The organism is Arthrobacter sp. PsM3, assembly GCF_030433895.1.
Lineage (GTDB): Bacteria > Actinomycetota > Actinomycetes > Actinomycetales > Micrococcaceae > Arthrobacter.
This window is the reverse complement of the sequence record NZ_JARUXE010000017.1, coordinates 1-57,223: the sequence shown is the minus strand read 5'-3', so window position 1 is coordinate 57,223 and position 57,223 is coordinate 1. Positions and strand designations below refer to the sequence as shown.

The window sequence follows — 57,223 nt, the reverse complement described above, 5'->3', positions numbered from 1 at the left end:
CCTGCTGCTGCTGAGCTTTCCCTGGCCGGATTTTCCCGGGCTGCTCGCTCCCCGGCGGGCGGCTGCGGTTTCTCGGGCAGGGTCATTGCTCCTCCTGGCGGGAGAGTATTTCGTAGCGGGGGTTGAACATGGTCGGCAGGCCGTCGCGGACGGTGACCATGCCCTGCAGCCGGAGTTCCGTACCGGCGTCGATCCCGGGGATGCGGCGCCGTCCCAGCCAGACCACCCGGAGCCGGTCCGTGGGGGTCCCGGGCCGCTGCCGCCGGGCGCCCGCAGGCGCGGCGGCGGCTGCCGTGTCGGTTACTGCCGGGACTGCACGGGCACCGCGGGTCCTGACCGGGGGCGCGTTGTGGTCCACAACAATCGCGGTGAAGGCCGCGACATGGCTCGCCGGCGCGTAGGTGACCGCCTCGATGTAGCCGTGGCACAGGACGCGGCCGCGGACCGGCAACCCCCGCACGGAGACAGAGGCGGACGGATCCAGGCGGGGGGCATCAGCCAATCTGGGTAATCTCCGGTCCACGTTCGGGCTGCTGCCCGAGGTCCGGGGCCGACTGCGGGGCGGGTGCGGCGTTGTCCTTGGGAAGGCGGAGCTGCAGCAGGTCCCGCGGCGGCATCGGGCTCTCACCGCGGACCACCACGATCTGCCGGAACAGCCCCTCAAGCCCGGCGGCCGCGTCGCGGTCCACGGCGGCCTCTCCGCCGAACACCCCGCGGAGGAACCAGCGCGGACCGTCGACGCCGATGAAGCGGGCCACGCGGTAGCCCTGGCTTTCGTCGGCGCCACTGGCCGGGAGCTTGGCGAGCAGCTCGGCGCCGAAACCGCCCTGGATTTCCTCGACCTGGCCGCCCTGGCTGCCGACCGACTGGCCGATCTGCTCGCGGATTTCGTCCCACAGGCCCTCGGAGCGGGGAGCCGCGAACGCCTGGAGCTGGAGGCTTGAGCCGTTCAGGTCCATGGTGACGGCCACGACGCGCTGCGTCGCCTCCTCAACCTCAAGCCGGAGCTGCAGTCCCTCCGCCGGAGCGATCAGCAGCGCACCGAGGTCCACATAGCCGTCCTGGTCGGTGATCTCCGAGACATCGAAGGGACCCGTAGCGCCACGGGCGGAGGCTGCGGTGGACGTCCCGGCGGAGTCACCGGCGGCAGCGTCGGCTGCTGCCTCCCGGGTTTCCCCGGGCTCTGTCAGCTGTTCCTGCTTGGCTTTCCTGCCACGCCCAAAAACCATGGGGTTGTCTCCTTAGTTGTGATTCCGTGCCGCCGCGTCGCCCCGCGTCCGCGTGGTGCCGCCGCCTGTTGCGCTCTCATGCAGCAAGGGCAGTCGGCCGATGCGTCCTGCAAAGCGGTCCTGTTCATAAGTCCCTGCGTAAATACTGCGGGTCCTGCCCGCTGCCGGTCAGGCCGGCGCGCCGAAACCGCCGGTGGATCCAAAGCCGCCGCCGCCGCGGACGGAGCCGCCGAGTTCCTGGACGGGCAGGAATCTCGCGTACTCCACGCGCTGAATTACCATTTGAGCAATTCTATCGCCGCGCTTGAGTGCAATCGCGTGCTGGCGGTCGGTATTCAGCAGCGTCACCGCAATTTCGCCGCGGTAGCCTGCGTCGACGGTGCCGGGGGCGTTCACCACGGTCAGACCATGCTTGGTCGCAAGCCCGGACCGCGGGTGGATCAGGGCCACGAACCCGTCGGGGAGGGCGATCGAAACACCGGTAGGGACCAGCCGGCGCTCCCCCGGTTCCAGCACCACGTCCTCGCGGGCGCGCAGGTCGGCGCCGGCGTCCCCCGGGTGGGCGTACGACGGCGGCTCCAGGCCGTCGTCGAGCATTTTCAGCTGCACCGTCAGGGTGGGCGTGCCATATTCCGGCACCGAGGCTGCTGCTGGCGGTGTTTCCGGGGCTGCCGCCCGGGCGGCATCCACTGCGGTCGTTTCTTCAGTCACAGTCCCTCACTCTAACGCCCGGGGGGAAGATCGGCCTAGCGGCGGCCAGCCGGCCCGGACGCGGGCGCCCGCCCGGGCCGCCAAGGTGAAATAGCCCGGGAAAAGTGGAAAGCTGGGCTTATGCCCGAATCCAGTGCAGCCGTGCCTGCCCCCAACAGCACCCCCAGCGACACCACCGTTACGTACCACGAGAAGCTCTGGCCGAACTTCTGGATCTGGCTGGTGTCGGCGGGACTGTCGGGCGCCGGGATCCTGGTCTTCGCCCCCATCAGCATCACCGCGGGGATCATCGCTGCGGTCGTCCTGTTCGTGATCATCTCCGTGCTGCTGGTCGTCTCGACCCCGGCCATCACGGTCACCAGTTCCACGCTGCGCGTCGGCCGCGCCAGCATCGAACGCCGTTTCGTGGGCGCCGTCTCGGCCTTCCGGGGCAAAGAAGCGACGGCGGAGCGCGGCACCCGCCTCAACGGTCTGGCCTTCATGTGCATCCGCGGATGGATCGATCCGGTGGTCCGCATAGAGATCACCGACCCGTCCGACCGCACGCCGTACTGGCTCGCGTCCACCCGCCGCCCGGACGAACTGCTCGCCGCGCTAAATTCCTAGCCCTCGCAGTCCTTGCAGTACTTAAGGCCGTCCTTTTCGCGGGCAATCTGCGAACGGTGCCGGACGAGGAAGCAGGAGGCACAGGTGAATTCATCGGCCTGGGCGGGCAGGACCCGGACCAGCAGTTCCTCCCCGGACAAGTCCGCGCCGGGGAGTTCGTAGCCTTCCGCAAGATCTGATTCGTCTTCGTCGACCACCGCGGAAGGCTTCTCCGTACGCCGCGCTTTCAGCGCCTCAATCGAGTCCTCGCTGAGGTCCTCTTCAGTCTTGCGCGGCGCATCGTAATCTGTCGCCATGATGTGTTGCTCGCATTCCGCATTCGTTCGGTTGGATCGCCCGGCCCGGCCGGCCCGCCAGGCTGTAGCCCTGGGCCCCGGGAGAGGTTCTCCGATGTCAACGCCGGGCACGCGGTTTTTGTGCCCGATGTCGGGTCATCTTTGCTTAAGTGCCCGGTGAGCGCCAGAGTCCTGCGGTCCCTGACGCCCCGTCCCGGCCGGAGCATCCGGCGCACCGGCGGCCGGCTGACCGGCGGTGGGCCGAAAAGCGGCGGAAATTCGCGGAAAATGACGGCGCGCCCTCCGTCCTCACCGGAATTGGCGCGCATCAGTGGCAGAGTTTCGATTGTTAGTAATGCCAGGGTGGAGGATTTGTATGCAGGATCTACGGCTTGTAGGCGTCCACGACGACGGGGAGCATCTCCTGTTGAGCGGCGCCGGCGGCGAGATGTTCCAGCTGCCAATCGATGAAGCGCTTCGGGCGGCAGCCAGCCGGACTCCGGCCAAAGCCGTGTCCGGGGCGGGTGCCGCACCCATTGCGATGTCTCCGCGCGATATCCAGGCGCGGATCCGCAGCGGCTCGACGGCGGCAGAGGTGGCGGAGCTCTCCGGAATTCCGCTCGCGAAAGTCCAGCGCTATGAGGGTCCGGTGCTCGCCGAGCGCGAGTACGTCGCCCAGCAGGCCCGCAGGGTGGAAGTGGCCTCCCCGGCCCCCGGACACGACGTTTACCGTTCGGCCTTCGGTGACCAGCCGGCATCGCTCGGCGAGATGGTGGCCCACCGGCTCAGCGCACACGGCATTGAAGCCTCCACCGTGGAGTGGGACTCCTGGCGGCGGCCGGACGGAAGCTGGAACGTGGTGGCGCGCTTCGAAGCGGCGCCCGGCGGCCCGGCCGGTATCGGCGAGGAACCGCCGGCCATGTGGACGTTCAGCCCGTCGCGCAAATCCCTGCAGAACGCCAACCGCTGGGCGCAGCAGCTCAGCGAACTCGAGCCCCTCGACGGTCCCGTCCCGGCCCGCCGGCTCACCGCCGTCTCCGACCGGCCCTTTGATTTTGAGACCGACGCCGATGCCGCCGCGCGCACCGCAACCGCCCAGCTCCAGGTGGTCCAGCAGCTCCAGCTGAAGCAGGAACAGGAATCCGACGGGCTGCTCGACATGCTGCGCTCCCGCCGCGGACAACGCCTCGGCGTGGACGAGGACGCCGACGACGCCCTCGCAGTGCTCCTGACCAACGGCGTTCCCGCGGCCCACCCGCGGCCCTCCGATGTGCCGGCCGAGCCGGATGCCGCTGAGCCCGGATCGGGTCCGTCCGAACCGGTGCCTGCCGAGGCTCCCGCAGCGGGCACCGAACCCCGGCCGGCCACGGATCCCTGGGAACGCCGCCGAGACGGCAGGCCCTCGATCATGTCCCGTCTCACCCTGGCGCCCCGTCATCAGGACCAGCCGGACGACGCCCTGAAACTGCACGACGGAGTCAGCACCGACACGCGGGAAATTACCATCGTGGCGTCGCAGGTGCGGCCGGCCGGCCAGCAGGGGCCGACGTCCAGCCCGGGGCTGGACGAACTCCTGGGCGGCGGGACCTCCCGGCGCCAGCAGCGTGAATCCGCGGCCACGGCCCCGGAAGAGCGTGACGCGGAGCAGCCGGAGCGCCAGCCGGCGAAGCCGAAGCGTTCCAGCATTCCGAGCTGGGATGACATCGTCTTCGGAGCCCGGGGGGACTGACCGAAGCCCCGCACGGGTCAGGGTCCTTCACGCGCAGTCAGGCGCGGGGGGCCCTTTTTCCGTCGGCCTGGAAGCACAGCAGCGGGACTTCGCGTTCGGCTTTCGTCAGCGAACCGTGCTGGCCCACCACTTCAAGGGCTGTCGGCCGGGCACGCCGGGTGTCGTAGAACGCCACGGCGTCCCGGGCGGCGATCATCACGTCGCCAATCCGCGGGCCGACCTCAGCCCGGACCGCACCGAAGAACCCCGCGGCGGTGGCTTCCTCCCGGGTGAACGCCCAGATCCGGTCGCCAAAGCGCGCGCGCCAGGCCGCAATCAGCCGGGCGCGGCCGGCATCCCCCTCTGATGCGTCCAGGTAGAGGTGAACCATTCGCGGTTCGCCCGCTGTGTGGCGGACACCGGCAACGAGGTCCGGGTCGGCCGAGTAGTCGATCCGCTGGGATACCGGCACATCGAGCATGCCGTGGTCCGCGGTGAGCAGGATGGTGGTGCCCGCCGGCAGGGTGGCGCTGAGCCGTTTGACGGTGGCATCAAGTTCCTCGAGCTGGTGCTCCCACTGCGGAGACTGGCAGCCGTGCCGGTGGCCGGCCTTGTCCAGTTCGTTGACGTAGAAGTACATCAGTGCGCGTCCCGCACCGGCCATCGCCTCGGCGGCGGCGGCGGTCCGGGCGTGGGAGGTGGTCGCCGTGACGTAGCGGCCGCCGCGGAGCGCAGCCCGGGTCATCGCGGAGTCGCTGAACTGCGGGAGGCCGACCGTGGAGACGTCGACGTGCTCCGCGGCCCGCTCGAACACGGTGGGGAACGGCTGCCACAGCTGCGGATCCACACCGGCGTCCCAGCCGCCGAGCATATTGACCACCCGGTCCTGGCCGGGGTCCAGCACGTCATAGCCCACCATGCCGTGCTGCCCGGCCGGGAGTCCCGTGCCGAAACTGGCCAGCGACGCTGCCGTGGTGGAGGGAAAAGCGGAGTCCAGCGACACCGGCACCCGCCCCTGACCGGACTGCATCACGGCGCGCAGGAACGGGGTGTGCGCCGACTTCTGCTTCAGCAGGTTCCGGCCCAGCCCGTCGGCCAGGACAACGCAGACGCGCTTGGCCGCAGGCAGGTTCAGCCGGTTCTCAAAGCCCGGAACCCCCAGGCTGGCCGCGGCACTTGTCAGCACCTCGGCGATGGAGCGGTCTCCGAAAGCCGGGGCCACCGGCAGGTTCTGCGGGAGGGCCGGGGCGGAGGGCAGGGCTTCGGGCACGCGGACAGACGTCATCTCAGCGCTGGTGGCCGCGGCTGGCGCGGGTTCCGAAGACACCCATCCGCGGGCGCGGCGGAAGCCCGGGGCCGGTATGCGGCACCGGCGCGGAGGATCCGGTGTTCACGGCGCGGAGGGCACGGGCGAACAACTTGGCGTCCTGGACGGCCTGCAGTCCGTCGGCTTCGGCGCTGATCCGGATCACAATGTCCTCCTGCGCAATCGTGCCGCTGTACCCGTGGTCTGCCTCGCACTGCGGGTCGCCGCAGCTGGCCGGCCCCATGTCAAGGCGCTGGCCGCCGGACCAGGCGATGGACAGGGTCAGCTCACGGACCGGATCGGACGATTTGTATTCCTGGGGCTGCGCGTACACGTAGCTGAGGACCACGGAGCGGATCTGCGTGACCGGGACGGATTCGGTGGAGACCTGCGCGACGGTCTGCTCCCCTGCCTCGTCAAGCTGCTGGTCATCCACGTGGGTGATGACGAGCATGTCCTCGGTGAGGACCAGCACCGTGATGTGGCGGCGGACCTCGGCGCGGTCGAAGTGCGTCTCAAGGTGCACCAGATGGGCCACGCAGTCGCGCCCGTCGAGGGCATCGGCGACGACGTCCGCCACCAGCCGGGGGTAGAAACCGGCCTGCTGGAGGGCCCCTTCCAGGCTTTGACCCTGCGCACTGTGGTCATGCAGGCCGTGATGGTGCGCCCCCGGGTGTCCGGAGACGGTCGCCTGGGGCTTGGATGTCGGAGACTGAAAGCTCATGGTCTCCATTTTCACAGATCGGCTGGGGACATGCTAACTTGCCGGCCGCGCGGTGCGGCCGCGCGGTGCGGCCGACGCCCTGCCGTCCCCGGGCCCTCAGCTGCGCATGGCGCGCCGGGCACTGTCGGTGCGCTGCGCGGCGTTGGCGATCCGGACATCGGCTGCGAGGATGGATGCCCCCTCCGGCCCGGCGAGCACGGGGTTGAAGTCGACGAGGGCGATTTCCGGGTGGTTGTCCTTGAGCCGGGTCAGCCGGGCGGCAAGGTCCTCCAGCGCCCTGGCATCCACGGCCGGCAGGCCCTGGTAGCCGAAGAGTTTCCGGGAGGCCCGGGGCGCCCGGATGAAGTCATGCAGGTCCGGACCGGAGAGCGGGGGCACCCGGTGGGCCCAGTCGTCCAGCAGGTTGACCGCGTCGCCGGCCAGGCCGAAGGAAATCACCGGGCCCAGCAGCGGGTCCTCGACGGCGCGGAAAGTGCAGGCCTGGCCCACCGGCGCCATCGACTGCACTTCCAGCGACGGGGAGCCGTAGCGTTCCAGGGACTTGCGCATTTCCAGCACATTCCGCCGCAGCGACTCTGCATCCTGGATGTCCAGGCGCACCCCGCCGAGGTCCAGGCGGTGCCGCAGCGCCGGGTCGGTGGTCTTCAGCGCCACCGGCCAGCCCAGCCGGTCCGCGGCGGCGACGGCCTGTTCGGCGGTTTCAAAGCCGACGGAGGGGACCACCCCGATGCCGTAGCGGGCCAGCAGGCGCGCAGCCGTGTCCGGGTCCAGCCGGACGAGTTGTTCGCCGCCGACCTTGTCCAGCAGGCGTTCCAGCTCCTCGTGGGTGCCGTCCGGGTCGCACCCCTCGGGTTCGACAAAGAAGCCCTGGTCGCGGTTCAGCCACTGGGCGTAGCGGACCACGGCACCGAGCGCGGCCACTGCAGCTCCGGGGTTGGAGTAGCAGGGAACGACCGCTGCGCCTGCCTCGTCGCCCACCATTCCTTCCACATAGATCGAAGGGTCCAGAAGTCCGCTGAACGCCGCCACAACGGGCTTGCCGGCCGCGACCGAACATTCGGCCAGGACCCCGGCGATTTTTTCCACCGTGAGTCCGTGGGCGGGCAGCAGCGCGACCACCACGGCGTGCACGGTGTCCGCGGTGAGGACTTCCTGCAGGCGGTGCCGCAGCGCCGGCAGCGCCAGCGACATCCCGGCGTCGAGGTCGACGTCGGTGACGATCCGGTCCACACCGAGCCCCTGCACGGCCGCACTGTCCGCGACGACCTTGCCGAGTGCCCGGGAGTTGCTGAACACGGCGATCCCCGGGCCTTTCGGCAGGGGCTGGCTGGAGACAATCTGGGCAACATCCATGAGCTGCTCGATGGTCTCGACGCGGATCACGCCGGCCTGGCGCATCATTGCATCGACGGCCTCCGGCGGGGCCTGGGTGGTGCGCACAGCGTGGCCGGGAGGCAGACCGAGCGCGTCGGACTTCGCCACGATGACCGGCTTGGTCCGGGCCAGGCGCCGGGCCAGGCGGGAGAACTTGCGCGGGTTGCCGATCGACTCCAGGTAGAGCCCGACGGCGGTGGTGTCGGCGTCGTCCTCCCAGAACTGCATCATGTCGTTGCCGGAGACGTCGGCGCGGTTGCCGGCCGAGAGGAAAGTGGAGATCCCGACGCGGCGCCGGCTGGAGGCCGCGTAGAGGGAGACACCAATCGCGGCCGACTGGCTGAACAGGCCCAGGCCGCCGCGGCGGCCCAGCGAGGGCGCCATGGAGGCGTTGAGGGACACGGCCGGGTTGGTGTTCATGATGCCCAGCGAAGCGGGGCCGATCACGCGCATGCCGTTGGCGCGGGCCTGCCGGACGAGTTCGCGCTGCCGGGCCAGGCCGCGTTCGCCGTCGTCCGCGTACCCGGCGGTGGCCACCACGATCCCCTTGACTCCGGCGGCACCGCACTCCTCCACCACTTTGGGGACCTCGGCGTACGGGACGGCGATGATGGCGAGTTTGACCGGCCCGGGCACCTCGGAGAGCCGGGCGAAGGAAAGCATGCCGGCGAGCTCGAAGGCCTCCGGGTTGATCGCGTAGACCGGGCCGGTGAAGCCGCCCTCGATGATATGTTCCAGCAGCTGGTAGCCCACGGTGCCCCATTTGCGGCTGGCCCCGATCACTGCCACGGAGGACGGGGCGAGCAGTTCCTGGATGCTGCGCGCCTCGGCGCGGTGTTCCCGGGACTCCATCACAGCGCGGGACTTGTCCGTGGGGTCGATGTTGAATTCGAGGCTGACCACGCCGTCGTCGAAGTGCCGTTTGACGTCGTAGCCGGCGTCGGAGAAGACCATCAGCATCTTGCGGTTTTCCGGCAGGACCTCCGCGCTAAACTTCCGGATGCCGTTTTCGCGGGCGGCTGCGGCGAGGTGTTCGAGCAGGATGGACCCGATACCGCGGCCCTGGTGCGCGTCGGAGATGTTGAACGCGACTTCCGCTTCCTCGGGATCATCGAGCCGGTCGTAGCGGCCGATGCCCATGATCTCCCCGCCGATGGTGATCACGAGGGCCACCCGGTCCTTGTAGTCCACCTCGGTGAAGCGTTTGAGCTCCTTGGCGGAGAGTTTGGACTTGAACGCGAAGAACCGCATGTAGATGGACTTCTGCGACTGCCCCACGTGAAAGGCCTGGACCGCGTCCGCGTCGGAGGGGTGGATCGGGCGCAGATGAGCCGTCCCGCCGTCACGCAGGACAACATCGGCTTCCCAATATTCCGGATATACGCCGCCCGAGGGCTGATCCACCATAGGCTTAGCCTAGTCATAAACTTACGCAGCTTTCGTTCTGCACCGCTCAGAAGGACCCACCAGCCTCATGGCACGTCGCCAAAGCCCGTCCCCGGCAGGGGAATCCAGCCAGGACTTCGTCGAAAATATCGTCGACATCGACGTCACCTCGGAGATGGAAGGATCGTTCCTCGAGTACGCCTATTCGGTGATCTACTCGCGGGCGCTTCCGGATGCCCGGGACGGCCTTAAACCGGTGCAGCGGCGCATCCTGTACATGATGAGCGAAATGGGCCTCCGCCCGGACCGCGGCCACGTCAAGAGTGCCCGCGTGGTGGGCGAGGTCATGGGCAAGCTGCACCCGCACGGCGACACCGCGATCTATGACGCGATGGTGCGCATGGCGCAGGACTTCTCGCTGCGGCTGCCGCTCATCGACGGCCACGGCAACTTCGGCTCGCTCGACGACGGCCCCGCCGCCCCGCGGTACACCGAGGCGCGCCTGGCCGCCGCGGCGCTGACCCTGACGGACCACCTCGACGAGGACGTCGTCGACTTCGTCCCCAACTACGACAACCAGCTGACCCAGCCGGACGTGCTGCCTGCGGCGTTCCCGAACCTGTTGGTCAACGGCGCCACCGGCATCGCGGTCGGCATGGCCACGAACATGGCACCGCACAACCTGGTGGAAGTGATCGCCGCGGCGAGGCACCTGATCGAGCACCCGGACGCCACGCTCGAGGACATCATGAGGTTCGTCCCCGGCCCGGACCTGCCCACCGGCGGACGGATCGTGGGCCTGGACGGCATCCGGGACGCCTATGCCACCGGACGCGGTTCCTTCAAGACCCGGGCCAAGGTGGAGATCGAGCAGCTTTCGGCCCGCCGCACCGGACTGGTGGTCACGGAACTGCCGTACATGGTGGGGCCGGAAAAGGTGATCGAGAAGATCAAGGACGCCGTCAACGGCAAGAAGCTGGCCGGCATCAGCGACATCGTGGACCTCACGGACCGCAAGCACGGCCTGCGCCTCGTCATCGAGCTGAAGAACGGCTTCAACCCCAACGCGGTGCTGCAGCAGCTGTACCGCTACTCGCCGATGGAGGATTCCTTCGGCATCAACAACGTCACGCTCGTCGACGGGCAGCCGCAGACCCTCGGGCTGCTGCAGCTGCTCACCGTCTATGTCGAACACCGCATCAACGTGGTGCGCCGGCGCACCGCCTTCCGGCTCGGGAAGAAGAAGGACCGGCTGCACCTGGTCGAGGGCCTGTTGATCGCGATCGTGGACATCGACGAGGTCATCCAGATCATCCGTTCCTCGGACGAGGTGGCCGCGGCCCGGACCCGGCTGATGTCCATCTACGACCTCACCGAGATCCAGGCCAATTACATTCTGGAACTCCGGCTCCGGCAGCTGACCAAGTACTCCCGGATCGAACTGGAGAAGGAACAGGACGAACTGCGCCGCGAGATTGCCGAGCTCGAGGCCGTCCTCGGCTCCAGCGAGCGGCTCCGCGGCCTGGTGTCCACCGAGCTGGCCGAGATCGCCGAGAAGTACGGCACCCCGCGCCGCACGGTGCTGCTGGAGTCCGAGGCCGTCTCCCCCACCGTCGCCGCCGCCCTGGCCGCCGCGCCGGGAGCCAAAGGCAAGGCCGCCCCGCTGGCCCTGGAGATCGCGGATGACCCCTGCTGGGCCATCCTGACCGCCTCCGGACAGATCGCCCGCACCAGCAACCAGGACAGCCTTGCCGAGGCCGGCCCCCGGACCCGGCACGACGTGTTCACCTCGGTGGTGAAGACGTCAGCGCGCGGCGAGATTGCCGCCGTGACGTCGCAAGGCCGCATGCTCCGGCTCCAGGTGATGGACATGCCCGTGCTGCCGCCGACGTCCGGCACACCGAACATGGCCGGCGGAGTGCCGGCCAAGGACTTCATCACACTGCTCAAGGGCGAATCGCTGGTTGCCTTCGCGCCGCTGGATGACGTGCTTGCGATCGGCACGGCCCAGGGCGTGGTCAAGCGGGTCCAGCCCGACTATCCGTTGAACCGCGAGGACTGGGAAGTCATCGTGCTCAAGGACAAGGACACCGTCGTCGGGGTGGCCCCCGCGGGTTCCGACGACGTCGACCTCGTCTTCGTGACACGGCAGTCCCAGCTCCTGCGCTTCCCCGCCTCCGCCGTCCGCCCGCAGGGCCGGACCGCCGGCGGCATGGCCGGCATCAAGCTGGCCGCCGGGGACGAGGTGATGTTCTTCGGCGCGGCCAGCCGGTCGGACCGCGACGCCGTCGTGGTGACCATCGCCGGCACGGAAGGGGCGCTCCCGGGCACCGCTCCGGGGGCCGCCAAAGTCACAGCACTCTCCGAATACCCGGCCAAGGGCCGCGCCACCGCCGGGGTCCGGGCGCACCGCTTCCTCAAGGGCGAGGACACGCTGCTGCTCGCGTGGGCCGGTCACGGCCCCGCGAAGGCATCCTCCCAGGCCGGGGTTGCCCGCTCCCTGCCCGGGGAACACGGCCGCCGCGACGGCTCCGGCATTCCGCTCTCCCAGGCCATCGACGCGATCGGCCCGAGCATGTCCTGGCAGACCGCGCCAGAAGATGCGCCGACGCCGGGTGCGGCCACGGACTAGGCTCCCGCCGGAACTCTGGCGGCCTCCCGTCGGCCTGTCCGGCGGCCTGTCCGGGGCGCGGGACACGGTCCAGGCCGCCGGCCGCCACCCACTTGCCACAAGTGGCCGCTAAGGGAACTCCACCTGCCACCCATTTGCCACAAGTGGCCGCTAAAGGGCCCCTCGTGGCGGCCATTTGTGGCGAATGGCCACGAAAGGGCTCCACGCTCACCTCGACAATTTGCCACAAGTGGCCGCTAAGGCGTTCCACCTGCCACCCATTTGCCACAAGTGGCCGCTAAAAGGCCCCTCGTGGCGGCCATTTGTGCCGAATGGCCGACCCTGGACCTACGACTGCAGGTGCGAGTACAGACCTAAAGCGGGCAACGACGTCGGGACCGGGGGAACGTCGACGGCGAGATCGCCCTACGCCCTTAGGTGCACCGGCGGACCTAAAGGGACAGGGCGATGTTGCTTGTCTCCACCGGCGGCTCAGGCACAGGAGAAGGTGCTGCGTATCCGCTGACACCGGCTACCCGCGGAGCCCGCCCGTCTTTCAATTGCCGGGCGCGAAAATGCGTTTAGAATGCTCGCATGCCTATCATCCCTGATATCAAGGATTGGACCTGGGTCCTGCAGCGGCCCTGCCCCGAGTGCGGATTCGATGCGTCGGCGGCGACGCCAGCGACGGCGGCGGGGATGGTGGAAAGTATGCTCCCGCGCTGGCGGGTGGCGTTGCGGCGTCCCGACGCCACGGAACGCGCGGATTCGAACACCTGGTCGGTGCTGGAGTATGCCTGCCACGTCCGGGACGTCTTCACCCTGTTCGATCACCGGTTGGGCCTCATGCTGAGCGAGGACGACGCCCGGTTCGCGGACTGGGACCAGGACCTCACCGCGGTCGAGAAGGACTACGCCAACGCCGACCCGGCCGAGGTCAGCGCGGAACTCACAGCCGAGGGCGGGCAGATCGCCGCCGCCTTCGCGCGGGTCACGGAGGAGCAGTGGAGCCGCAAGGGCACCCGCAGCAACGGTTCGGAGTTCACCGTGCTGACGTTCGCGCAGTACTTCCTGCACGACATCGTCCATCACCTCCACGATGTGGATGGCTAGCACGGGGACGGGCAACGTGCGGAAGGCCGGCGGGCGGCTGGCCCGCTACAGTTCCTTGTCCCAGGCCATGCTGGTGCTGACGGCGGCGTAGCCCATCTTGGCGTAGAGGGCCAGGGCCCCGGTGGGGTTCTCCGAGTCGACGTCGAGCGAGGCCTTATCCATCCCGGCCGCGGCGAAGCGCCGCATCGCATCGGCCAGCAGCGCCTGCGCCACCCCGCGGCCGCGGAACTCCCGCCGCACGCCCAGCAGGTCCGTGTAGCCCTCTTTGTAGCCCCGCGACTCCGCGCTGACGGCGTCGTGGCTGGCGAGCTGGTAGCCGGCAACCTTGCTGGCCCGGTCCAGGACGACGGCGCTCAGGTCCGGCCGGGCGAGCGGATCATTCACCAAGAAGCCCCAGGACTCCTCGTCCCGCGGCTCGCTGCCCCAGTGGTCCCGGAAGGCCTCGTTGTGCGCCAGCCGCACCGGCTCGTGCAGCCCGGGTTCGAAGCCCACAAGTTCCAGCCCGTCGTCGAGCACCACGGCGGGGAGGCCGTCCTTGAGCGGCCGTTGCATCTCGTTGTAGTAGCGGACAATCCGGAAGCCGGCGCCCTCGAACAGGGCGGCCTGGTGCGTGTGCTCCTGTTCCATATGGAGCCGCAGTCTCGGCACGGCGCCCTGCGTCGCGTCCTCGGCAAAACGCTGCCGGGTCCTTCCCTCCATCCAGCCCAGCACCCCGGTGCCGATCCCGGTCCCCTGCCACGCGGGGTCGACGCAGCCGAATCCGACTGCCTTCTCCCCGTCCGGGTTCTTGGTGATCCGGCCATAGGCCCGGGCCACACCCCGGGCGTCGAAGCCGAGGATGGTGTTCGCGGCGGCCGGGTTCTTCTGCGATTCGAGGACCTGTTCCAGATCGGCGCGTCGCTCGAACCAGACGGGCCGTTCGAGGGCGGCGGTCCGGGCGATCAGCGCCGCCCAGCCGTCCAGGTCCGCGCTCCCGGCGGCCCGCCACGACAGGCGGGGGTCCAGGCTGGCCAGGGCGTCGGGGTGTCCGTTCATGGCAACAGGCTAACGTCGGGCTTACCCCCGCGCCAGCAGCGCCGTTGCCTCCTGCGGAAGCGGTGTGTGCGTGGCCGCAGCCCGGTCAAGGTCCAGGCGGCTGTCATCCGCGGCGATGTCCTCCGGGTTGTGCGTGACGAGCACGACGGTGCGGTCCCGCAGTCCGTGCCGCAGCTCGGCCAGCATCGCCCGGCCGGACTCCGCATCCAGGTGGGCCGTGGGTTCATCCAGCAGGATCACGTCCGCGCCGGTCAGGAGCGTGCGGGCGACGGCGAGGCGCTGCCGCTCGCCGCCGCTGAGGAATGCCCCGCCGGGTCCAATCCGGGTGTCCAGGCCCTGCTCCAGCCGTCCGATCAGCGGCCCAAGGCCGACCGCGGCCAGCGCGTCCTGCAGCCGCGGCTCCGCCAGTCCCCCGCGCTGGCCTTCGGGAAGCCCCAGCAGTAGGTTGCCGCGGATGGTCGAGTCGAAGAGGTGCGCCTCCTGCGGGCACCAGGCTGCGCGCCCGCTCATCAGGATTTGACCGCTTGCCGCGGGGAGGAAGCCGAGGACGACGGCGAGCAGGGTTGACTTGCCGGAGCCCGAGGTCCCGGTGACGGAGAGCCAGCGCCCGGGTTCCGCGGCGGCGGTGAGTCCGGTGAAGACCCGCGGGCCGCCGGGCCACGCTGCCGCAAGGTCCCGGAGTTCGATCCCGGGCTGACCGCCGGGCCTTCCTGGCACCGGGGCAAGGCCGCCGGAGTCCCGGGCGTCGTCGTCCTTGTCGAGCACCCCGGCTTCGCCGATGCGCCGCAGCACCGCCCGCAGCGCCGGGTATTGCCGGACCGCCGTCGTGATGGCCGCGTACGGCTCCACGAGGGCGAGCTGCAGCAGCACAACGACGGCGAGGGTTGAGGGCTCGACGGCTTCGCTGAGGGCCAGCGGAGCGGCCAGCACGGCGCTGGCCAGGGCGGCTGTCCCGCAGGCGAGTACCGTGAGCCCCTGGCCGAGTCCTTCGGCCCATGCCGAGTGCTGGGAGGCGGCGGTCGCGGAGCGGTCGGCGCGTGTGATGGCGGCGAGTACCGGCGCGGAGACATTGTTGGCGTGGAGTTCGGCGCGGGCGTCGAGGGCCGCAGCCACCTGGCGGAGGACACCGGAGCGAAGCCGCTGTTCGGTGCCCGCGGACATCCGGTCCGCTGCCAGCGCAAGTGCGGGTGCCGCCACGAGGCTCAGCAGGGCTGCGGCTATCACGGCGGGCAGCGCGGCCGGCAGCAGCAGGGCGGTGCTGATAACTGCGGCGGCGGCGACGGCCACGGCGGTCAGCGGCGGCAGGACCACCCGGGGCAGGAGCTCCCGGACCGTGTCGACGTCGTCCACCACGGTGCCCAGGACGTTGCCGCCCTGCAGCAGCCGGCGCAGCGAGAGGGCGCGCCGGCTCAGCGATTCCCAGAGCTGGCCCCGGAGCCGGGTCAGGGCGGCGAAGACAGCGTCGTGCAGCAGGAGCCGTTCAAGGTAGCGCAGCGCGGCACGGCCGATGCCGAAGAAGCGCACCCCCACGATCGCGGTGAGCAGGTAAAGGATGGGCGGCTGCTCGCTGGCTCGGATAATCAGCCAGCCGGAGAGCCCGGCAAGGGCGACGGCGAAGAGGGCCGCCAGGGTGCCGACGACGCCGGCCGCGGCGAATTTGACTCCGACCGGGGCGAGCAGCCGGCGGAGCCGGGCGGCCGTTGACCCGCGGGCCGCGCTTCCGTCCGCCCAGGCTGGCGGCTCACCGGATTCCATCCCGCCGGCCGGCTGGAGATCGGTTGGCCGGAGTCCGGTTGGCCCGGCGGACTGTGGATCGGAGGATCCCAGCCCGGACCGGCGGGCCGCGGATACGGCGCCAGAGCGGCCGGACGACAGTGATGGCGGCGCGGTTTCTCGCACGGACGCCTCGACTGTCCCGCCGGCAGAAGCGGCTTGCGTAGCGGACCCGGCCCCGGAGCCGGCTGCCCCTGCCGCCGACACTGTCACTGCCCCTGTCACTGCTACCAGGTCGTCGGCGAGTTCCCGGGTCTGCCGGTCGTGGGCCACCAGCAGGACGGTGACCTTGCCGCGCAGCCCGGCGATGGCGCCGCTGACCGCGGTGGCGGATTCCCGGTCCAGGTGGGCGGTGGGTTCGTCGAGCAGCAGCACAGTCGCTCCGGACTCGATCCTGGCCAGGCCGCGGGCCAGTGCGACGCGGCGCAGCTCCCCCGGGCTGAGTTCAGCGGGGTGCTTAGCGGCAAGGTGCCCGGCGGCACAGGCCGTCAGGCAGCGCAGGGCGGGGTCGTCGGCGGCGTCGGCGGCGTCGCGCGCTGCCCGGCCGTCGGCGGACGGCCCCGCGGCCGCTCCCAGATACAGCCTGACTTCCTCCAGCACGGTCGGGGCGACCATCACGGGATGCTGCGGCACCCAGGCGACGTCCGCCGTCGTGAATCCTTCGAGCCGTCCGGTGACCGTGGTGTGCCGGTCCGTGCCGCCGCCGGTCCCGATGGTGCCGGCCAGCACGCCGAGGACGGTGCTCTTGCCCGCTCCGCTGGGGCCGTCGAGGGCGGTGATCCGGCCCGGGGCGGCGGTGAAGCTGAGCGGCCCGACGGCGGCGCCGGTCCTGCCGCCGTAGCGGACGGTCAGGCCGGCAACGGTCAGGGCCGGCGGCCGTGGGGCTCCGGAGGCAGTCCCCGCGGCAGCAGCGGTGGGATCAGCCGCGGCTGGAGCAGCGGGCCGCAGCGGAGTGGGCTCGGGTGCCTCGAGGATGGCGGTGGTTTCTGCGAGCGCGGCGCGGCCTTCGTCGCTGGCGTGGTGGGCGGTGCCCAGTTCCCGGAGCGGGAGGTAGCAGTCGGGGGCGAGGATCAGGGCCAGCAGCCCGGCTTCCAGCGCCATGTCGCCGTGGACCAGCCGGACGCCGATGAAAACTGCGACGACGGCAACGGAGATGGTGGCGATGAGTTCCAGCGCGAGGGCGGAGAGGAAGGCGGTCCGCAGGGTTCCCATGGTCCGGTGGCGGTAGTCCTCGGAGAGGTTCTCGAGGGCCTTGCGCTGGGCGGTGGCGCGGCCAAGCCCCACGAGGACGGGCAGGCCCTTGGCGAGCTCCAGCATGTGGCCGGACAGCCGGGCCAGGGCCGACTGGGCTTCCCGGACGCGGTCGTCGGTGTAGCGGCCGATCAGGATCATAAAGAGCGGGACCAGCGGCACGGTCAGCACGATCACCACGGCGCTGATCCAGTCGGCGTAGAGGATGCGCGCACCCAGCAGCAGCGGGATCGCCGCGCAGTTCACCAGGGCGGGCAGGAACTGGGTGTAGTAGCTGTCCAGGGCGTCCAGCCCGCGGGTCGCGAGTACGGCGAGTCCGCCGTCGGACGGGCCTGACGGCCGGGTGCCGTTGCGCAGGGCATGCTCGAGCAGCTGCGAGCGCAGTTCCTCCTTCACGCCCAACGCCGCCCGGCGCGAAGCGACGGCCTGGGCCCAGACAGTCAGGGACCGAAGCACCACCCCCGCGACTCCCCAGTACAGCTGCCCGCCCCAGGCGGGATCACCGGCCATCAGCCCGGCCAGCATGGATGCGACGGCCTGTCCGATCAGCACCAGGGACAGGGCCTTCAGGGCCGCGAGCAGGCCCAGCAGGTAGAGGGCGGCACGGTTGGCGGCCCCCGCGGGGAACTGCGGTCTCATCAGCTGCTAGTCCTTGGGCGCCAGGGCTTTGGCGGCGATGGCGGGGAGGAAGCTGTGGGCGTCGGGGATGTGCGCATCGCTCACCCGGCGCCGGAACACCCAGTACGTCCAGGCCTGGTAGGCAAGGACCAGCGGCAGCCCGATGCAGGCGACGATGGTCATCAGCCCCAGGGTGTAGTCCGAGGAGGAGGCGTTGGAGATTGTGAGGTTGAAGGCCGGGTCCAGTGTGGACGGCAGCACAACGGGGAAGGCTGCGCCGAAGATCGAGGCGCTGCCGAGCAGGAGGAACGCGCCCAGGGACAGGAACGCACGGCCTTCGGCACCCTTGCGGGCGAAGTTCCAGGCCACAACGGCGGCCACCACGGCGGCGACGACGGCGAGCACGGTCCAGATCTCGCCGCTGAGCAGCTGCAGGCTCACCGCCCAGCCCGCGATCGGCAGCAGCAGGACGGGCAGGAGCCGGACGAACCACTGGCGTGCGCGGTGCCGGACGTCGCCGTCGGTCTTCAGGGCCAGGAAGGCGAGTCCGTGCAGCAGCGAGAACCCGACGACGGCGAGGCCGCCCAGCACAGCGTAGGCGCTGAACCACGCGAAGGGGCCGCCTTCGCGGTCGCCGTTGGCGTTAATCGGGAGGCCGGTGGTGGTCAGTGCCAGGGCCGCTCCGACGCCGAAGGCCGCCACGAGGGAGCCCAGGGAGATGGCCCAGTCCCAGCGGGCACGCCAGCGCGGGTTGTCCACCTTGCCACGGTATTCGAAAGCCACCGCGCGGAAGATGAGAGCCACGAGGACCAGCAGCAGCGGCAGGTACAGGGCGGAGAACAGCGAGGCGTACCAGAGCGGGAATGCCGCGAAGGTGGCGCCCCCGGCTGTCAGCAGCCAGACCTCGTTGCCGTCCCAGACCGGGCCGACCGTGTTGAGCAGCACACGGCGCTCGGTATTGTTCCGGGCGAAGCCCTTCATCAGCATCCCGACTCCGAGGTCAAAGCCCTCGAGAAAGAGATAGCCCGTCCACAGCACCGCGATGGCGATGAACCAGATGGTGGGAAGCAGTTCCATGCTCAGTATCCTCTGCGTTTCTTGGGGTGCGAAGGCTTAGTAGGCGAAGGCCAGGACGTCGTCGGTTCCCCCGGGCTTGCCGGGACCACCGTCCCTGGGGGTGGCGTCCTCGTTCTCGTCGGCGGGGACGTGCGCGAGTTCCGGCATGGCCGCAACCACCCCGCCGCGGATGTACTTGACCAGCAGCTTGACCTCGACCACCAGGAGCACGGCGTACACGGCGGTCAGCACCACGAGGGAGGTCAGCAGCTCGCCGGCCGAGACGCCGGGTGAAACCGCTGCGGCCGTGAACATAAAGACCTGGTCGATCCCACTGAGGTCCGGGTTCGGGGCGACGACGAACGGCTGCCGGCCCATCTCGGTGAAGATCCAGCCGGCGGCGTTAGCTCCGAACGGCGCCAGGATCCCGAAAACGGCCAGCCGCATGAGGCCGCGAGAGGCCGGGACGGTTCCCTTGCGGGTGACCCACAGGGCCGCGAGCGCGGCCAGGGCGGCCACTCCGCCGAAGCCAATCATCATCCGGAAGCCCCAGTAGGTGACCTCCATGACCGGCACGTACTGGATCTCCTGCCCGGCCCGGTCCCCGTAGATCGGGTTATCCGGCAGGTTGGTGCCGTAGTCGGCCTTGTACTGGTCCAGCAGGCTGTTGACGCCCCTGACCTCGGTGGTGAAGTCACCCTTGGCGAGGAAGGACAGGATCCCGGGCACCTCGATGACGGCGACGACGTCGTCGCAGTTCTTGGAACCGACGTTGCCGACGCTGAGGATGGAGAAGCCGGTGCCGTCGTGGCAGGCCGCCTCGGCGGCAGCCATCTTCATGGGCTGCTGTTCGAACATGAGTTTGCCCTGCAGGTCGCCGGTGAGGGCGGTGCCGGCGAAGGAAATCATGGCGACGACGGCGCCGATGCGCAGGGAGCGGATCCAGACGGCGTGGTCGGTGCGGTCGCGGCCGGGGATGGCGGCCTCGCCGGGAATGACCTTGCCGTCGGCGCCGATGGTGTCGATCCCGTCGTGGCGGCGGCGCCACAGGTGGTACCAGGCGATGCCGAGCAGGAAGGCGCCGGCCACGGCGAGGGCACCGAAGAGGGTGTGCGGGACGGCAACGAGGGCGGTGTTGTTGGTGAAGACCGCCCAGGCGTCTGTCATCACGGGACGGCCGTTGATCATCTCAACGCCGACCGGGTGCTGCATCCAGCTGTTCGCCACGATGATGAAGTAAGCGGAGAAGGCCGACCCGATCACGGCGATCCAGAGGCAGGCCAGGTGCACGGCGGGTTTGAGCTGCTTCCAGCCGAAGATCCACAGCCCCAGGAACGTCGACTCGACGAAGAACGCCAGCAGCGCTTCCATCGCCAGCGGCGCCCCGAAGACGTCGCCCACGAAGCGGCTGTACTCGCTCCACGCCATGCCGAACTGGAACTCCTGCACGATGCCCGTGGCGACGCCCATGATGAAGTTGATCAGGAAGAGCTTGCCCCAGAACTTGGTCATCCGCAGGTATTCCGGTTTGCCGGTGCGGTGCCACATCGTCTGGATGACGGCGACGACCAGGCCCAGGCCGATCGTGAGGGGCACCATCATGAAGTGGTAGACGGTGGTGATGCCGAATTGCCAGCGTGCGATTTCCAAGGCGTCCAAGGCAGTCCCTAACTTTGCTAGGCGAGCAACTTCTACACAACGTAGAAAGATTCTTCTACAGAGTGTAGAACAGTCTGGCGGTTCCCTGCACCTCAGCGTCCCACGGCGCGGATCGGCCCGCAATGGATTGGCCGGGGACCCAGGAGTGTTGCCGGCGAACAATGTGCCTGGAGGCGGGCCTATCCTCTAAGGGACTAGGCTCTGCTGTTGCTGAACCCACGGCAGACCCGTACGGACTACATCTACCTGACCGCAAACCCTGGACGCGGCCACTTGGGGAGCGGAACTCGGTGTGGGCGAGGGACGGGAAAGAATCTACCGCGTGGAACCCGAGGGCCCCTTTGAGGATGACCCCAATCTGACGGACAAAAAGTTCCCCGGCCACCCGGCCAGGTCCTACCGCATCCGGGTCCCTCTGCGGGTGGTTGACGAGATCGTTGACTGGCAGCCGCACTCCCCCGAGGCGCTTCAGGACATCCGGAACCACCTTGAGGAACTCTAGCGTCTGGGCATGGAGGCGATCAGCTGACCTCCCCCGAAGACGGCCGCTTCGGCGCATCAGCACGCGCGTCTCCATCGGCACAGACGAGCACCCGGACGGGGAGTCAGCAGGCAGCCGCGATCCTCACCGCGGATAACGAGCGCCGATAGTCAGCCCCACCCCGGGTGCCCCGAGCTGCCCTCGGCCGCGGGCCGATCCTGCGATCGCTCCCAATTGATTGGCACACCAGCGATATTCAAGAACTTGCTGCACATAGTTCCGAGTTCATGATCGGTCGCTGCACGTGGCAGCGCCGCCGTCGTTCTCGTTAACGCAGGCCGCTCGGTGGCCGGCGTCGGGGTCAAGGCTTCTGGGAGGCCGCCGCCGACGGTTCAAGATCGGAGAGAGTGAGGGGATGCGCAAGGGCGTCCGGGAAGGGGAAGGTGGCGGTCACCGCCAGGACCGGGCTGACGTGTACCAGTTCGCCGGGTGCCATGGGACGCCAGCCCGGGTTTTGGTCCATCGGTTCGGTAGCGAAGAGGACATGCGGGGAGAGCGATAGATCCGTGCTGCGGGAGTGGATCCGGTTGCTCCGGGCGTTCAGTGGGGCCGCGGGAGCCGGTTCGGCGGCAGGGTCCCGTTCCAGCATGTGTAGCTCGTGGGTTGCCGGGTACCTGACGGCCCAAAGATCCGTAGCCGTGGTCACGATGAGGTTCAGGCTAAAGACGGACAACTCCTCAGCGACCCAGTTGATCGCCCTGGTGATCCCGGCTCCGACGTCGCCGCCGGTCCGTCGGGTCTCAGCGGTGATGAGCGCGAAGAGGCGTTCACTGTCGGTCTGACCCTGAACGAGGTCTGTCACGCCAAGCCGGGCCAGATGCTGATCGAGCCGTTCGAGACCACTGAAGGCGCCGTTGTGGGCGAACAGCCGCCCGTCCTGTTCGAACGGGTGCGTGTTGACCATGGTGTGTGCGCCGGTGCTGGCATACCGCACGTGGGCCAGGAACGTCGTGCTCTTCAGATCCCGCGCTTCGCGAGCGAAGGCGTGGTCCTCCCACGCGGCAAGCGGCTGTTTGGCCACTCGGGCTCTGCCGTCCGCATCGAAAGTCCCTATGCCGGCCCCGTCGGGTTCCCGATGGCTTTGCTCGGCGAGGCTGTCCGGGGCGTCCAGGAGCCAGAAAGTGGCGCGGACCGGTCGGGGACCGGCGTGCAGCCCGAATAATCGGCACATGGCAAGCTCCTCCTCTCGAGCGCTGGCTAGTGGTGGAATGCCTGTGTTTGCCCGCGCGGGGGCATCGGCGCGGTCAGCCCGTCCAGGTAGGCAACTTCCTTTTTGAGGTCAGTCAGGAAGCTGGATGCGAGGTCGCGTGTGAAGCCGTTACGGACAACGATCCTTTGCACCGTGACCTCGCTGAGCCCTGCGGGCATGGGGTAGGCCGGAACGAACCACCCGTTCATCCGGAGGCGCTCGGACAGGTGGTGAAGGTTCCAGTTTCCGGTGTGGCCGTCGGTGAGCTGCCATGCAAAGACCGGGATGTCAGACCCGTCGCTCCACAGGGTGAAGGGCTCCATGGCTCCGATTTCGCCGGAGAGGTAGAGCGCCACGTCGCGGGACATGGCTTGCACGGACTTGTAACCGGCAAAGCCGAGCCGGAGAAAGAGGTAATACTGCAGCAGCACCTGGGCGCCGGGCCGTGAAAAGTTCAGGGCGAAGGTCGGCATGTCCCCGCCGAGATAGCTGACGTGGAAGATCAGGTCATCGGGGAGCGCCTCTTCGTCCCGCCACACGACCCAACCGAGGCCGGGGTACACCAGTCCGTATTTGTGGCCCGAGGTGTTGATCGACGCGACCCTGGGGAGCCGGAAGTCCCACTCAACCTCCGGCTGCAGGAAGGGTGCGATCATGGCCCCGGAGGCCCCGTCCACGTGGATGGGAACATCCAGGCCACGGCGTACTTGAATTTCGTCCAGAGCTGCCGAGATAAGCTCGACCGGTTCGTATATGCCGGTGTAGGCGACGATGCCAATGGTGTTCTCGTCCACGTAACGGTCCAGGTCATGGCCGTCAAGCATCGGGTGTTCCACCGATACCGGAACAAAGCGGGCTTCCACCTCCCAGTAGTTGCAGAATTTCTCCCAGCACACCTGGACAGCTGAGCTGAGCTGAGGACAAGGTTGGGTCAGCATCGCCTCATCGTGGACAACCTGATAGGCGGTCGAGGGCAGGGACTCCCCGTCGGGAATCGTGAAGCGCGGAAAGATGGTGGACTCCCCCGGCCGGCTGAACCGGGGGTTCAGCTCAACAGCCGTGTCGGGTTCATGATGCGATGTCCGGTGTGACCTGCCCATAGCTAGCTCCTTAGAATCGCGCGGCCTCGTCGACAGCACAGCCTGGCCCGTAGTTCACGGTACAAGGAGTGCCAGCTGCGCCCAACCTGCGCGGAGGCCGGGTTGCGCGAGCGTGCGGGCTCCACGTGGGCGATCCCGCCGGGACTTGGAGTCTGCGCGATCGGATCACACGTTGGATCGATACCCGGTAGTCGACAGCGCAGTGCCTGCAGCAAATGCCAGGCGTGCGAAACGTTCCCCCATCAGCTGGTGCGTTGCCGCATCCGGATGCAGTGCATCTGGGAGCGGGAGCTCGATCGAGTCCTGCTCTCCATATAGTTCGCGGCCGTCCAGGTAGTACAGGTTCGCGTCGTCCAGAGACCGCTGGCAAACGATCCGGTTCAACTCATCCCGGATCACGCCGAGGGTGAGCTTGCCGGCAGCACGCTCGGAGGGGTCTCCGGTCGCTCGGAACCGGAGCTCACCGGCCGCGAGCGCCTCGGGGTCGAAGGCGCCTGGCCCAGGGGTTTTCTCATGGATCGGACAGTGGATGGGCGATACGACCAACAGTGGTGTCGCTGGGTGTCCGTCGCGGATGGTGTCAAGGAAACCGTGGACAGCCGGCCCGAACGCGCGTAAACGCATCAGGTCGAGGTTGACGAGGTTGATGCCGATTTTTAGGCTGATCAGTTCGGCGGGTGTGTCGCGTATGGCGCGTGCCGTGAACTGGTCGAGGAGCGCACTGCCGCCAAAACCCAGATTCGTCAGATCGGCGCCACCCAAGCGCCCGGCGACCGCCGGCCAAATCGTCGTCGGACGGGTGGCATTGGATCCTTGACTAATTGAACTGCCGTGATGCAGCCATCTCGGCCGCCCGGCCGGTGGACTGGGTTCCACCGATGCATTGGTGCGAAGTGCAATGAGTTCCGTCGTCTCGTTGTGGGGCAACCACAGTTCGATGTCCTTGATTCCCTCCGGGAGGTCCACGAATCGACTCGTGCAGGCGGGGCCAACCACCTTGGTGGCGGCTCCTGTGGCCATGTCGATCGTCACGGCGTTCCCGCCACTGGTCACGGAACTGCCGAGGACTTGGCCATTTACGACTAGCTCGACCACTCCGTCCGGCCTCGGCGGCACACCGGAGTACGTCGATCGGGAGCGCAGCGTGTCAAGCTCCAGAGCGCTGGCGCCCGTCCGGAAAGCAAGCCTGACACCAGATGGTTGAGCTACCGCCATGGACAACTGCGGGTCATTGGCCTGAACGCGTGCCCTCGCCGGGAGTCGGTGGGGCAGGACCCCGCGGCCGGTCTGTTCGAGTTCAAGGACACCCCTGAAGAAGGCAGCCGGGATGGGGGTGGTGGTGGTCCAGTCAGTGATTGTCATGCCCTCGTCATTCTCGGTTGTTTGCTGTGTCCGGTTGGCGCACTTGCCAGTTCTGCAACAGGATGTGGAGTCCGTGGATGATGTGCTCCCAGCTCTCGTTGGATGAGGGCTCACTGTGGCTGAAACTTCCGCTCAGCTCCAGGCTCACGTAGCCCTGGAATGTGCTGCCGAGCAGGCGGACAGCATGGGTCTGATCAGCCTCGCTCAGCTGGTATTCACGGAGGATTGCCCGCATCAGGCGGGTGTGCCGCGGCCCGTCGCTCCGCGCGGCCGTCTCGGAGTCGAGCCGCAGTTGCATGGCGGCGAAACGTCCCGGATGCTCATGGGCATAGTTCCGATACGCGTTCCCCAAAGCCGCGAGAGCCGCCTCGCGGGACCGGCCGGCCACAGCCTCCGACGCACGGTCCGCGAGTTCGGCGAGGGCGACCAGCGCAACGCGGGCCTTGAGGTCCGCGGAGCTTCTGACGTGGAAATACAGACTCGCCGGCTTCACCTTGAATCGGCGCGCCAGTCCGGCAACCGTCACCTGCTCAAAGCCGATTTCGTCGGCAAGATCGGCTCCTCCTTGCGCGAGGCGTTCGGCTGTCAGGCCTGCTCGTGCCACGGTCGGCTCCTTCTTTCCCACGTTCTTTCGCACGTAACCTAATAGTCGTAGGCAAAAGACTACTACCATTAGGCCAACTTCTTCGATAGCCCCGCACCGCCAAGGACGAAGACTGATGCCGTAGTTCACGACACGGGCACTGTGCGCCAGGATCGCCGCGACTTTCGTAGACTCAAGAGAGCTTCGACATGTCTCCTCCATAGAGACAAGCCCGCCACAGGAAGAGCCATCGATGAAGATTATCGTCCTAGTAAAGGAGGTCCCCGACACATACGGGGACCGAAAACTGAACCTTGAAACAGGCCTCGCCGATCGAGGAGCCAGCGAGGCGGTCATTGATGAGATCGGCGAGCGGGCCCTGGAGCTGGCCCTGACCTACGCCGACGCGAACGAGGGCACTGAAGTCGCGCTCCTCTCCCTCGCTCCCGAGGGTGCGACGGCAACGATCCGCAAGGGGCTTGCGATGGGCGCGGGGAGCGCCATCCACGTCTCTGACGAAGCGCTTCGCGGTGCGGATCTTGGACTCACGGCTGAAACCCTTGCAGCAGCGATCCGTCGCGTTGGGTTTGACCTTGTCATCACTGGCAACGTCTCCACCGATGGATCCGGCGGCATGATCCCCGCGATGCTTGCAGAACTGCTTGACGTGCCGCATGCTACCGGCCTCAGCTCCGTAGCAATCAGCGACGGCGGCGTGTCCGGGTCCCGGCCCGTTGACGCCGGTGTGCAGACGGTATCGGCGAACCTGCCCGCGGTGATTTCCATTACGGAAGCGCTTCCCGGGGCGCGCTTCCCGAACTTCAAAGGAATTATGGCCGCGAAGAAGAAGCCTCTTGAGCTGCTTACCCTCGCAGACCTCGGGATCACGGCGGACAACCCGGAGGCGGCGCGTTCGATCATGCTGACCGTTGCAGAGAGGCCTCCGCGCGCGGCGGGCGTAAAGATCATTGACGAGGGTGATGCCGGCGAGAAACTCGCTGACTTCCTCGTAGAGAACCGACTGGCGTAAGGAGCATCGACATGACTGAATTCCCTCGTGACGCAATCCTCGTCGTCGTTGAAACCCGGTCTTCCGGTGAACTGGAGAAGGCTGCACCCGGACTCTTCGGCGCTGCCGCTGGAGTCGGCACGCCAATTGCATTGGTACTCGCCGCACCCGGCGCCGGGAGCGCCGCCGCTGCGGAGGCCGCGGGCCTTGGTGCCGTGCGCGTACTGATCGCGGAGACCCCGGATCCTTCCGAGCTCGGCGTGCCGGGCGTGGACGCGCTTGCCGCCGCTGCGGAGCAGGTGCAGCCGGACGCGATCCTGATTTCGCATTCCCTGAACGGGCGCGACCTCGCTGGCCGTTACGCCGCTCGCACCCGTGCAGCGGTTTCTGCCGATGCGGTCGGAGTGTCACGTGATGACTTGGGCGTCGTGGCACACCACTCCGTTTACGGCGGCGCCTACAACGTGACGTCAGCGTCCACGTTTGGGGCACCGGTGATTACGGTTCGCCAGGGCTCCATCGAGGCCCGTGCTACGGCTCAGCCGCCGGTGTCGGAGGCCTTGGCTGTGACGCGCTCTGACAAGCCGACCGCGCGGATCGATGCGTTCGAGGAGGCAGTTGCCGCCACCTCGCGGCCGGAGCTGCGTGGTGCCGCCAAGGTTGTCGCGGGTGGCCGCGGCCTCGGGTCGGAGGAACAGTTTGCCCTCGTTGAACAGCTCGCCGATACCCTCGGCGCTGCCGTTGGTGCTTCGCGTGCCGCGGTGGATGCAGGCTACATTCCGCAGTCGCAACAGGTCGGCCAGACCGGGGTCTCCGTGTCATCACAGTTGTATGTCGCACTGGGCATTTCCGGCGCGATTCAGCACCGGGCTGGCATGCAGACCTCGAAGATGATCGTCGCCATCAACAAGGATTCAGACGCGCCGATCTTCGAGATCGCCGACTTTGGTGTGGTCGGCGACCTCTTCAAGGTGGTACCCCAGCTGATCAACGCACTTGAGGCTCGGAAGAAGTAGATGGCAACCCTGTCTCAGTCCATTCGGCGGGGCCTGCCGCGCGTCGAAGGTGGCGACCCCTGGCCTGCAGCAGGCCGGGCGCCCGCACGCATTCTCACGGCAGCCGGGTCGGCGTCTGTGTCCGGGGCGGGTTCGGTCACCGCCGTGCCGGCGGCCGCCGCGCCTGCTGCTGCCACGCCCGCCGCACCCGCTGCTGCCCGGGAAACGGCGCCGGGTGCGACGGTGTCCGTTCCAGTCCCGTCAGTGAACGCAGGCGCCGTGGTGGCGCGGCAGCTTCGCCGCGGGCTGCCGCGCGTGCCCGGCGGCGAGCCTTGGCCGCCAGCGGGTGAGGTTCCGGTATCAGTGGCGGCTCCGTCCGTCGCTCCCGCCGCGGGCGCCGCGCCCACGCCGCCCGCAAATGCTGCAGTGCAGGCACTGCCGGCAGTGGCAGCACCTGCCGCTGTCCCGGCCACCGCACCGGCCACACCGGCGACGGGAACCACCCCGCTTCGTCGCGGGCTTCCCCGGGTCCCCAGTGGTGATCCGTGGCCGCCGGCTGGACTTGCTCCGGCGGCCGCTGCTGCCCCCGCGGTGCAGGCAGCCCCCGAACACGTCACTCAGGCCCATGCCCCTGCCCCTGCCCCTGCAATCAGCGTGGCGGAGACCGTTGCCGAGGCGGAGCCGTCAGTAACCGCGAATGCACCTGCGGTCACCGCCGCCCCGGCATCGGTGGCACAGTCCGTCGCGGCGGAGAAGCCAGCGAGGCCAAAGGCCGAGGCAAGGCTCTACGGTACGCGCACCTTGGGTCAGTGGATAAGGCGCGTCGTGCTCCTCGCGCTCGGCGCCGTGGCCGCCGCAGCGATTCTTGTGCTCGCCGCGCGGGGCGTGACGACACTGCCAGGTGTGCCGGAATTCCTCGCGAGGTACCCCGGCGAATACAGCCTGCCCGATACGGCCGAGTCCGGCTTCCCGTGGTGGGCCCAGTGGGCGCACTTCCTGAACATTTTCATGATGGTACTCATCATCCGCTCCGGCTATCAGGTGCGCACCCAGCAGAAGCCGCCGGCGTTCTGGACGCCCAAGCGCGGCGGCAAGAAAATCAGCATCAACCTGTGGCTGCACCAGTCGCTCGACATCTTATGGCTGGTCAACGGGCTCATCTTTGCAGTGCTGCTGTTTGCCTCCGGCCACTGGATGCGAATCGTACCGACCAGCTGGGAGGTCTTCCCGAATGCGCTCTCCGCGCTCCTGCAGTACATGACCCTCGATTGGCCCGTTGAGAACGGCTGGGTGAACTACAACAGCCTGCAGCAGCTCATGTACTTCCTCGTGGTGTTCATCGCGGCCCCGCTCGCGGCGATCACGGGGGTGCGCATGAGCGAGCTCTGGCCGAAGGACGCGAAGACGCTGAACAGGATCTACCCGGTGGAGGTTGCGCGCGCGGTTCATTTCCCGACGATGCTGTTTTTTGTGCTGTTCATTCTCATCCACGTGTTCCTGGTGTTCTCGACCGGGGCGCTGCGCAACCTGAACCACATGTTCGGGGGCACCGACGCGGTGAACTGGGTCGGGTTCTGGCTCTTCACGGCCGCCATCGCCATCACGGTGGCCGGGTGGTACGCCGCCCGCCCGATCGTGCTCGCACCCGTCGCGAAATTGTTCGGCCAGGTGAGCAGCCGCTAGGCTTCAACGCCTGCATGGGAAGGAGCCGCCCCGGAACCTCGGATCAGCCTCTGGGTGCGCTGACCGCGACGACGCCGCCTTGAGGGTCCCTGATCACAGCGCTTCGAAATCCCGGGGCGTCCACGGGCGCCATCAGGATGCCACCACCCAGGGCGACAGCATGCTCGGCGATGGCGTCGGCATCGGTGACGGCAAAGTTCACGCTCCAGTGCGGCGGGACCTCGACGCCGTCGGTGGCCGTCACTACCGCCACAACCCGGCCCGAGCGCAGCCACTGCGAGAAGGGAACATCCGGCAGCGATTTGAGCTCCCAGTCGAACATAGCCCCGTAAAATGCCTGGGCCTGTCCAACATCGGGCGTGTGCAGCGAGCTCATGGCCCAACAGCTCGGCTCATCGGCCAGTTCGACGCCGTCGTTCCCACCCGCCTGCCGCAGGCAGAAGGGGACACCGGCAGGATCGGCGAGCAGTGCAAAGCGGTCACCGGAGCCGGCATCAAACGGCCCGAGGCGCCTGCCACCCACCCGCTCGGCACGGGCCAAGGACTCCCCGACGTCCTCGACACGGACGTGGGTGAGCCAGCCCGGAGGTGACTGCGGCGGTGCCTGCCCGATGCCGGCCACCAGCTTCCCGTGGAGGCGCGCGGTGTAGTAGTCGCCGTCGAGACCGGACGGCGGCGGGATGGGGTCGTCGAAACTCCAACCGAAGAGCTGACCGTAGAAGTCTTTGGCGGCCCGGGGATCGGGCTGCCAGGCGTCGACCCAGCACGGCGCACCGACTGAGGAGGTATCCCGCGCTGTCATAGCAGAAATCCCTTTCGACCTGGCTGGATCCGGCCGGAACATTGTTTCCCACGCCGGCACCTTCGGGCAAGCGTCCGGCTGGGCGGGCACCTGCTGCCTGCCGCCTGCTGCCTGCTTCCTGCTGCCTTGGAATGCTGGGTCTCTACACGGAACTGACGTACGCTGGCGAAAGCTCAGCGGCCTGCAAGTCAAAGCAGTGCAGCCGGATCCAGAGGGGCAGGACATGAATGAGATCGAAGCTTTGATCGGTGCCGAGCGGACCCGGATGCTCGGTGTGCTGGAGGCGTTGGACAACGAGCGGTGAAACTCGGCCAGCCTGTGCGCCGGATGGCGCGTGCGGGACGCCGTCGTGCACCTGCTCATGCCCTACCACCTGACGGTGCCGCGTTTCCTCGTCAACATGGCGGCCGCAGGCTTCAAATTCGACAAGATGGCTGACCGATGGGCGACGGGAGACACCCGGCCCAACGCACAGATCGTGGAAGCCCTCCGCGCCACCGGGCAGGGGCGTTTCCGCATTCCTGGCGCCCCCGCCGAGGCGCCACTAAGCCACCTGGTCATCCACGCCCAAGACATCTATCGGCCCCTTGGCGTCGATCACACGATTGACCCGCAAAGCGCCAACATCGTCCTGGAACAGCTGACCAGCCCCCAGGCCCGGAGGGCGCTCAAGCCAGGATTGCTGGAGGGGCTCGCCTTCACCGCCCACGACTCTGGCTGGAGGTACGGCACCGGCGCCGAAGTCATCGGAAGCGCATCAGCGCCGGTCACAACTCTCGCCGGCAGGACGGCAGCGGCGCACGAACTTACCGGCAGCGGAGCCGACCAAATCCGGCGAAGACTCCTGCCGCCCCCGCCCGAAACCGGCGAGCCTACTGCAACCTGAACCCGGGCCCAGTCTCTCCGGTCAATTCAGTTGGCAGATCAGGTGACCAGGCCGGGTCGTAGTCCGGATGCTCCCGATGGGAACCCGCGAGGATGGTCAACATTGACCTGCGGGCGACGGCTACGGTCCCCTCGGCTTCGCTGAGATCGGTGATCCCTTCGGCATCGGCAGCTTCTTTCCAGCTGGCAATGATGGCCCGCTTCTGGGCGCACTCATCCAGCATCAGCTGACTCAGGGAAGCTTTGTCGTTGCGTCCGGGATCGTCGGTCCCCGAGGCGAATGTTCCCACCCGGATGGCAGACTCCTGCTCCCCGATGCGCGCCTCCAGAAACTCCACGAGATAGGTCCAGTCGTCCTCGACGGGGCTGGTCATTCTGCGGATCCTGCTGCTTGCTCCCGGGCCGTTTCGCTTTTCGCATCCTGCTCCCCGGCCGAAGCTGCCCGGAAGAACAGTTCGCGTGACGCGATTTCAATGCCCAAGGCCGTCGCGGCAATATCCTCAAGCGCGTCCTGAATCCACACCATGGCAGTCTCGTCGGCTGGTTCCGCGGACTGGGCGAAAGACTGGGCTGCCTGCGACCCCGAGTACCGGGCCACCTTCTCCCTCAGCGCCCCAGCGAGCTCTTCGATCTCTGCCAACAGCTGATCCCGCCATACTCCGGAATCCTGCGCGCTACCGCGGACACTGGTGGACGACGGCAGCTGGTCAAGACCCGGCTCCTGTCGCCTCCACAAGAAGTCGGCAAGCTCGGCCGCCAGCACCTGCTGTCGTGCCTGTGCCTGTGCCTGTGCCTGTGGCGCTGGTACTTGACCGCCGTCATCCGCTTGGCCGACCTGCTGTTCGTTGGCTTTCCAGCGCTCAGGGCGCGGAGTGTCGGTGATGGCCAAGGAATGGTGGAACGGGTGCACGGAAGCGGGTCTAAGGTTGGGGTTGCCTGGCATCAGTGGAATCCTCTTGGATAGTTCGCCGAATAATGGCGCTACCGGGGTCCAGGGCAACACGGCCATTTTATCTGAACTTGGCTCAAGGCGGTAGGGCGCCCGGAATCGGGTAGGTGCCGCCGTGGCAGCAACGGCAGAAAAGGGGAACTGGTGGCGCCGTGGGGCTCACGTTGGGGCAGGCATAAACTGAAACAAACACGCAGGGGGTTCCATCGTGATTGATGGCACTCCGACCAGGCCGAGGAGGCGCGACCCCATGGCCAGTATTTCGTACCGGCCGATTGAACGGCAGCCATCTCCCCCGGCGCCGGGTTTCGACGTCTTCAATTCGACTCGTCCGGATGCCCGGCATGGGTGATGACGCAGACTCCATGGCGGAGGGACTTGATGCCGGCCTGTGCACCGGGTTCCTCGAGTCATTGCCGATCTCCGGAGCCGCGATCTCAGTGTTCTCCGGTCTGGCACCGGAGACAATGGTGTGTGCCAGCGACTCAGTGGCGGCAAAGGTCGACGAGCTGCAGTTCGACCTGGGGGAGGGCCCGCGCTGGGAGGCACTTCGAACCCGCCGTCCCGTGCTTCTGCCGAACGTGCGCAGGGGACGGCACGCCGCGTGGCCGGTCTTTGCTAAATCCCTGTTGGAGCTCGATGTTGCGGCTCTTTTCGTTTTCCCGCTCGCGCTCGGCGCCTTGGATATCGGCGTCGTGGAGCTTTACAGTTCTGAATCCGGCCCCCTGAGCCCGGCAGAGCAATCCACAGCCCTGCAGCTGGCCGACGCCACCACCTGGCGCCTGCTGCGCCAGCTCCTCACCCTCGTCCCCGGAGACGGCGCTGACGCCCCGCCGGATGCCTCTCCCCTGTCACGACGCGAGGTCCACCAGGCAACCGGGATGGTCCTGGCACAGGCCGGGACTACAGCACGTGACGCACTTCTGCTGATGCGTGCGCACGCATTCGCCCATGGACGTACCGTCCGGGAGGTCGCCCGGGACGTGGTCGGCAGAAGCCTCGACTTCACCCCTGGGGGCGGCTGAGTTGGGCGCATACAGTAGAATTCCGGTATGGCGATGATCAGCCGCGCCGGACGCGTAAGTGCCGCTTTCGTCAAGATAGCCAACACACTCGTGGCGGACTACGACGTCTTCGACCTTCTGCACACACTGGTGGATGAGTCCGTCGGCATTCTTGACGCCGCTGCCGCAGGACTCGTCCTCGTCGATCCGGCCGGAGACCTTCAAGTAATGGCTTCAACGAGCGAGGAAAGCCAGCTGGTGGAAGTCCTCCAGCTCGAGGCTGGTGCGGGTCCGTGCGTGGACTGCTACCGGACCGGAGCTGTCGTAACCATCGATGACATCGAAGCTCAGGGCTCACCGTGGCCCCTGTTCCAGTCCTCTGCGCTATCCCAGGGCTTCCGCTCCCTGCACGCCGTCCCCATGCGCCTGCGCAGCCGGACCATCGGTGCCTTGAATCTCTTCGGCCACGAGACCGGTCCCCTCACCGCCGACGACGCCGCAATCGCACAAGCCTTCGCAGACGTGGCAACCATCACCCTCCTGCAGGAACGCGCCGCGAGGGAAAGCGCCCTGATCAACGAACAACTGCAGCATGCCTTGAGCAGCCGCATCTTGATCGAACAGGCCAAGGGCGTGATCGCCCACACCTCCAATGTAGACATGAACGCGGCGTTCGCGCTGCTGCGCGGCTATGCCCGCGCCCACAACCAGACGATTTACGAAACAGCCGACAAGATCATCACCCGCAAAATTACTGTCTAGCCCAAACAGCGGGTTCTCAACGCGGGTGCCCTCAGACTTTCCGTCTGGCTGGCCAGGGTTTGCGCCGTAGCCCCGCCTCCTCCACAGCTGGACGGCCGTTCGCAGCACAGTCGGCCGGCCTTTCCGTCGCGGCCAATCCGTTACGCAGAGATCAAACGGGCGACACGCGGCAGCCACTTCTACCTCATGTAGAAACTATCTGCAAAACACGGTAAATTTGAGTCAGAGGTATTCACCCACCGCCCGGCCGAGTCGATTGGCCGGAGCGGTCGTCACGAAGGATGTATGGAATGGCAAGTCTCGGCGAACTGGAACGGGCAGTGATGGACCTGCTCTGGGCAGGCCATGAGGCTGCAACGGCGAACACCCTGCGGGATTTGCTTGCACAGAGCACCCGCGCGGAAAACGGTACCGCCGGACACGAGGGCAAGGACCTGGCCGTCACGACGGTGCTGACTGTGCTCTCGCGCCTTGAGCGCAAGGGCCTGGTCGAACGTGAACGCGGCACCCGTCCGCACCGCTACCAGGCAGTCTCCAGCCGTGAAGACCACACCGCTGAACTGATGCACGAGGTCCTGGGATCCGCACCGGACCGCGAGGCAGTGCTGGCCCGTTTCATTGGTTCCGTCACCGACACCGAGGCAGAAACGCTGCGCAAGCTGCTGGGACTCAGCTAGCGCCCGATGTTTTGGACCTCATGGTTTCTGGCGGTCCTCGCGATAGTGCTGGCCTGGCCGGTGCCTATCATTCTGTCCCGTGCCCAGTGGCCGTCCCGTTCGCCGTTCACGGCCATGTTGCTCTGGCAGGCAATCGCCCTCGCCGGCGGCCTCTCCATGATCGGCGCCATGCTTGTCTACGGCCTGGAACCGGTCGGCGATAACCTGCTGGCGGGCCTGCGGGCACTCGCCGGGATGGTCTTCAACAATGCGCCCACCACGGCGCTGGGCTTCTGGCACATATTTGCGCTCTCGGCCGCGGCTCTCCTGACGGCTCACCTCGTGTTTACTCTGCTGCTGACGTATTACAAGATCCAGCGCCAGCGGCGGCGGCACCGCGAATTGCTTGCACTGCTCGCCTCCCCCTCCGCTGACGGCCCGCGGACCATGGTGATCAGTGTCGATTCCCCCGTCGCGTACTGCCTGCCCGGAGGCGCCCGGTCGGTCACGGTCCTCTCCGACGGGCTCATGGCGGCCCTGGAGCCCGCCGAGTTGCGCGCGGTCCTCAACCACGAGAACGCACATCTGGACCAGCGACACCATCTGTTGCTCTGGGCTTTTGCGGCTTGGCGGCAGGCGCTGCCGTGGCTCCCCACCACCCGTCTGGCGCAGGAAGCGGTCAGCTCGCTGATTGAAATGCTCGCCGACGACGTCGCATTGAAGACCGAGAGCAGGGCCACCCTGATCAAGGCCATCGCAATTGTGGCCAGCGGCTCCCCCGGCGCCCACGGCGCCCGGATGGCCTTTGGCGAGCCGGACCTGTCCGACGTCGAGCCCGGCCAGCCCGGAGCCACCGGAGGCGCCGGTTCAGCCCGGACGACGGCGTCGCGCGTCAGCCGCCTGCTGTCCCCGCAGCCTCCACTCCCGGAACCCCTGCGCGCGGCCGTCCTGGCTGCCTGTGTGCTGCTGCTGGCGGTCCCAACTGCACTGCTGATTGTCCCCGGCCTGCTGGGCTGAGCCCGCCCTGCTGATTGTGCGCGGCCCGTGCTGAGGCCCGGAGACTACTTGGGCAGTTTGTGCCCTTGTGTCCAAGTTCCACGTTGCCAGTTCCGGAAGCCGGCCCCGGGCGCCATTGCCCGGGGCCGTGAGACGACACTATCGGAACGAGGCCATCCGGGTTAGAGGGCACTTGGCCACTGGCGTAAACCGGCCGCGGCCACCACAATGCGGGCCACCAGACACCCCTCACCAGCCCCCTAAGGGGTAGGTCAGGCGTCGATGCGCTCCCGGTTCAGGCTCGCCGCTCCGGCGATGATGAAGTCTTTGCGGGGCGCGACGTCGGAGCCCATCAGCAGATCAAAGGTCTCTTCGGCCTGTTTGGCGTTTTCGATCCCGACCTTGCGCAGGGTGCGGTGCCGGGGGTCCATGGTGGTCTCGGCCAACTGCTCCGCGTCCATCTCGCCCAGGCCCTTATAGCGCTGGATCGGCTCCTTGTACCGCTTGCCCTCCTTGGCAAGCCTGTCCAGGAGGACATGCAGTTCCGCCTCGGAGTAGGTGTAGATCATCTCGTTGGCCTTCTGGCCGGCGTTGATGACCTCCACCCGGTGCAGCGGAGGGACGGCGGCGAAGACGCGGCCGTGTTCGATCATCGGCCGCATGTAGCGGAAGAACAGCGTCAGCAGGAGGGTGCGGATGTGGGCGCCGTCGACGTCGGCGTCGGTCATCAGGATGACCTTGCCGTACCGGGCCGCGCTGATGTCGAAGCTCCGGCCGGACCCGGCGCCCACCACCTGGATGAGGGCCGCGCATTCGGCGTTGGAGAGCATGTCACCCACAGAGGCCTTCTGGACGTTGAGGATCTTGCCGCGGATGGGCAGCAGCGCCTGGAAGTCGGAGGAGCGCGCCAGCTTGGCTGTGCCGAGGGCGGAGTCGCCTTCGACGATGAACAGTTCTGAGCGGGCGACGTCGTCGGTGCGGCAGTCCGCGAGCTTGGTGGGCATGGAGGACGTCTCGAGGGCGTTCTTCCGGCGCTGGGTTTCCTTGTGGACGCGGGCGGAGATACGCGACTTCATCTCACTGACGACTTTTTCGAGCAGCAGCGCCGACTGGGCCTTGTCGTTGCGGTGGGAGGAGGTCAGCTTCGCGTTGATCTCCTGTTCCACCACCTTGGCCACGATGGCCCGCACGGCGGAGGTGCCCAGGACTTCCTTTGTCTGTCCCTCGAACTGCGGCTCCGCCAGCCGCACGGTGAGGACGGCTGTGAGCCCCGCGAAGATGTCGTCCTTTTCGATCTTGTCGTTGCCCGCTTTGAGTTTCCGGGCATTGGTTTCGACCGCTTTGCGGAACGTCTTGAGGAGCGCCTGTTCGAAGCCGGTCTGGTGCGTGCCGCCCTTGGGGGTGGCAATGATGTTGACGAAGGTGCGCACCGTGCTGTCGTAGCCGATGCCCCAGCGGAGTGCGACGTCGACCTCGCAGTCCCGTTCCACCTCCGTCAGCTGGCTGTGGCCCTTCTCATCGATGACCGGGACGGTTTCCTTGAACTTCCCGGCGCCGTGCAGCCGCCAGATGTCCGTGACGGCAGGGTCCGCGGCGAGGTAGTCGACAAACTCCGAAAGGCCGCCGTCGTGGTGGAAGACCTCCTCATGCGGCCCGGACTCGCCGGGCGTGCCGGGGAGCCGGCGTTCGTCCCGGACGGTGAGCTTCAGCCCGGGGACCAGGAAGGAGGTCTGGCGGGCGCGGGCCGCCAGCTCGTCGTAGGAGAACTTGGCATCCGGGGTGAAGATCTGCCGGTCGGCCCAATAGCGGATCCGGGTGCCGGTGACGCCCCGCTTGGCCTTGCCCACGACGTCCAGGACGGAACCGTCGACGAAGGGCGAGAAGACAGAGGCCGGGTCCGGCTTGCTGCCGGTGTCCTTGAAGCGGCCGGGCTCGCCCCGGCGGAAACACATCCTGTAGGTCTTGCCGCCGCGGTCGACGTCGACGTCAAGGCGGGCTGACAGCGCGTTCACCACGGAGGCGCCGACGCCGTGCAGCCCGCCCGAGGCCGTGTATGAGCCGCCGCCGAATTTGCCGCCCGCATGCAGTTTCGTGAAGACGACCTCGACGCCGCTCAGCCCGGTTTTCGGTTCGATGTCCACCGGGACGCCACGGCCGTCGTCGTGGATTTCCACCGAGTTGTCCGCGTGCAGAATGATTTTGATGTCATGGCCGAATCCGGCGAGGGCCTCATCGACCGAGTTGTCGATGATTTCCCAGAGGCAGTGCATCAGGCCGCGGGAGTCTGTGGAACCGATGTACATGCCTGGGCGCTTACGGACGGCCTCGAGGCCCTCCAGCACGGAGAGGTGCCGGGCGGTGTAATCAGAACTAGGTGCCACGGGGCGGAGACTCCTTCAGGAACGGGACGGCTGCCATGGAACGGGCAAGCATTTGGCGCTCTTCCTAGCCTAGTCGGAGTGCCGCGGTCCGGTGTGCTGCCACTCCCCGGCCACCCCCTGCGCCGGAAGCCGTTACCGAGACGTGATACGCGTACAGCGAAAGTGGGCAATCCGAGCCATGGTTTCGCCGCGAATGCTGGTTATATAGGTATACCGATCTACCAAGGAGGCCGAACATGACAACAGCAGTTGCGGACCGCACACTTAGCACCGTCGACCGGTGCGATCGTTGCGGAGCACAGGCATATGTCCGGGTTGTTCTCGGCGCCTCCGGGGGTGAGCTTCTTTTCTGCGGCCACCACGCCCGCGCCGTAGAACCGACGCTCAGGCCGCTCAGCTCTGACTGGCACGACGAGACGGGTCGTCTTAACGAGAAGCCGCCGGTTCCCGTCGACTAGACCCTTCAAGAACGAGCCCAACTAGAAAAGGGCCCCTCCCACCGCGGAGGGGCCCTTCGGCGTTAACCTAACAGGTCCGCTCGAACGACCAACGCGGGGTCACTACCCTTAGGGTCACTACCCTTAACGACCAACGCGGGGTCACTTCCGGCCCATTCCTTCGAGGATGATGGGCGGGAAGTGACCCCGCGTTGTTTGGTTTTTTGCCTAGTCCAGGTAGTCCCGGAGGACCTGCGACCGCGACGGGTGCCGCAGCTTGGACATGGTCTTGGATTCGATCTGGCGGATCCGCTCGCGCGTGACGCCGTAGACCTTGCCGATTTCGTCTAAAGTCTTCGGCTGTCCGTCAGTCAGGCCAAAACGCATGGCGACGACGCCGGCCTCGCGTTCGGAGAGGGTGTCCAGCACCGAGTGCAGCTGTTCCTGCAGCAGGGTGAAGCTCACTGCATCGGCCGGGACGACGGCTTCGGAGTCCTCGATGAGGTCACCGAATTCGGAGTCGCCGTCCTCGCCCAGCGGGGTGTGCAGGGAGATCGGCTCGCGGCCGTACTTCTGGACCTCGACGACCTTTTCGGGCGTCATGTCCAGTTCGAGGGCCAGCTCTTCCGGGGTGGGTTCGCGGCCGAGGTCCTGCAGCATCTGGCGCTGCACGCGGGCGAGCTTGTTGATGACTTCCACCATGTGCACCGGGATGCGGATGGTGCGGGCCTGGTCGGCCATGGCCCGGGTGATGGCCTGGCGGATCCACCAGGTGGCGTAGGTGGAGAACTTGAAGCCCTTGGTGTAATCGAACTTCTCGACCGCACGGATCAGGCCCAGGTTTCCTTCCTGGATGAGGTCCAGGAACAGCATGCCGCGGCCCGTGTAGCGCTTGGCGAGGGAGACGACAAGGCGGAGGTTGGCCTCCAGCAGGTGGTTCTTGGCACGCTTGCCGTCGTGGATGACGAATTCGAGCTCGCGCTTGAGCTTCGGATCCATCGTTCCGTCGTCGGCGTTGATCTTTTCCTCGGCAAAGAGACCTGCCTCGATGCGCAGCGCGAGGTCGACTTCCTGCTCGGCGTTCAGCAGGGCGACCTTGCCGATCTGCTTCAGGTAGTCCTTGACGGGGTCAGCGGTGGCGCCGGCGGACATAACCTGCTGGACCGGGGCATCGTCATCGTCGGCGTCGGAGTAGACGAAGCCGGATCCGGTGGTGGCTGCTGCGGCCTTGCCGGGGATCTCCTCGCCGTCTTCACCGATCTCTACGGCCTCGACCACGACATCGTCCAGGTCAACCTCGACGTCCTCATCGGTGTCGTCGTCACCGTTTGCGGCTTTGCCGGCGGCCTGCGCCGCGGCCTTGGCGCCGGGCTTGGGCCCGCGCTTTTTGGGTTCGGGCTTGGCGGCCGCCAGGGCGGTGTCGCCACCTTCGGCCAGGGCTGCGTCTTTGACAGCCTTGTTGGCTGCACGCGTGGCAGCGCGCTTGGCGCTCGTCGCCGCCTTCTTCTCCTCGGGGGACAAGACGGCCTGGTCGGCGGGTTCCTTCTTCGCGGAAGACGGGGTCACAGAAAACCTTTCTAGCAGCGGTCTGTGGAATCACCATACGGGCAACACCACTATGACCCTGTCAAGTCCGTGTTTCACATCAGGTGCAATCACGACCAGCAGAGCCACTAAGTAGAACTCCTGGGGCGACCGTAATGTTCCCTGTTTCCAAGGTCCACTATGAGCACTTAATACACGGACCCAACCGGGTCTCAGCAACCATTGTCTCACGATTTTCCGGATCGGCACCGAACCGGGACGCGGGGGCGCAATATCCTGCCACCGGCGCCGTGGGCCGGCTTCGCTGATCTGCGGCGCCGCCGCAGGCCGGGATCAGCCCGGGATCAGGCGACGTCCGGCTCGAACCTTTGCCAGGCCGTCTCCCTCCTGCGCGCCCAGCCGCAGAGTGTTCCGCGGCGGACCAGCTCGCCCAGCAGTTCCGCCAGCCGGTAGCCCGGGTGCTCCTCGTCCGCGCGGCTGAACAGTGCGTCCGCGAAGGATCCTTTGCCGCGGCACCATTCGATCCAGCCCTGCCCGGTCAGCGCGGCGGCTCCCGCTTCGCCGCCGGCAGCGCCCACCTGCTCAAGGACCCGTTCCAGGCGAGCCATCGAGGTCCAGTCCGGCAGCGGGGGCGCCAGCCCCAGCAGGACCTCGCCATAGCCGGGCACCTCCGGTACTGGGTCGCTGGCGGATCCCCCGCTGTTGCCGTCCCGCCCGTGGCGCGGGGTCGGGGCAGGGAAGCCCTCCAGCAACGGCAAAGGAGCCAGTGGCGACGTCACCGGCTTGGATTCAGCCAGGGAACGGCCCCGTCGGGCGTCCAGCCAGCCGCCGTCGAACACCCCGAAGTCCTCGGCGCCACGCTGCGCGGCCGCAGGCCCCGCAGCTGCCATCACGAGGATGGCGTCGCGCCACGGTGGGACGCAAAGGGAAGCTCGCAGGTAGCCCGTGAGGTCCGACGCCAGCTTCTGGCCAGGTGCCGGGGCGTCCAACACCCGCGACCAGACGTCCAGGACCTGGCCGAACTGGGACCTGTCCCGCCCGCAGGCAGAGAACAGCTGCTCCCAGTCCCGCTGGGCCGCCAGCACGGCGGGATCCGCTGCCCCCGGCGGGGTGCGAAGGGATGTTCCGGGGGCTGCGCCGACAGTGCTGCCGCGGAACACCATCTCGGCGTTCAGCCGGCTGTTCCTGATCTCCTCAACCGGCCGCCCCGGCGGTTGGCAGCACGACGGATCGAGGCAATAGGCATTGCGCCAGTAGTCCGCCCCGACGAGCCAGGCGTCCCGCACCGGCATGCCGGCGTCGGCCAGCGCATTTTCAAGCTCGGTCAGGAGTTCCGTCCAGGGTGTGCCGTCCCCATCGGTTTCGGTGAACAGGGCCAGCAGCGAGCCGTCGGCGTCCTCGTCGGCTTCCAGGTAGGACGACACGGATCGGGCGAAGGCAGCCAGCCCGGCGGAACCGCAGCTGCCCGGGCTGCCGCCCTCGCCGGGGAGATCCACCCGGAGCGTTGCTCCGAGCCGCTTGCCCTGCAGGGTCATGGCAACGACGCTGCGGGCCGGCCAGTAGCCCAGGGAATGGGGGATGAACCCGAGGATGTCCTCCGGGCCGGTGATTCTCAGATGATCGGGAGCTGTCATAGAGCCAGCTTCGCGGTCCTGGCAGCCCTGCGTTAGTGTCCGCGCGTCCTATGTGGACAACCCGTGAGCGGCGGTCAGGGCGTGCGGCGCCGCTCCGCGCTGACCCTGCGCTGCTCGGCGAGGGCTGTCAGCAGCGGAGGCACCACAACGCCCTGGGCTGCCATCTGGCGCCGCACTTTCCGCCGGATGAAGATGATCGCGCCCGATCCTCCCGCCAGCAGCAGGAACTGCACACTCAGGGCGATGCGGAACGGATCGAGCCCGTAGAGCTCGCCCTGGGAGAACCCGGTGGCGTGCAGGACGTCCAGGACCAGGCCGATCAGGTAGATGGCGATGAGCGAGGCGATGAAGCCGCCGACGTTCACGATCCCGGTGGCGGTCCCGATCCGGTGGGCCGGGTTGAACGTGCGGGCGAAGTCGAAGCCGATCATGGAACCGGGGCCGCCGATGGCGAGCACCACCACAAGCCCGGCCAGCAGCCACAGCGGGGAACGGCCCGGAATCAGCAGCACCGCCGCCCACGCCGCGGCGGTGGCGGCGGAGATCAGCAGCACCATGGTGGACCGGCGCAGCGGATGCCGCGCGACGAAGCTGCCCATCAGCGGCCCGGCAGCGATGGCCGCGGCCACGTACAACGTCATCAGCCCGGAAACGACGGCGGTGTCCAGGCCCTGGGCGGAGATCAGGAAGGGGTAGCCCCAGGTCATGGCGAACACGGTGCCGCTGAACTGGACGGTGAAGTGGCTCCACAGTCCCAGCCGGGTTCCTGGCTGCCGCCATGCCTGGGCGAGCGTGACCCCGGTGGCGCGCAGCCCCTGGGAGGATTCCGGCGCGGGGTGCCCGGGCGGACGGTCCTTCAGCAGGACCAGCACGAGAACCACGGCAAGGGCCGACATGGCCGCCAGCGTCAGGAAGGCGGGGGTCCAGCCGGCGAGGTGCAGGATCATCGCGAACGGCACCACGCTGATGAGCTGGCCGAGCTGGCCGGACATTCCGGTCAGCTGCGTCAGCAGCGGGACGCGGGCGGGGGCGAACCAGATCGGGATCAGCCGGATCACGGAGATGAAAGTCATCGCGTCCCCGGCGCCCACCAGCACGCGGCCCAGGACGCCGCCGGGAATGTTCTCGGTGAACGCCAGCTGGAGCTGGCCCAGCCCCATCAGCAGTGCGCCGCCGGCGATCATCGCCCGGGAGCCGAAGCGGTCCACGAGGATGCCGACCGGGATCTGCAGCGCGGCGTAGACGAGGAGCTGCAGCACGGTAAAGAAGGAAATTTCGGCCGCACTGGCGTGGAAGCGTTCGGTAGCCTCGAGTCCCACCACGCCGAACGAGGTGCGCTGGCTGACCGCCACGAGGTACGCAAAGATCCCGATAATCCAGATCAGCCAGGCGCGGGGTGAAGTCACTCCCCCATTATGCCCGCGGATGGAAAAATAGTATTTATTCCCCGGGTTCTTTACTTGCCAGGTAGGCCTCCACTGCGGCACCGAGGGCGTCCGCGTTGGGAAGCTGGTCGTTCTCGTCGGCGAGCAGGGAACGGCGCACGGTGCCTTCGGCGTTCTCGTCGTACCGGGTTTCGAGCCGTGAAACCACCTGCTGCACTTCCTCCGATGCCTCGATCTGCTCGGCAATCTGGCGTCCGACTTCCCGGCCCGCTTCGCGGAGCCGGTCGGTGGGCAGCATGAGCGAGGTGGCTGCGCCCAGGTATTCGAGTCCGGCGACGGCGGCCGTCGGGTATTCGGCTTCGGCCAGGTAGTGCGGCACATGCATCACGTAGCCGGCAACGTTGCGCCCGGCTTCCGTCAGCCGCAGTTCGAGGATGTGGCCGACGGCGGCGGGCACCTCGACGGTGGGCTTCCACACCGAAATGCCCTCGATGAGGTCCGGGCGGTTGCCGTGGACGGTCACGCCGACGGGCCGGGTGTGCGGGACCGGCATGGGGATGGAATGGATCCAGGTGACGAGGTTGACGTCCAACTCCTCGACGATGCCAATGACGGCGCGGGCAAACCGCTCCCATTGCAGGTCCGGTTCGAACCCGGCCAGAAGCAGGAACGGGCTGCCGAGCCCGTCGACCAGACGGTACAGCGCGAGGCGCGGCGCCTGATAGTCCTGCAGGTGGTCTTCGACGAAGCTGATCTGCGGGCGGCGCGACCGGTAGTCGATCAGCTGGTCGGCGTCGAACTCGGCCACCATCTCCGAGTCCAGCGTCTCCAGCATTTCGCCGGTGATCTGCCGGACGACGTGCCCTGCATCAGCGAATCCGGTGAATCCCATGACGAGGTTCAGTCCGCGCATTTCGGGGCTGTGGAACAGCGCGTCATCACGCAGGTAGAGCGATTCGGGGTCCAGCAAGGAGCCGGAAATCCGTTCAATCACGGCATGTTCCTTTCGTCGTAGTCATTTGGGAGCGGCCGGACGGGCCGTGCGGGGCTGCGCCCCTGCTACCGGGTACAACGCCCCGGAGTTCGGGAGCATTCCTGACCGGGGTGTGCCCCAGCTCTCATTCAATTGAACACCCGCGCCGGGGAGAGACTACGATCGGGACTGGCCTTATGACGGCTTGAAGACACCTGGGTTACGTCTCAAACCGACAGTGGCCCAGGTTCCATGGCAGGGCGCCGAACATGCAGTTCCTGCCGCAAAAAACTCAGAGAATTGAGGACTGCCCTCGTGGTCAAGAATACTGAAGTCAAACTTAGTGCAGTCGCCGGGGACCTCAAGCGGTCCCCCAGCGATGCCCTCGTCATCGGCGTGGGGCAGGGCACGGACGGACCCGTCCTGCTCAGCAACCCCCTGACGGCCAAGGCCGCCGAAGCCCTGGCGGAATCACTGACTGTTCTTGGCATCACCGGGGCAGCCGACCAGGCCCACCGCCTCCCGGGCCTGACCGAAGCCGGCGCCAAGGTCCTGGTGCTCGCCGGGGTCGGCAAAGTTTCCGGATCGCAGCCGCTTACCGAAGAGGCACTCCGCCGCGCCGCCGGCTCGGCCGTCCGCCAGCTCGCCGGCGTCGACACGGTCGCCCTGGCCCTCCCGACGTCGTCCCTTGCCGAGGTGGCCGCCGTCGCCGAGGGTGCCGCAATGGGCGCCTATTCCTTCACCGAGTACCGCTCCTCCAAGGAGGGCCTGAAGGATCCGGTGAAGAACGTCGTGATTGTCACGGACTTTGCCGCGGACAAGGCCCTGAAGCCGGTGCTGGACCGTGCCGCGCTGATCGGCAAGGCAGTCAACGCCACCCGTTCCCTGGTCAACCAGCCGCCGAGCCACCTGTTCCCCGAATCCTTCGCCGACGCGGCCAGGGAACTGTCCAAGGGCCTGCCGGTCAAGGTGACCGTGTGGGACGAGAAGCGCCTGGAAAAGGAAGGCTTCGGCGGGATCCTCGGCGTCGGCAAGGGCTCCACCCGCCAGCCGCGCCTGGTCAAGGTTGAATACTCCCCCGCCAGGGCCACCGCCAAGATCGCCCTCGTGGGCAAGGGCATCACCTTCGACACCGGTGGCATCTCGATCAAGCCGGCTCTTGGCATGGGCGACATGAAGTCCGACATGGCGGGCGCCGCCGTGGTCCTTAACAGCGTGCTGGCCATCGCCGGCCTCGGCCTGCCTGTCAAGGCAACCGCCTGGCTCTGCATTGCCGAGAACATGCCCTCCGGCGCTGCCCAGCGTCCGGCAGACGTGCTGACCATGTTCGGCGGCAAAACCGTCGAGGTCCTCAACACCGACGCCGAGGGCCGCCTGGTCATGGCGGACGGGATCGTCGCCGCAAGCCAGGAGTTCCCGGACGCCATCATCGACGTCGCCACCCTCACCGGCGCGCAGCTGGTCGCCCTCGGCGACCGCACGGCCGGCGTCATGGGCTCCGACTCGGTTACCGGCCCGATCAAGGCTGCAGCGGACCGCGCGGGCGAGCTCGTCTGGCCGATGCCGCTTCCCGAAGAGCTGCGCCCCAGCCTCGACTCGCAGGTCGCGGACCTCGCCAACATCGGCGAACGCCACGGCGGCATGATGACGGCGGCCGTCTTCCTGCGCGAATTCGTCGGCAAGGGCAAGGACGGCGAACAGATCCCCTGGGCACACATCGACATCGCCGGCCCGTCCTTCAACAACGGCAGCCCCTACGGCTACAACCACAAGCAGGGCACCGGATGCACCGTGCGCACCCTCGTGGCCTACGCCGAGGACATCCTGGCCAAAACCGCCTAGGCCTCCCCGCCCGGACGTCTGCGCGGCCTTGCGGCCGGGGCTGATACCCCGGACACAAGGCCGCGTGACACTGGACACAAGCGCTCCACAAACGCCACGGCAAGGTGGAGCATGTATTAGTGGTTCGCTAAGGTGAACTCCGGTAGTCACAAATGAAAGGGAATAGTCCTGCTGGCATAATCACGGCAGGAAAGTTCCAAGACCAGATGATGCGTACTCTCGCGTCATCGTTCACGCGAGGGAGCGTTTTAGTGGCCGATCAGGCAACTGCGCAAGAATTCGACATCCTGGTACTCGGCGGCGGCAGCGGCGGCTACGCAACTGCCCTGCGTGCCGTTCAGCTCGGCCTCACCGTCGGCCTGATCGAAAAGGGCAAGCTGGGCGGCACCTGCCTGCACAACGGCTGTATCCCCACCAAGGCGCTGCTGCACTCGGCAGAACTGGCCGACCACGCCCGCGACTCTGCGAAGTACGGCGTCAACGTCACCCTGGACAGCATCGACATCACCGCTGTCAACGCCTACAAGGACGGCATCATCGCCGGCAAGTTCAAGGGCCTGCAGGGACTTATCAAGGGCAAAAAGGGCATCACCGTCATCGAGGGCGAAGGCAAGCTCCAGGGCACCGACACCGTCGTGGTGAACGGCACCGCGTACAAGGGCAAGAACATTGTCCTCGCGACCGGCTCGTACTCCCGCTCGCTGCCGGGCCTGGAAATCGGCGGCAAGGTCATCACCTCCGACGAAGCCCTCACCATGGATTTCATCCCCAAGAGCGCCATCATCCTGGGCGGCGGCGTGATCGGCGTCGAATTCGCTTCAGTCTGGAAGTCCTTCGGCGTCGACGTCACCATCATCGAGGGCCTGCCGTCGCTGGTCCCGAACGAGGACGCGACGATCGTCAAGGCCTTCGAGCGCGCCTTCAAGAAGCGCGGCATCAAGTTCTCCACCGGCACCTTCTTCCAGGGCGTTGAGCAGAACGCCGACGGCGTCAAGGTCACCCTGGTGGACGGCAAGACCTTCGAAGCCGACCTCATGCTCGTGGCCGTCGGCCGCGGCCCGGTCACGGCGAACCTCGGTTATGAAGAGGCCGGCGTGACCATCGACCGCGGCTTCGTCATCACCAACGAACGCCTGCACACCGGCGTCGGCAACGTCTACGCCGTGGGCGACATCGTCCCCGGCGTCCAGCTCGCACACCGCGGCTACCAGCAGGGCATCTTCGTCGCCGAAGAAATCGCCGGCCTGAAGCCCGTCGTCGTCGAGGACGTCAACATCCCCAAGGTCACCTACTCCGAGCCCGAAATCGCCACGGTGGGCTACACGGAAAAGGCCGCCAAGGCCAAGTTTGGTGACGACCAGATCCAGACCCAGGAATACAACCTCGCCGGCAACGGCAAGAGCTCCATCCTGGGCACGTCCGGCCTGGTCAAGCTGGTCCGCCAGAAGGACGGCCCCGTCGTCGGCGTCCACATGATCGGTGCCCGCATGGGCGAGCAGATCGGCGAAGCCCAGCTGATCGTGAACTGGGAAGCGTACCCGGAAGACGTGGCCCAGCTGGTCCACGCGCACCCGACCCAGAACGAGTCCCTGGGCGAGGCCCACCTGGCTCTGGCCGGCAAGCCCCTTCACGGCTAACAGTTCCGCCCGCACCACCGCAAGATCTCCGTGCTTGGTGCACCCGGCCAGAAATGCCGGGTGCACTAAGCTCGACCAAGGCAGCAATCATCCGCACTAAAGATCAATAAGGAGAACGGGGACGACATGTCTGAATCCGTTAACTTGCCCGCCCTCGGTGAGAGTGTCACCGAAGGAACCGTCACCCGCTGGCTCAAGCAGGTAGGTGACCGGGTAGAGGTGGACGAGCCGCTGCTCGAGGTTTCCACCGACAAAGTAGACACCGAGATCCCCTCTCCGATCGCCGGCGTGATCGAGGAAATCCTCGTCGCCGAAGACGAGACCGCTGAAGTTGGCGCGCCCCTCGTGCGCATCGGCGACGGCTCCGGTTCCGCTGGCTCAGCCGAAGCCCCCGCAGCCGAGGCACCGGCCGAGGAAGCACCTGCTGCCGAATCGCCGTCGGCCGCCGAGGCACCGGCCCCCGCCGCTGAGGTTCCCGCCGCCGCGGCGCCGGCTGCCGAAGCTGCCGCGCCCGCCGGCGAAGGCCACGAGGTCACGCTCCCGGCCCTGGGCGAGAGCGTCACCGAAGGCACCGTCACCCGCTGGCTCAAGAGCATCGGCGACACCGTCGAGGTCGACGAGCCGCTGCTCGAGGTTTCCACCGACAAGGTCGATACCGAGATCCCGTCCCCGGTCGCCGGCGTACTGCAGGAAATCCGCGTCGCCGAGGATGAAACGGCCGAGGTCGGCTCCGTCCTCGCCGTGATCGGTTCCGGTGCCGCTGCCCCCGCTGCGGCTCCCGCCGCTGAGGCTCCGAAGGAAGCAGCAGCACCGAAGCAGGAAGCTCCCAGGGAAGCTGCTCCGGTTGAGGCCCCCAAGAAGGAGGCACCAGCTGCTCCGGCCGCTCCCGCGGCTCCGGCCAAGGAAGCTGCCCCGGCAGCTCCCGCAGCCCCGTCCGCAGCTCCGGCCAAGGAAGCTGCCCCGGCCGCTTCGGCTGCAGAGTCCGGCTACGTCACTCCGCTGGTCCGCAAGCTTGCCAACCAGCAGGGCGTGGACATCAGCTCCCTGACCGGCACCGGCGTCGGTGGCCGCATCCGCAAGCAGGACGTGCTGGCAGCGGCGGAAGCCAAGGCAGCCCCGGCTCCTGCGGCAGCCGCACCGGCCGCGCGCCCCTCCGCTGACCAGTCCTCGCTGCGCGGCACCGTGCAGAAGGCCCCGCGGATCCGCCAGGTCATAGCCCGCCGCATGCGCGAGTCGCTGGACATCTCCACGCAGCTAACGCAGGTGCACGAGGTCGACATGACCAAGGTTGCCAAGCTGCGCGCCAAGGCCAAGAACTCCTTCCAGGCCCAGAACGGCTCCAAGCTGACCTTCCTGCCCTTCATCGCCAAGGCTGTTGCCGAAGCCCTGAAGCAGCACCCGAAGGTCAACGCCTCCTACGACGAGGACAAGCAGGAGATCACCTACCACAACGCCGAGCACCTGGCGATTGCGGTGGACACCGACAAGGGCCTGCTGGTTCCGGTTATTGCCGACGCCGGCAACCTGAACCTCGCCGGCCTGGCCGGCAAGATCGCCGACGTCGCGGACCGCACCCGCAACGGCAAGATCGGACCGGACGAGCTCTCCGGCGGAACCTTCAGCATCACCAACATCGGTTCCGTGGGCGCGCTGTTCGACACCCCGATCATCAACCAGCCGCAGGTGGCCATCCTTGGCACCGGCGCGATCGTCAAGCGGCCCGTCGTGGTTTCCGATGAGAACGGCGATGACTCGCTGGCCATCCGTTCGATGATGTACCTCTCCCTGACCTACGATCACCGGCTGGTCGACGGCGCCGACGCGGGACGCTTCCTGCAGACGCTGAAGGCACGCCTTGAGGAAGGCGCCTTCGAGGCCGACCTGGGGCTCTAGGAGCTGTACCCCGCCTGACATCAGGCAACTGCAGGGCACCTTCCCGCAAGGGAGGGTGCCCTGCAGTGTTTACCGACAGTTTGTCGCTAAGCTGAAGCCATGGACATTCTTAAATATTTTCTGGTCTTCCTGCACATCCTCGGCGCCGCCGCGATCGTCGGCGGCTGGTTCGCCACATTCAAGAAGCCCACGGTCCTGCCGGTGCAGCTGTACGGCGCCATTGCGCAGCTGGTCACCGGGCTGGCACTCGTAGGGATCGCGGGCGCCACCCACGATCCGCTGAACTACGGCAAGATCGCGGTCAAACTGGTAATCGCCATCGTTGTGCTGGTCGCCGCTGTTATCGGGTACCGCAAGGCGACGTCCGGTGCGGGCGTCCCCAAGGGCCTGGCACACGCCGTCGGCGGGATGGGACTCATCAACATCGCAGTCGCCACCCTCTGGCAGTAGTCCTGTAGCCCCGTAGTCCGACGTCGGCGACGCACCCCGCACGGGGAGCGTCGCCGTCGTCGTTCAACGGAGGGTCACAATCCACTGACAGCGGACACCGGTGCGGCGGCAGCGCGAAATCCCTAGGATGGGAAACGGCATGATCCGGCGGATCGCCGGGTCTGTGGATTTCAACGAACTTGAGGAGTGGACATGGCAGCAACACGCACCGCACACACTGTTTGGAATGGCGACCTGATGACGGGCGCAGGCAACACCACCCTGGACAGCTCGGGGCTGGGCAACTTCGATGTGACCTGGAAGGCGCGCGCTGAGGCTTCCGAGGGCAAAACCAGCCCCGAAGAGCTCATCGCCGCCGCCCACTCGGCCTGCTTCTCGATGGCCTTCAGCCTCGCCGTCGCCCAGGCCGGCCACACGCCCGAGGAAGTGAACACGAAGGCTGATGTCACCTTTGTGCCCGGCACCGGCATCACGGACAGCCACCTGACCGTCAGCGCGCGGATTCCGGGAATCACGGAAGACGAATTCCAGCGTATCGCCGAGGAAGCCAAGGTGGGTTGCCCCGTCTCGGCCGCCCTCACCGGCATCAAGATCACCCTGGACGCCACCCTGGCCTCCTAGCTTCTGACGCGCCAAAGGCGAAGGCCCCCGTTCCCTGCAGGGAACGGGGGCCTCTGCCGTTGCGGGCCGCGCCGGCGGGTGCTGCGGGTTAGGCCCCGGGCCGGCGGGCCGGTAGCGGGGCAGGCCGCACGAGGCGGTAGCCCTCGCGCAGCGGCGGACGGTCCGTGGGCAGCTCCTGGATCATTTCCTTGAGCGCGCCGATGCCGTATTCCAGCTGCGGGTCGGTGCCGGCGGCGTAGGCGTGCGGCGGGAAAGTGACTTCAATGTCCGGCGCGACGCCGAAGTTCTCGACACCCCATCCGACCCCGCCGGAGAACCAGGTGGCGTAGCGCGGCTGGGTAACGCCGGTGCCGTCCGCGAGGGCAAAGCGGTTGTCAATGCCAACCACGCCGCCCCAGGTCCGGGTGCCGATGACCGGGCCGATCCCCCGCAGCTTGGAGACCTGGGTGATGATGTCGCCGTCGGAGCCGGCGAATTCGTCGGTCAGGATGATGACCGGACCGCGCGGCGCATGGTGCGGGTAGGTCCGCGGCCGCTCCCCGCGCGGCATGCTCCAGCCGGTGACCTTGCGGCCGATGAGTTCCGCGACGAGCTGGGAGGTGTGTCCTCCCCGGTTGCGGCGGACGTCGACGATCAGTCCGTCGAGGGCCGTTTCGGTGTCGAGGTCGCGGTGCAGCTGGGCCCAGCCGTTCGCCATCATGTCGGGGATGTGCAGGTAGCCGAAGTTCCCCTGCGAGGCCTGCCGGACCGTCCGGCGGTTGGCGGCCACCCATTCCTGGTAGCGCAGCCGCTCCTCGTCCCGGACCGGGACCACAGCGACGCGGCGCTGCTTGCCGGCCCGGTTTCCGTGCCCGGCACCGTTGCGGAGGGTGAGCTCGACGGCGCGCCCCGCGGCGCCCACCAGCTGCATGGCCGGGGTCCTCGCTTCGGTGAGTTCGACGCCGTCGATCGCCAGCAACAGGTCTCCCGGTTTGGCGTCAGCGCCCGGGCGGGTCAGCGGCGAAATGGCGAGCGGGTCGGAGGATTCCCCCGCGAGGATCCGGGTGATCTCCCAGCCCTGGCCGGTGAAGGCGAGATCCGCGCCGAGGCGGCCCTGGCCGTTGCTGCCGTTCTCGGTGACAGCAAAGGGACGGACGTAGGCGTGGGAGGTGCCCAGTTCGCCGTGGAGCTCCCACAGCAGGTCCACGAGGTCGTCGTGCGAGCCGAGCCGGTCCACGATCGGACGGTAGCGGGCGTGCACCGAGTCCCAGTCCTGCCCGGCCATGTCTTCGGTCCAGAAGAAGTCGCGCTGGAGCCGCCAGGCTTCATCGAAGGCCTGCCCCCAGACGCTGAGCGGATCGAGCTGCACACGGACACGGCTGAGGTCGACCTTGACCAGCTGGCCGGCCTCCTCGTCCGCCTTGGCGTTGGCTGGCGAGACCCGGACCTGCTTGTCCTGCAGGACCACGACCTTCTCGCCGTCGCCGGAGAGCCGGTAGCTGTCCAGGGCGTCCACGATGGTGGTGGCCTTGCGCCGGGCCAGGTCGAAACGGACCAGGCACGGTGCCGCGTTCTTGTCCTCGAGGCTGGCGCGGCCCTCGCCGGTGACGCCGAAGAGTTCGCTGTCGAGCCAGAGCAGGGCTCCGGCGGTCGCCGTCAGGTCGGAGTAGTTGCCCTGCGGCACCGGCACACTGATGACCCGGTGGGCCAGTCCGTCGGCGTCGACCCGGACCGCAGGAACCTGGTCCGCGTCCGCGTTGTCCGCCGGCTTCGTGGCCTCGGGGGCTTCCTGCAGGTCCACGCTCGGACCAAAGGGCGAGGGTGTGTCCGCGGCGAGGGCCACGAGGTAGGGCTTGATCGGGCTCGGGAAGGACAGGTCGAAGGAGTGTCCGTCGTAGACCGGGTCGAAGCTGCGGTTGGAGAGGAACGCGAGGTACTTGCCGTCGGGGGTGAACGACGGCGATTCGTCGCGGAAGCGTCCGTCTGTGACGTCGATGATGGTGCGCATCCCGTCCGCTGCGGCGCCGGCGTCGTGGACCCCTGTGAGGCGCAGCCGGCTGCGGGACCCGAAGGAGGTGACCGGCTCGGACCAGCCCAGCCAGGCCGAGTCCGGAGACCAGCTGAAGCCTTCGATGCTGCCTTCGCCGATGCTGCTCACGAGCGACAGGGTGCCCGTGCGGGTGTCGGCGAGGTAGATGTCCCCGAAGGCGGTGCCCACGGCGAGCCAGTGGCCGTCCGGGCTGGCCTCGATGGCGCTCACCCGGGTCGGCTTGGGGAATTCGATCCGGGTAAGCTGAGGGGGCCGTCCCTGCGGCGCCGGGGCGGTTGCTTCCGCCGGGCCGGCGGTGTCGGCGGCGTCAGCGGCATCCGCTGTCTGGCGGGCCGTGGCGGCGGCTGTGGGTGCGGCTGTGGGTGCCGCGACGGCGGCGACGGCGTCCGGCCGGGTGAGCGCCGCCGCCGAGACGGGGCTGGGCAGGGGTGTGCCGGCGTCGGACCCCTCCTGCGGCGTCGCGGCTTTCTGCGCTGCCGGGTCGGCCGGCTCTCCGTCGGCCGGGTTTCCGCCCGGCTGGTGCCCGGCTGAGGTGGTCCCGGAGCCCGGGTTTCCGGAGTCCGGCGCTCCGAAGTCCAGGGGTCCGGCGATCGATTTCAGATACAGGGCTTCGACGCCGTCGTGGTCGGCCACGTAGGCGATCCGGCCCTCGCCGAAGGGGCGGGGCAGGCGGGCACGGACACCGGCGGTGGCCTCCAGGACCCGCGAAGGGCCGTCCTTGTGCCGCAGCCAGTGCAGCGTGCCGTGGGCTTCCACCGCGCTGGAGCCACCGGTGCGGTCCGGAACCACGTCGCCCAGGTGCTTGGACGGCTTCAACGGCGCGGCGCGGCGGGCCTGGGACGCGGACCCCAGCGAAATCTCGAGTTTGACGGCGTCCGCGCCGAGGTTCGGCAGGAGCCACAGCTCACCGGCCGACTCGAAAATGATGCGCTGGCCGTCGGTCGCGGCGTGCCGGACGTAAAAGTCCTCATGGTCCGTGTGGCGGCGCAGATCCGAGCCGTTGGGCAGCACGGAGTAGAGGTTGCCGAAGCCCTCGTGGTCGGAGAGGAAGGCGATCCGGCCGTCGATCCACATCGGGTCGGTCAGGTTGCCGTCCAGCGCGGCGGCGAGGCGTTCGAATTCGCCGTTTCCGTCGGCGTCGATCCAGAGCTTGCCGGCCGCTCCGCCGCGGTAGCGCTTCCACCATGCCGGCTCGCGGGAGAGCACGCTGGCGAGGACTACGGGGCGTTCGTCTCCGACGACCGGTCCAAAGGCGACGGATTCCACCGGGCCCAGCGGGAGTTCGGTGGCCCAGCCGCCCGCGACGGGCAGGCTGTAGGCATGGGTATGGCGGCTGTCAGCCTGGCGGAAGGCGCTCGTGACCAGCACGTCGCCGTCGGGGGTGAAGCCCTTGACCTTGGTGGTGGCGTGGCCGAAGTAGCTCAGCTGGCGGTAGCCGCCGCCGTCGACATCCGCGGTGACAACTTCCGGTGCCGTTCCTTGAACCACCGTCCACACCAGCCGCTTGCCGTCCGGCGTGAAACGCGGGTTGCGGGCGGGCAGCTGCAGCGAGGACACGCGCCAGGCGCGGCCCCCGCCCAGGGGCGCGATCCACACGTCGTTCTCGGCCACGAAAGTGACCAGATCACCGTGCAGATGCGGGAAACGGAAGTAACTCGAAGAGGTCATCGTTAGATCATAGTCAAGAGGGCCGTCCCGCCCGGGAGGTGTCCCCGTCGTGCCGGGCATGGTGAGATGGATCATGCGAATCATTGTTGCCGGCGCCTCAGGGCTGATCGGAACCGCCATTTCCCGCTCCCTGCGCCTCTCCGGGCACGACGTCGGCACGCTGGTCAGGCGGCCGCCCGCCGCGGCCTCCGAGTTCCAGTGGAACCCCGCGGAGGGCAGCATCGACGACACCGCGCTGAAGGGCGCCGACGCCGTCATCAACCTCTCCGGCGCCGGCATCGGCGACCGGCCCTGGACCCGGTCCCGTATCAACGAACTCCGCAACTCGCGGCTGGGGGCGACCCGGACACTGACGGCGGCAATGGGGCGGCTGGACACTCCGCCGGCGGTCTTCCTGAGCCAGTCGGGATCCGGCTACTACGGCAACGCCGGCGCGGCGGTGCTCCGGGAAAATGCCCCCGCGGGCAGCGGTGTGCTCGCCGGGATCTGCATCGACTGGGAGGCTGCCGCGCACGAGGCTCCGGCCGGCGTCCGGGTGGTCACTCCCCGCACCGGCGTCGTGCTGAGCCGTTCGGGGGGCGCTTTGGGACGGCTGATGCCGCTGCTGCGGCTGGGCGTGGGCGGACCGCTGGGCAACGGGCGGCAGTACTGGCCGTGGATCACGCTCCCCGACGTCGCCGGCGCCTTCGATTTCCTGCTCAGCAACCCACTGTCCGGGCCGGTGAACCTGTGCGGTCCGGAAACCGCGGACGTCAACTCGCTGATCGCGCAACTGGCCTCGGCCCTGCACCGGCCGGCGGTGCTGCGCGTCCCCGCGCCGGTGCTGCGCCTGGTGATGGGCAAACTCGCCGAGGAGCTGCTGCTCGCCAGCCAGCGGATGGAGCCGGCAGTCCTGAGCGCAGCCGGCTTTGAATGGCAGCACCCCTCGCTCGCCGAGGCCGCCGCCTGGGTGGCCGGCCGGGCCTCTGAGGACTGAGGCGCTGCGGCCCTGACGAGCCGCGGTCCCAGGGAGCCGCGGTTCTTAGGAGCCCCAACGTCCTTAGCCCCCGGTAGCCGCGTCGGCACCGTTCCCGGCACCGGACCCGTTACCCGCGTCGGCCGGAAGGATGTCCCGGATCCGCCAGCGGCCCTCGACCGGCACCAGCACCAGCCTCAGCTGCTGTGCCGGCACGGCAGCAGCATCGGCCACCACCGTCCCGGTGGCATCGCGTTCCCGGTAGGCGGACGTAGCCGCCTTGACGGCCACGACTGCCAGCGGCCGGCCGTCCTCCCCGGCAGCCGACACCTCGGTGAGGACGGTGGAGAAACCGGCCAGCACGCGGCCGGACTCCGTAAGCGCGGCGCTGATCCGTCCGTCCGCCACGGCAGCTGAGGACTCCGGGACGTTTACCTGCTCCAGCAGCCGGAAATCCCCCGAGCTGAACGCCAAAGCGCGCAGCCGGGCCAGCCCGCGGACCGCCTCCTCAGGGTCCGGCGACGCGAGCTGGGCCTGCACCTCCGGAGGAACGACGGCGGCACCCAGAGCGGGCGTGCCGGGAGCAGGGACGGAGTTGTGACCAGCCTCCAGGTTTTCGACGTTTGAAAATGGCATGGGCAGCCGGGCACCGGCGAATGCCCACACGACGACGAGGACACCGCCAAACGCCAGACCCACAGCCGCGGCCCGGTAGCCGCGGGGGCCCGGAGGTTTCGGCCCCACAGGTTTCGGACGTGCCTTGCCTTGGCCGGCCTTGCCGCGGCCGCGAAACACCCCACGGGCAGCGTGGCGCGCTCCGGTTCTCCCGGCAGTCAACCCGGCGGGTGGGCCGGTGGTTGGCCCGGCGCGTGGAGGCAACGCGGAGGGCAGGGGCCCGGCCGAGCGGGTCCTGTGGAAGCGGCGCGGCAGGGACCGGAGCAGTTCGGCCCGCCGCTCGCGTGCCGTGCCGGGCAGGGAGCGGCGGGTCAGCAGCTGGGGAATGACGGTGTGGTGGACCGAGACCGAAAGGTCCACCGGCGCGGCCGCGGCGCTGCGGTGGACGGCGGCCGCCAGCTCGGCGGCGGAGGGCCGGAGCCTGCGGTCCCCCTGAAGTCCGGCTTCCAGCGCCGCGGTCAGTGCTGCCGGAACCCCCGGAACCAGGAGAGGCAGCGGAGGCCGCTGCGCACCCGGCTCAGGGGCGTGTCCTGTCAGGCAGAACCAGCCCAGCGCTGCGAGCGAATAGACGTCCCGGTCCGGTTGCAGTCCGGCCCGGACGGGGTCCACCGGCGCCGGGTCACGGAAGCCTTCGGTCCCGACCCCGGACACCGATCTGGCATCAGCCACCATGCGGGCCACACCAAGATCGGCCAGCAGCGGCTTTCCGTGCGCCGTGAACAACACGTTGCCGGGTGAGACATCTCCGTGGGTGAAGCCCTGGCTGTGCAGATACGCTAGGGCCTGGGCGATGGGCGTCAGAACCGTCACCGTCTCCCCCGGCCCGAGGTTCCCCCTGCCGGCCACGAGCTGGCCCAGCGAGCCGCCCGCTGCGTAATCCATGATCAAACCGAGGCGTCCGCCCGAGGAACCGTCGCCGCGTTCGCCACCGCCGTCGTCGTCCCCGCCGTCATTGCCGCCGCCACCACCGTCGCCAGCGCCATCACCGCCCTGACCGCCGTCGCCGTCGCCGTCGCCGTCGCCGATGCCGGGCCTACGACCGCTGCGCATGCGCAGCACTCCCAGGGCCCGCACCAGATGCTCGTGCTCCAAAACGGACAGGATCCTCATTTCGCGCCGGATCGATTCCTGCACGTCGTCTGCGTCAGAGCCAGTGCCGGGGCCGGTGCAAAACGACTTCAGCGCGAACTGGCGTCCGGTCGACTGTTCCGTCACGAGCCACACGGTCGCGCTGGCGCCGCGTCCGAGGCACCGGCCGACGTCGTATCCGGGAACCTCGGGTGCCGCAACGCCGGCCGCTTCGTAATCTTCCATAGCCAAGGAATAGCGGATCCGTCGGATTCCCGCAGAAGTTATCCACAGGGCGGTGAGAGCTTCGCCACAGAATCAGCCGCTGGGACACCCGGGGTCTAAGCTGGATGGCATGACTCTTGAGTTCTCCCAGCTGGGTCTCGCCCCGGAATTCGTTGAATATTCACGCGGCTGGGACATCCAGCGCGAACTCCATGAGAGGGTCCTCGCCGGCACTGCCCCCAGCACGGTCCTCCTGCTGGAACACGCCGCCGTTTACACGGCCGGCAAGCGCACCGAAGACCACGAGCGCCCCTTTGACGGCACTCCCGTAGTCCCGGTGGACCGCGGCGGCAAGCTCACCTGGCACGGCCCGGGACAGCTGGTTGGGTACCCCATCATCAAGCTCAGGAACAAATCCGGCATCCGCGACTACGTGGAGCGGCTTGAAGCAGTGATCATCGCCGTCCTCGCCGACTACGGCATCGAGGCCGTCCGGATCAAGGGCCGCGCCGGCGTCTGGATCGACCAGGACGAGAAAGGCCCTGCGCGCAAGATCGCCGCGATCGGCATCCGCGTGCATGAGGGCGTCACGATGCACGGCTTCGCGGTCAACTGCAACAACGACCTCGCACCGTACGGCCAGATCATCGCCTGCGGCATTACCGACGCCGGCGTCACCACCATCTCGCAGGAGACGGGCCGGGACGTCGCGCCGGCCGACCTCGTGTCGCGGATCATCGAAGAACTACGCAACAATGAAGAAGCGCTAGTTGCAACCCATGAAGGAGCTCTACTGTGACCCTGGCACCAGAAGGCCGGAAAATGCTGCGGATCGAGCAGCGGAATGCGGCCAC

General features: G+C 67.9%; 46 protein-coding genes and 1 pseudogene (1 of these 47 cut by a window edge). 21 read left to right on the top strand and 26 right to left on the bottom strand.

Annotated elements, in window-relative coordinates; translation table 11 throughout:
• From QCD75_RS10910 to dut, 4 genes are all read right to left on the bottom strand, one after another.
• On the bottom strand, positions 1-86 hold the 5' end (the start) of the coding sequence (locus QCD75_RS10910; protein WP_301228484.1) for a DUF3159 domain-containing protein. The gene continues 715 nt to the left of window position 1, outside the view; 86 of the gene's 801 nt are visible here — the first part of the coding sequence; the start codon lies at positions 84-86; its stop codon lies off the left edge, out of view.
• A complete protein-coding gene (locus QCD75_RS10905) occupies positions 83-502 on the bottom strand; it encodes a hypothetical protein (RefSeq protein ID WP_301228482.1) in 420 nt (139 codons plus the stop codon). Before QCD75_RS10905 ends, QCD75_RS10910 begins: the two co-directional genes overlap by 4 nt.
• The gene (locus QCD75_RS10900) at positions 495-1,229 is read right to left on the bottom strand and encodes a DUF3710 domain-containing protein (protein WP_301228480.1); all 735 of its coding nucleotides are present in this window, start codon (positions 1,227-1,229) and stop codon (positions 495-497) included. The genes QCD75_RS10905 and QCD75_RS10900 overlap by 8 nt, the downstream gene beginning before the upstream one ends.
• A 168-nt stretch (positions 1,230-1,397) precedes the next feature.
• Entirely contained in the window at positions 1,398-1,940 is a 543-nt protein-coding gene (gene dut, locus QCD75_RS10895; RefSeq protein WP_441005468.1) for a dUTP diphosphatase, read from the bottom strand.
• A gap of 120 nt (positions 1,941-2,060) precedes the next feature.
• Between dut and QCD75_RS10890 the strand changes: the two genes are divergently transcribed.
• Complete coding sequence (locus tag QCD75_RS10890; RefSeq protein WP_301228478.1) at positions 2,061-2,546, top strand: DUF3093 domain-containing protein; 486 nt, start codon at positions 2,061-2,063, stop codon at positions 2,544-2,546.
• Here the strand turns inward: QCD75_RS10890 and QCD75_RS10885 are convergent.
• Positions 2,543-2,842, bottom strand: a complete 300-nt coding sequence (locus QCD75_RS10885; protein WP_018772415.1) for a DUF4193 domain-containing protein — start codon at positions 2,840-2,842, stop codon at positions 2,543-2,545. The genes QCD75_RS10890 and QCD75_RS10885 overlap by 4 nt on opposite strands.
• A gap of 355 nt (positions 2,843-3,197) precedes the next feature.
• Here QCD75_RS10885 and sepH point away from each other — a divergent pair, with 355 nt between their 5' ends.
• Positions 3,198-4,550 (top strand): septation protein SepH, encoded by a 1,353-nt coding sequence (sepH, locus tag QCD75_RS10880; protein ID WP_301228474.1) that lies wholly within the window; start codon positions 3,198-3,200, stop codon positions 4,548-4,550.
• Positions 4,551-4,587: 37 nt separating this feature from the next.
• Here the strand turns inward: sepH and QCD75_RS10875 are convergent, their stop codons facing one another.
• From QCD75_RS10875 to QCD75_RS10865, 3 genes are all read right to left on the bottom strand, one after another.
• Positions 4,588-5,814 (bottom strand): alkaline phosphatase family protein, encoded by a 1,227-nt coding sequence (locus QCD75_RS10875; protein ID WP_301228472.1) that lies wholly within the window; start codon positions 5,812-5,814, stop codon positions 4,588-4,590.
• 1 nt (position 5,815) lies between these two features.
• Positions 5,816-6,559, bottom strand: coding sequence for a DUF5998 family protein (locus QCD75_RS10870; protein ID WP_301228470.1), 744 nt, complete (start codon positions 6,557-6,559; stop codon positions 5,816-5,818).
• A 96-nt stretch (positions 6,560-6,655) separates the two neighbouring features.
• Complete coding sequence (locus tag QCD75_RS10865) at positions 6,656-9,340, bottom strand: bifunctional acetate--CoA ligase family protein/GNAT family N-acetyltransferase (protein WP_301228468.1); 2,685 nt, start codon at positions 9,338-9,340, stop codon at positions 6,656-6,658.
• A gap of 67 nt (positions 9,341-9,407) precedes the next feature.
• Here QCD75_RS10865 and QCD75_RS10860 point away from each other — a divergent pair, with 67 nt between their 5' ends.
• Complete coding sequence (locus QCD75_RS10860) at positions 9,408-11,951, top strand: DNA gyrase/topoisomerase IV subunit A (RefSeq protein ID WP_301228467.1); 2,544 nt, start codon at positions 9,408-9,410, stop codon at positions 11,949-11,951.
• 573 nt (positions 11,952-12,524) lie between these two features.
• Positions 12,525-13,043, top strand: a complete 519-nt coding sequence (locus QCD75_RS10855) for a DinB family protein (protein WP_301228465.1) — start codon at positions 12,525-12,527, stop codon at positions 13,041-13,043.
• A gap of 45 nt (positions 13,044-13,088) precedes the next feature.
• Here the strand turns inward: QCD75_RS10855 and QCD75_RS10850 are convergent, their stop codons facing one another.
• The 4 genes from QCD75_RS10850 to QCD75_RS10835 are packed head-to-tail and all read right to left on the bottom strand — an operon-like array spanning position 13,089 to position 20,435.
• Positions 13,089-14,078: a GNAT family N-acetyltransferase gene (locus QCD75_RS10850; protein ID WP_301228462.1), complete on the bottom strand. Its 990-nt coding sequence runs from the start codon at positions 14,076-14,078 to the stop codon at positions 13,089-13,091.
• A 21-nt stretch (positions 14,079-14,099) separates the two neighbouring features.
• Positions 14,100-17,741: a thiol reductant ABC exporter subunit CydD gene (cydD, locus tag QCD75_RS10845; RefSeq protein WP_301228460.1), complete on the bottom strand. Its 3,642-nt coding sequence runs from the start codon at positions 17,739-17,741 to the stop codon at positions 14,100-14,102.
• Between the two features lie 6 nt (positions 17,742-17,747).
• Positions 17,748-18,797: a cytochrome d ubiquinol oxidase subunit II gene (cydB, locus tag QCD75_RS10840; protein ID WP_301228458.1), complete on the bottom strand. Its 1,050-nt coding sequence runs from the start codon at positions 18,795-18,797 to the stop codon at positions 17,748-17,750.
• A 36-nt stretch (positions 18,798-18,833) separates the two neighbouring features.
• On the bottom strand, positions 18,834-20,435 hold the full coding sequence (locus tag QCD75_RS10835) for a cytochrome ubiquinol oxidase subunit I (protein WP_301228456.1): 1,602 nt from the start codon (positions 20,433-20,435) through the stop codon (positions 18,834-18,836).
• A gap of 259 nt (positions 20,436-20,694) precedes the next feature.
• On the opposite strand from QCD75_RS10835, the pseudogene QCD75_RS10830 reads away from it, so the two are divergent.
• Positions 20,695-20,937: pseudogene (locus QCD75_RS10830) on the top strand (NAD(+)--rifampin ADP-ribosyltransferase); the annotation flags it as partial.
• A gap of 340 nt (positions 20,938-21,277) precedes the next feature.
• Here QCD75_RS10830 and QCD75_RS10825 read toward each other — a convergent pair.
• The 4 genes from QCD75_RS10825 to QCD75_RS10810 all read right to left on the bottom strand — a co-directional run bounded on the left by QCD75_RS10825 (position 21,278) and on the right by QCD75_RS10810 (position 25,231).
• A complete protein-coding gene (locus tag QCD75_RS10825; RefSeq protein ID WP_301228454.1) occupies positions 21,278-22,147 on the bottom strand; it encodes a class II glutamine amidotransferase in 870 nt (289 codons plus the stop codon).
• Positions 22,148-22,173: 26 nt separating this feature from the next.
• Complete coding sequence (locus QCD75_RS10820; RefSeq protein ID WP_301228452.1) at positions 22,174-23,265, bottom strand: glutamate decarboxylase; 1,092 nt, start codon at positions 23,263-23,265, stop codon at positions 22,174-22,176.
• A gap of 165 nt (positions 23,266-23,430) precedes the next feature.
• Positions 23,431-24,627 (bottom strand): SGNH/GDSL hydrolase family protein, encoded by a 1,197-nt coding sequence (locus QCD75_RS10815; protein ID WP_301228450.1) that lies wholly within the window; start codon positions 24,625-24,627, stop codon positions 23,431-23,433.
• Between the two features lie 7 nt (positions 24,628-24,634).
• Positions 24,635-25,231, bottom strand: coding sequence for a TetR/AcrR family transcriptional regulator (locus QCD75_RS10810; RefSeq protein WP_301228448.1), 597 nt, complete (start codon positions 25,229-25,231; stop codon positions 24,635-24,637).
• Between the two features lie 232 nt (positions 25,232-25,463).
• Here QCD75_RS10810 and QCD75_RS10805 point away from each other — a divergent pair, with 232 nt between their 5' ends.
• From QCD75_RS10805 to QCD75_RS10795, 3 genes are all read left to right on the top strand, one after another.
• Entirely contained in the window at positions 25,464-26,240 is a 777-nt protein-coding gene (locus tag QCD75_RS10805) for an electron transfer flavoprotein subunit beta/FixA family protein (protein ID WP_301228446.1), read from the top strand.
• 11 nt (positions 26,241-26,251) lie between these two features.
• Positions 26,252-27,235, top strand: coding sequence for an electron transfer flavoprotein subunit alpha/FixB family protein (locus QCD75_RS10800; protein WP_301228444.1), 984 nt, complete (start codon positions 26,252-26,254; stop codon positions 27,233-27,235).
• A gap of 633 nt (positions 27,236-27,868) precedes the next feature.
• Positions 27,869-28,897: a cytochrome b/b6 domain-containing protein gene (locus tag QCD75_RS10795; protein WP_301228442.1), complete on the top strand. Its 1,029-nt coding sequence runs from the start codon at positions 27,869-27,871 to the stop codon at positions 28,895-28,897.
• Between the two features lie 43 nt (positions 28,898-28,940).
• Here QCD75_RS10795 and QCD75_RS10790 read toward each other — a convergent pair whose 3' ends face one another.
• On the bottom strand, positions 28,941-29,699 hold the full coding sequence (locus QCD75_RS10790; RefSeq protein ID WP_301228440.1) for a VOC family protein: 759 nt from the start codon (positions 29,697-29,699) through the stop codon (positions 28,941-28,943).
• 316 nt (positions 29,700-30,015) lie between these two features.
• Between QCD75_RS10790 and QCD75_RS10785 the strand changes: the two genes are divergently transcribed.
• The gene (locus QCD75_RS10785) at positions 30,016-30,585 is read left to right on the top strand and encodes a maleylpyruvate isomerase family mycothiol-dependent enzyme (RefSeq protein ID WP_301228541.1); all 570 of its coding nucleotides are present in this window, start codon (positions 30,016-30,018) and stop codon (positions 30,583-30,585) included.
• Here QCD75_RS10785 and QCD75_RS10780 read toward each other — a convergent pair.
• Together QCD75_RS10780 and QCD75_RS10775 are read right to left on the bottom strand one after the other, a co-directional pair.
• Positions 30,572-30,958, bottom strand: coding sequence for a DUF6221 family protein (locus QCD75_RS10780; protein WP_301228439.1), 387 nt, complete (start codon positions 30,956-30,958; stop codon positions 30,572-30,574). The genes QCD75_RS10785 and QCD75_RS10780 overlap by 14 nt on opposite strands.
• Positions 30,955-31,473: a hypothetical protein gene (locus tag QCD75_RS10775; RefSeq protein ID WP_301228437.1), complete on the bottom strand. Its 519-nt coding sequence runs from the start codon at positions 31,471-31,473 to the stop codon at positions 30,955-30,957. Before QCD75_RS10775 ends, QCD75_RS10780 begins: the two co-directional genes overlap by 4 nt.
• Positions 31,474-31,877: 404 nt before the next feature.
• On the opposite strand from QCD75_RS10775, the gene QCD75_RS10770 reads away from it, so the two are divergent.
• The 4 genes from QCD75_RS10770 (at position 31,878) to QCD75_RS10755 (ending at position 34,972) form a co-directional block, all read left to right on the top strand.
• Complete coding sequence (locus QCD75_RS10770; protein WP_301228435.1) at positions 31,878-32,558, top strand: GAF and ANTAR domain-containing protein; 681 nt, start codon at positions 31,878-31,880, stop codon at positions 32,556-32,558.
• A 27-nt stretch (positions 32,559-32,585) separates the two neighbouring features.
• Positions 32,586-33,299, top strand: a complete 714-nt coding sequence (locus tag QCD75_RS10765) for a GAF and ANTAR domain-containing protein (RefSeq protein WP_301228433.1) — start codon at positions 32,586-32,588, stop codon at positions 33,297-33,299.
• A gap of 290 nt (positions 33,300-33,589) precedes the next feature.
• Positions 33,590-33,976, top strand: coding sequence for a BlaI/MecI/CopY family transcriptional regulator (locus tag QCD75_RS10760; protein ID WP_024368330.1), 387 nt, complete (start codon positions 33,590-33,592; stop codon positions 33,974-33,976).
• A gap of 6 nt (positions 33,977-33,982) precedes the next feature.
• Positions 33,983-34,972, top strand: a complete 990-nt coding sequence (locus QCD75_RS10755; RefSeq protein ID WP_301228430.1) for a M56 family metallopeptidase — start codon at positions 33,983-33,985, stop codon at positions 34,970-34,972.
• Positions 34,973-35,223: 251 nt separating this feature from the next.
• Here the strand turns inward: QCD75_RS10755 and QCD75_RS10750 are convergent, their stop codons facing one another.
• Positions 35,224-37,332 (bottom strand): DNA gyrase/topoisomerase IV subunit B, encoded by a 2,109-nt coding sequence (locus QCD75_RS10750; RefSeq protein WP_301228428.1) that lies wholly within the window; start codon positions 37,330-37,332, stop codon positions 35,224-35,226.
• Between the two features lie 236 nt (positions 37,333-37,568).
• Here QCD75_RS10750 and QCD75_RS10745 point away from each other — a divergent pair, with 236 nt between their 5' ends.
• The gene (locus tag QCD75_RS10745) at positions 37,569-37,790 is read left to right on the top strand and encodes a DUF7455 domain-containing protein (protein WP_226759873.1); all 222 of its coding nucleotides are present in this window, start codon (positions 37,569-37,571) and stop codon (positions 37,788-37,790) included.
• A gap of 207 nt (positions 37,791-37,997) precedes the next feature.
• Here QCD75_RS10745 and QCD75_RS10740 read toward each other — a convergent pair whose 3' ends face one another.
• The 4 genes from QCD75_RS10740 to QCD75_RS10725 all read right to left on the bottom strand — a co-directional run bounded on the left by QCD75_RS10740 (position 37,998) and on the right by QCD75_RS10725 (position 43,327).
• Complete coding sequence (locus QCD75_RS10740; RefSeq protein ID WP_226759874.1) at positions 37,998-39,335, bottom strand: RNA polymerase sigma factor; 1,338 nt, start codon at positions 39,333-39,335, stop codon at positions 37,998-38,000.
• 323 nt (positions 39,336-39,658) lie between these two features.
• Positions 39,659-40,948 carry a DUF4192 family protein gene (locus QCD75_RS10735; RefSeq protein WP_301228425.1) on the bottom strand — a complete coding sequence of 430 codons (1,290 nt, stop codon included), beginning with the start codon at positions 40,946-40,948 and terminating at the stop codon, positions 39,659-39,661.
• Between the two features lie 74 nt (positions 40,949-41,022).
• Positions 41,023-42,354, bottom strand: coding sequence for an MFS transporter (locus QCD75_RS10730; protein WP_301228423.1), 1,332 nt, complete (start codon positions 42,352-42,354; stop codon positions 41,023-41,025).
• Positions 42,355-42,388: 34 nt separating this feature from the next.
• Entirely contained in the window at positions 42,389-43,327 is a 939-nt protein-coding gene (locus QCD75_RS10725; RefSeq protein ID WP_301228421.1) for a proteasome assembly chaperone family protein, read from the bottom strand.
• 294 nt (positions 43,328-43,621) lie between these two features.
• On the opposite strand from QCD75_RS10725, the gene QCD75_RS10720 reads away from it, so the two are divergent.
• The 5 genes from QCD75_RS10720 to QCD75_RS10700 all read left to right on the top strand — a co-directional run bounded on the left by QCD75_RS10720 (position 43,622) and on the right by QCD75_RS10700 (position 49,749).
• Positions 43,622-45,148 carry a leucyl aminopeptidase gene (locus tag QCD75_RS10720; protein WP_301228419.1) on the top strand — a complete coding sequence of 509 codons (1,527 nt, stop codon included), beginning with the start codon at positions 43,622-43,624 and terminating at the stop codon, positions 45,146-45,148.
• A 251-nt stretch (positions 45,149-45,399) separates the two neighbouring features.
• Positions 45,400-46,785, top strand: coding sequence for a dihydrolipoyl dehydrogenase (gene lpdA, locus QCD75_RS10715; RefSeq protein ID WP_301228417.1), 1,386 nt, complete (start codon positions 45,400-45,402; stop codon positions 46,783-46,785).
• 126 nt (positions 46,786-46,911) lie between these two features.
• Positions 46,912-48,678, top strand: coding sequence for a 2-oxoglutarate dehydrogenase, E2 component, dihydrolipoamide succinyltransferase (gene sucB / locus QCD75_RS10710; protein WP_301228415.1), 1,767 nt, complete (start codon positions 46,912-46,914; stop codon positions 48,676-48,678).
• A gap of 99 nt (positions 48,679-48,777) precedes the next feature.
• Positions 48,778-49,128, top strand: coding sequence for a hypothetical protein (locus QCD75_RS10705; RefSeq protein WP_301228413.1), 351 nt, complete (start codon positions 48,778-48,780; stop codon positions 49,126-49,128).
• Positions 49,129-49,320: 192 nt separating this feature from the next.
• Entirely contained in the window at positions 49,321-49,749 is a 429-nt protein-coding gene (locus QCD75_RS10700; RefSeq protein ID WP_056431323.1) for an OsmC family protein, read from the top strand.
• An 88-nt stretch (positions 49,750-49,837) separates the two neighbouring features.
• Here QCD75_RS10700 and QCD75_RS10695 read toward each other — a convergent pair whose 3' ends face one another.
• Entirely contained in the window at positions 49,838-53,446 is a 3,609-nt protein-coding gene (locus tag QCD75_RS10695; protein WP_301228409.1) for a S41 family peptidase, read from the bottom strand.
• Positions 53,447-53,519: 73 nt separating this feature from the next.
• On the opposite strand from QCD75_RS10695, the gene QCD75_RS10690 reads away from it, so the two are divergent.
• Entirely contained in the window at positions 53,520-54,422 is a 903-nt protein-coding gene (locus QCD75_RS10690) for a TIGR01777 family oxidoreductase (RefSeq protein ID WP_301228407.1), read from the top strand.
• Between the two features lie 63 nt (positions 54,423-54,485).
• Here the strand turns inward: QCD75_RS10690 and QCD75_RS10685 are convergent, their stop codons facing one another.
• Positions 54,486-56,390, bottom strand: a complete 1,905-nt coding sequence (locus QCD75_RS10685) for a serine/threonine-protein kinase (protein WP_301228405.1) — start codon at positions 56,388-56,390, stop codon at positions 54,486-54,488.
• A gap of 109 nt (positions 56,391-56,499) precedes the next feature.
• Between QCD75_RS10685 and lipB the strand changes: the two genes are divergently transcribed.
• Positions 56,500-57,168, top strand: a complete 669-nt coding sequence (gene lipB, locus QCD75_RS10680; protein WP_301228403.1) for a lipoyl(octanoyl) transferase LipB — start codon at positions 56,500-56,502, stop codon at positions 57,166-57,168.
• Positions 57,169-57,223: the final 55 nt, after the last annotated feature.

What these genes read in the sequence shown, in the direction of transcription:
- QCD75_RS10790 (WP_301228440.1), bottom strand. Translation starts at nt 29,699, where the DNA reads ATGACAGCGCGGGATACCTCCTCAGTCGGTGCGCCGTGCTGGGTCGAC.
- sepH (WP_301228474.1), top strand. Translation starts at nt 3,198, where the DNA reads ATGCAGGATCTACGGCTTGTAGGCGTCCACGACGACGGGGAGCATCTC.
- QCD75_RS10865 (WP_301228468.1), bottom strand. Translation starts at nt 9,340, where the DNA reads ATGGTGGATCAGCCCTCGGGCGGCGTATATCCGGAATATTGGGAAGCC.
- QCD75_RS10745 (WP_226759873.1), top strand. Translation starts at nt 37,569, where the DNA reads ATGACAACAGCAGTTGCGGACCGCACACTTAGCACCGTCGACCGGTGC.
- QCD75_RS10755 (WP_301228430.1), top strand. Translation starts at nt 33,983, where the DNA reads ATGTTTTGGACCTCATGGTTTCTGGCGGTCCTCGCGATAGTGCTGGCC.
- QCD75_RS10885 (WP_018772415.1), bottom strand. Translation starts at nt 2,842, where the DNA reads ATGGCGACAGATTACGATGCGCCGCGCAAGACTGAAGAGGACCTCAGC.
- QCD75_RS10780 (WP_301228439.1), bottom strand. Translation starts at nt 30,958, where the DNA reads ATGACCAGCCCCGTCGAGGACGACTGGACCTATCTCGTGGAGTTTCTG.
- QCD75_RS10700 (WP_056431323.1), top strand. Translation starts at nt 49,321, where the DNA reads ATGGCAGCAACACGCACCGCACACACTGTTTGGAATGGCGACCTGATG.
- QCD75_RS10890 (WP_301228478.1), top strand. Translation starts at nt 2,061, where the DNA reads ATGCCCGAATCCAGTGCAGCCGTGCCTGCCCCCAACAGCACCCCCAGC.
- QCD75_RS10900 (WP_301228480.1), bottom strand. Translation starts at nt 1,229, where the DNA reads ATGGTTTTTGGGCGTGGCAGGAAAGCCAAGCAGGAACAGCTGACAGAG.
- QCD75_RS10860 (WP_301228467.1), top strand. Translation starts at nt 9,408, where the DNA reads ATGGCACGTCGCCAAAGCCCGTCCCCGGCAGGGGAATCCAGCCAGGAC.
- QCD75_RS10820 (WP_301228452.1), bottom strand. Translation starts at nt 23,265, where the DNA reads ATGGGCAGGTCACACCGGACATCGCATCATGAACCCGACACGGCTGTT.
- lipB (WP_301228403.1), top strand. Translation starts at nt 56,500, where the DNA reads ATGACTCTTGAGTTCTCCCAGCTGGGTCTCGCCCCGGAATTCGTTGAA.
- QCD75_RS10760 (WP_024368330.1), top strand. Translation starts at nt 33,590, where the DNA reads ATGGCAAGTCTCGGCGAACTGGAACGGGCAGTGATGGACCTGCTCTGG.
- QCD75_RS10800 (WP_301228444.1), top strand. Translation starts at nt 26,252, where the DNA reads ATGACTGAATTCCCTCGTGACGCAATCCTCGTCGTCGTTGAAACCCGG.
- QCD75_RS10735 (WP_301228425.1), bottom strand. Translation starts at nt 40,948, where the DNA reads ATGACAGCTCCCGATCATCTGAGAATCACCGGCCCGGAGGACATCCTC.
- QCD75_RS10765 (WP_301228433.1), top strand. Translation starts at nt 32,586, where the DNA reads ATGGCGATGATCAGCCGCGCCGGACGCGTAAGTGCCGCTTTCGTCAAG.
- QCD75_RS10875 (WP_301228472.1), bottom strand. Translation starts at nt 5,814, where the DNA reads ATGACGTCTGTCCGCGTGCCCGAAGCCCTGCCCTCCGCCCCGGCCCTC.
- cydB (WP_301228458.1), bottom strand. Translation starts at nt 18,797, where the DNA reads ATGGAACTGCTTCCCACCATCTGGTTCATCGCCATCGCGGTGCTGTGG.
- QCD75_RS10870 (WP_301228470.1), bottom strand. Translation starts at nt 6,559, where the DNA reads ATGAGCTTTCAGTCTCCGACATCCAAGCCCCAGGCGACCGTCTCCGGA.
- QCD75_RS10850 (WP_301228462.1), bottom strand. Translation starts at nt 14,078, where the DNA reads ATGAACGGACACCCCGACGCCCTGGCCAGCCTGGACCCCCGCCTGTCG.
- QCD75_RS10855 (WP_301228465.1), top strand. Translation starts at nt 12,525, where the DNA reads ATGCCTATCATCCCTGATATCAAGGATTGGACCTGGGTCCTGCAGCGG.
- QCD75_RS10815 (WP_301228450.1), bottom strand. Translation starts at nt 24,627, where the DNA reads ATGACAATCACTGACTGGACCACCACCACCCCCATCCCGGCTGCCTTC.
- QCD75_RS10825 (WP_301228454.1), bottom strand. Translation starts at nt 22,147, where the DNA reads ATGTGCCGATTATTCGGGCTGCACGCCGGTCCCCGACCGGTCCGCGCC.
- QCD75_RS10705 (WP_301228413.1), top strand. Translation starts at nt 48,778, where the DNA reads ATGGACATTCTTAAATATTTTCTGGTCTTCCTGCACATCCTCGGCGCC.
- QCD75_RS10770 (WP_301228435.1), top strand. Translation starts at nt 31,878, where the DNA reads ATGGGTGATGACGCAGACTCCATGGCGGAGGGACTTGATGCCGGCCTG.
- QCD75_RS10690 (WP_301228407.1), top strand. Translation starts at nt 53,520, where the DNA reads ATGCGAATCATTGTTGCCGGCGCCTCAGGGCTGATCGGAACCGCCATT.
- QCD75_RS10685 (WP_301228405.1), bottom strand. Translation starts at nt 56,390, where the DNA reads ATGGAAGATTACGAAGCGGCCGGCGTTGCGGCACCCGAGGTTCCCGGA.
- sucB (WP_301228415.1), top strand. Translation starts at nt 46,912, where the DNA reads ATGTCTGAATCCGTTAACTTGCCCGCCCTCGGTGAGAGTGTCACCGAA.
- QCD75_RS10695 (WP_301228409.1), bottom strand. Translation starts at nt 53,446, where the DNA reads ATGACCTCTTCGAGTTACTTCCGTTTCCCGCATCTGCACGGTGATCTG.
- cydD (WP_301228460.1), bottom strand. Translation starts at nt 17,741, where the DNA reads ATGAGACCGCAGTTCCCCGCGGGGGCCGCCAACCGTGCCGCCCTCTAC.
- QCD75_RS10805 (WP_301228446.1), top strand. Translation starts at nt 25,464, where the DNA reads ATGAAGATTATCGTCCTAGTAAAGGAGGTCCCCGACACATACGGGGAC.